A 56,425-nucleotide genomic window follows, 5' to 3' on the forward strand; every position below is an offset into this window, starting at 1 on the left:
GGTGAAGACGGCTATCTCCACCGCACTCGGAGGTCTTCCCTACGTCAACCCACCAACCCCACTGTCACCAACGTCCTGGCCGAGTACATCTAGAGGCGGCGTTCGGTGGCCTCGGTGGGGTTGAGGAAGAGGAGGACCGGCGGGGCGGTGTTGGGGAGGATGGCGGCGTACGCCTGCAACTGGGGTGCGTAGTAGGCGACGCGGCTCTCCAGCGCCGCGGCCGGGATCGCGTCGGTCTTGTAGTCGACGATGGTGAGGCGGCCGTCGTCCTCGCGGTAGATGAGGTCGACGAAGCCTTCGAGGACGGTGCCGTCGGGTTGGACGGTGCCGACGTACGACTCGCGCCAGTGCTCGCGGGCGGCGGCTCGCTTGACGACGTCGGAGGCGAGGGCCGAGCGGACCAGGGCCGTGACGACGCCGGCGTACTCGAGGACGCCTTCGGCGAGGCACTGGGTGGAGACGGCGGCGTCCAGCCCGGCGCCGCTCCCCAGGTCGACGACCTGCAGCACGGCGTGGACCGCGCGGCCGATCGCGGTTCCGTAGCGGCCCTTGGACCAGGGTGGTTCTCCGAGGTCGCGGGGTGCCTTCGCCGTGCCGGGGTCCACGTCGGCGAGGACGACGTCCGGGCCGGTGCCCTCCAGGCCGGAGGCGCTCTGGGCCGACCGCGCTCGGCTGGCGGACTGGGCCGCGGCGGCGCGCGACTCCCACTCGGTGCGGGAGATCGGCGGCGTGACGTCGGGTGTGGTCCGCGGCTCGCGCTCGACCGGGGGTGGGCTGGTGAAGAGTGTGGCGTGCGGTGCCTCGACACCGCCGGCGGAGGCGAGGAGCTCGGCGTTGCTGGAGTGGCGGCGGTTGCCGGAGCGGTGCAGCGACACGATGAGGTGGTCGCGTGCGCGGGTGGCGGCGACGTACAGAAGACGTCGGCGTTCGTAGTCGTCCATCTGCTCGTCGACCGGCTGGACGAGGTCGAAGTCCTCGGTCTGTACGGACGCCTTGAGCTTGACGGCGTACCCACCGTCCGGCGGCCAGAGCACCTGGACTCCGCGTTGCCGGTTCGGTGCGGCGGTCATGCCGGAGAGGATCACGATCGGGAACTCCAGGCCCTTCGCGGCGTGGATCGTCATCACGCGGACCGCGTCGGCGTCGGTCTCGGGGAGGACTGCCTCGGCGACACGGGAGGCTTCCTCGCCTTGGTGTGCGGCCCAGGCGAGGTACGAACGCAGTCCGCCGTGCTCCACCTCCGACCACGCGCGGGCCTGGTCGACGACGAAGCGGATCCGGCGCCAGGCATCGCGGGCCCGTGGGCCGATGGCGGCCACCTCGAGCATGCGGCGGTCGGCGACGATCTTCGCGAGGACCTCGCTCGGGGTGAGCCAGCGGGCGGCGTAGTACGTCCGGCGGAGCCACTCCATCGCTTCGCCGACCGGGTGCGTCAGAAGCTGGTCCGGGACCGGGGCGGTCAGGGTGAAGGAGCCGCCCGATCGCTTCCAGACGAAGAGGTCGTCGTCGCCGCAACCGAAGAGGGGCGAGCGCAGGGTGGTGACGAGGGCGAGCTGGTCGCTCGGGTCGCCGAGGGCGCGGGCGCAGGCGAGCAGGTCGCGGACCTCCGCGGTCTGGTAGACGAGCGAGCTGGCCTCGGCGCGGTACGGGATGTCGGCGCGGTCGAGGGCGTCCTCGAGGAACGGGAGCGACGTACGGGCGGGGACGAGTACGGCGATGTCGCCGGCTTCCGCGGGTCGCCAGTAGCCGGTGCGGTCGTCGTACACCTGCCAGCCGTCGCGGAGGGCCTGCTCGATGACGGCGGCGACGTCGATGGCTTCGCGTTCGCGGAGGACGGAGGCTTGGGCGCGCGGCAGGTCGTCGTGCGGCTCCGCGCCGAGGATGGTGACGGCCGGGCCGGTGACGGTCTCGTCGAAGGATTCGACGGCGGCGGGTGGGATGTCAGCGGACGCGGTGTCGTCGCCGTGCCGCCGGAACGGGAGGACGGTCGCCAGGTCGGCGAGCTGGCCGCCGGGGGTGGGCGAATCGGGGCCGCCCGGACCGAGACCGGCGGAGGCGTCCGGAGACGAGGAGCCGAGGGGTGACGAGGCGGCGCCGGAGGGCGAGGCGCCATCGGCGGCGTCGTCGAAGAGGGTGGGGTCGTCGAGGTCGCCGAAGAGGGAGAGTTGGTCGCCGCTGGCCGGGGTCGTGGTGTCGGGGCGAGACCGGCGCGAGGGAGTGCTTGGGCGGGCTGGGGGCGCGTCGCTGGAAGGCCCTGTGCGGTGGGGGGACAGGGACTGGTAGGACGGCTGGGCGGCTTCCTTGGGTTGGATCAGGGTCGCGAAGACGGTGTTGATCCAGCGCAGGATCGGCGCGACCGTGCGGAAGTTGGTGGTGAGGGCAACCGTTTCGCCGAGCAGCTCCTGCGCCGTCAGGTACGTCGCGATGTTCGCCCGCCGGAACCGGTAGATCGACTGCTTCGGGTCGCCGACCACGAACAGCCGGCCCTCAGGCACCTCGACGTCACGCCAGTCCTCGGCCTCCGCCTCCGCGCCACCCGCGATCCGGACCGCGAGCTCGATCTGGATCGGATCCGTGTCCTGGAACTCGTCCAGCAGCAACCGCTCGAACCGCTCCTGCAGCGCCGACCGTACGGACGGATCCCGCAGGAGCAGATCCCGCGCCAGCACCAGTAGGTCGTGGAACTCCAGCCGCCCCTCCTCCCGGCGCAGCCGGGCCGACTCGAGCACCCGGCCCGCGATCCAGTGTGAAAGATGCCGAAGGCAAGCATCCAGCAGCAGCTCGACCAGCGACCCGGCGACCTCGACGACCTCGGTGCAGTCGCCGCGGACCCGGGCGATGTCCGGCCAGTTCTCCTTGCGCCCGATCCGCCCGACCTTCAGGCCGCGGAAGGTCTGCAGGATCGCCAGCTGCGTCTCCTGGTCGGACGCGGCGTCGAGCATCAGGCCCAGCTCCCGGATCTGCACGACCTTCGGCAGCAACCGGTCCTCGGGATCCAGGCACGACTCGGCCGCGGCACCGATCTTCGCCGCCGCGGCGACCAGACCGGTGAGATCTGGCATCGCCACCAGCTCCGGCGGATCCACCAGCACCCGCTCGGCGATCAAGTCCCAGTCGTTGCCGAACAGCCGCGCGAGCGATCGTAGATGCTTCAGCTCGACCCCGACCGCCATCGCCAGCAGCAAGGGCTCCGCGATCGAGTCGTCGTCCAGCAACTGCTGCTGCAACTCCGCCCAGCGTTCCTCGAACGCGACCGACGACCCGACCTCGTCCAGTACGTCGATCAGCGGCGGCAGCCCGGCCTCGATCGGATGCGCGAGCAGCAACTGCTGTGCGAACGCGTGCAGCGTCCCGATCGACGCCGAGTCGAGGTCGTCCAGCGCGCCGTCCGCCAGCCCACCGGCCGGCCCCTTGCGCGCCTTCTCGAACTCGACGCGCAGCCGGTCACGCAGCTCGGCGCCGGCCTTCTCGGTGAAGGTGACCGCGGCGATCGTGCGCAGCGGCACGCCGTCGCGCAGGACCAATGTGGTGACTCGATCGACGAGCGCATGCGTCTTGCCCGATCCGGCGCCCGCTTCGACGAAGAGCGTGGCGTCGGTATCCGACCGGATCCGGTCCCGGGCCGGCCCGTCGAGCAGCTGCTCAGTCATCCCCGGCCACCTCCAACGCGGTCGGGTCGATCAGTCGGACCAACCGCTCCAGCACAGGATCGTGCCGCTTGCGATCCCATCGCGCCCGCACCTCGCTGTGCCCGAGTCCGTCCGGGTTGCAGTACGGGCACTGCACCCACAGGAAGTCGGGGATCTCCGGCGCCTTCGGTGGGAAGTACCCGGCCGCGATCGACGACACGATCACGTCGAGCGTGTCGACGTACCGCTCCTCGACCTCCGGCGTCAGGGGCACCGGGATCCGCTTCCCGCCGCGCCGGACGAACCAGTACGACGCCTCGACCGGTGTGGACTCCGAGCCCAGCCGGGCCCGCGCCGCGTACGCGTACACCGGCAGCTGCAGCTTCGTCCCGCCCGCGACCGGATCGGACTCGATCCCCTCGTACCGCGAGAACCCGCCGGTCTTCACGTCCGTCACATAGATGGTCCCGTCGGAACCGAGGTCGACCTTGTCCGCCGACCCCCGCAGCAGCACCCGCCCGGACGGCACCGGGATCTCCACCGGCGCCTCGCCGTCGAACCCGAACCGCAGCTCGCTCGCCACCACCGACGCGTCCCGCTCCGCCCGCCAGCGATCGTCGTCCGTCAGCAGCACCATCAGGTCACCGAGGATCCGCAACCGCTCCCGCTGCCACAACCGCGGATGCCCGGTCAGCCCTTCCGCCTCGAACCGATCCGCGAGCTCCGCCCCGATCGCGAGCAACAGCGACCGCTGCTCGGCCGTCCACGGCTCGCCGTCCTCTGGGAGCGATCCCTTCAGCTGCGACACGAAGGCGTCGATGCTGTAGTGGATCAGATTGCCCACCTGCATGGGCGAAATCACCAACAGATCCTCGGGCGCCTCGAGCGGCTCCACCTGAAGCAACCGCTCGACGAAGTACGCATGTGGACACGTCGCGTATGCCTCCAGCGACGTCGGCGATGCGATCCGATCCTCCACCGCGTACTCCGGCAGACCCGACACCCCCGACAGGTCGCCATCGAAGCGGGTGAACGCATTGCTCCCACGCCCGCGCAACAGCTCACGCGCCCGCACCAGGACCCCGTCGTTCACCCACAACCGCGCGGAGGCCGCCCGGACCTGCCACTCCTGCTCCGTCGCCGGCATGGTTGCCGACGTCAACGATCCGGCGTACGACGCCGACGTCCGCAGCAGCTCGCCGTACTTGTCCCACTGCGTCGCGGGCAGGCCATGGTCGCCCGTCAACTCGCGCAGCGACCCCAGCAGCCATCGCGTCGGCAATCGCCGGGACGACCGCCGCAGGTCGCCTCGCGGGAACGACGCAATGACGCGCGACCCGGCCGAGAACGCAGCGAGCAAATGCCGTTGCTTCTCGTCGAGGCGGTCCCGGAACGACGCCAGCTCCGGCGCCGCCGCCTCGCGCACCCGGTGGGGGAGCAGCGCGTCCTCGTGCACACGCCCCGGATAGAGGTCCTCCGACAGGCCCACGACGTACACGATGTCCGCCGACAGTCCGATGCTCGCGGACAACGGCGCGACCAGCACACCGGTGCCGAACGTCCCGACGCGCGGAAGAGACTGCTGCAGCTCGAGATCCAGGACGTCGCGCAGTACGGCGAGACTGGCGGGCGTACCGAGCTCGTCCAACGTGGACAGGCCCTTCAACGAGCTCTCGACCGCGGCCGCCGCATACTGCTCTTCCACCGGCAAGGATGAGTAGTCGCCGAGCAGAGCGTGGAAAAGCTGCAGCACTCCATCCGCCAGGTCAGACCAGGTCTCCAGCAAGGCCAGAGCGCTCAACCGGCGACGGAGCTCCGAAGCGAACGCATGCAGCCGCTCAGCGTTCGCTGCGTTGTACTGCGCACGCCGGATCGCGGCCGGCCGCGGGTCCTCGGCCGCTTCCTCCTGATTAGCAGTACGCCGCTCGGACTCGGCGTACCGTGCGAGCCGGGTGTCCCAATCGTCGCCCCGGACCACCCCGGCGACCCGGGACATCCGCTCCCACTGCGGCACCGGGATCCGCTCGCCGGCGAAGTCTCGCGTCGGTGCGTTCGCGAGCGCACGGAACACGTCCGCGCGCGGGAGGTCCTGATCGACGAGCGCCAGCACTTCGAGCAGGGTCCGCGCGATCGCGCGCTCGTGCACCGGACGCGTGCCCGGACCGTTGACCTCGATCTTGGCGGCCGCGAGGTGCTCGTGCAGGAGCCGCGCATACGGCGAGGCGGCTGAGTAGAGCACCACGATCCGGTGCGCCGGGATGCGCTCGAGTGACTCGACGACATCGCGGACGACGCACCGCACCTCGTCGTCGGCGTCGGACGCGTTCAGGATCTCGGAGGCGACCGGGTAGTTCTTCGAGATCGACGGTGGCAGGTCGATGCCGATACGTTCGAGGGATCTACGGACGGCACGGTCGGCTCGTCGTACGTCGGTCAGCCCGACGATCACTGTGAGATCAGCCGCGGCGCTGCCGAGCGCTTCGACGAACGCCGCCTCCGACTGGGTGAGCTCCTGCGGGAGATAGAGGACGAGGGCGCCGAGCTCGCCTGCGATGCCGGGCTCTGCCGTCAGGCGCGCGGCCGCGGCCCGGAGGAGATCGGTCTCGTCGTACCAATCGGTGGCGAGCCCGGTGGTGACGTCGCGGTGCAGGCGCACCAGGTCGGGGCCGAGGGTGGAGGCGCGGGCGACCTTGTCGAGCGCGGGGTCGGTCAGGTCGCGCAGCTCGCGATGGGCTGAGGCAAGCGCTTGGATGGTCGACGGATGCTCGGCAACCTCCTCGAAGATGCCCGGCGCCTTCGACAGTGCCGTACGCCAGGTCGCCGCGACGATCGGCCGGGTCGCGGGACGGCGTGGCGACAGGACGCCGGCGGCGAGCTGCTCGGCCAGTCGCTCCAGCGTTGCGAGGTAGAGGGCGGCGATGCCCGACCGGGCCAGGTGGCGGCGGGCGATCACGCCGGCCAGGTTGTTGGGCAGGAGCAGGGTGACAGGGGTCATCGGATCGTCCGCCTTGAGCCGCGCGACCACGGCCTGCAGGCATTCGAGCGCAGGGGCGCCGTACGCCGTGCTCTCGATCCGGGTGGTGCTCACACCACGACCCCCCGCCTCCCGTGGGCTCAGCCTGTGTCACTGTCACCGCAGACGGTAAACCCTGCCACGGACAGAAAGATGACGGGGCGCGAAACGCCAAGTTTTTCTGCAGGGGCCGCGTTTGGCTCTCACAATGAAGAAATGACCAGGGAGACGACGATCGCGCGGGTTCTGCTCGTGCTCGTCTTCGCGCCGGCCGGCGGCCTGTTCGGCAAGGCCGTCGCCGAGGCCGCGCAGAGCCGCGAGTGGTGGCCGTGGCTGGTCGCGGCGCTGGTCTGGCTGGTGCTGTCGGGGCTGATCTCGGTGGCGGTGTCGAACCATTTCGACGAGCACAGATAATGCTCCGATGGTCGCTGCGGTGCATCACGTCGAGATCTGGGTCCCGGACCTGTCCCGGGCGCAGGAGAGCTGGGGCTGGATCCTCAATCGGCTGGGCTGGAAGGACGGTGACGGCTGGCCCGGCGGCATGACCTGGATCGCCCCCGACGGCAGTTACGTCGTGGTCGAGCAGAGCCCGGCGATGTCGGCCGGCGAGCACGACCGGATGCGGCCCGGGATGAACCACCTCGCGCTGAACGCGGCCGGCCGGGCCGAGGTGGACGCGATCGTCGCCGAGGCCGCCCGGCACGGCTGGACGCTGATGTTCGCCGACCGCCACCCGTACGCCGGCGGCCCGCAGCATTACGCCGCCTTCCTCCACAACACCGACGGCTACGAGCTCGAGATCGTCGCGCCCGACTAGCAGGTGAGACTACTGATGCCTGGAGTGACGCTTGGGACTACCCGTATGACATGGTTACTCCAGGCAAGCAGTGGTCGCGGGGCAAGTGTGTGGAAGGACGGTGCTCGTGACGGAGGAGCCTGACGGGGGAAGTGTGCCCGGATCGGCTTCGCGCTCCGCGCCGAGGACGGAAACAGCACCGGAGCTTCTGGAAGCGCGGATCCGGGGTCTGCAGCACGCGCTCGGCCAGTTGCTGGACAACGCCCGCCGGCTGACCTACGCCGAGCATCAGCGGGCCGTGCAGTTGCATCGTCAGCTGCAGGAGCAGACCGCGATCGCCCGGCGGGAGTCGCGTGCGCTCGTCGACGCCAAGACCGCGGAAGCGCTGTCGACCGCCGAGCCGAAGGCGCGCCTGCTGGCGGACCGGCTGGCGCCCGGCCTGGGGTCGATACCGCCGAACGACGCCCGCTGGCGTTCGCGTCAACTGGTCGGCGCCGGGATCCCGTCGTACGTCCGGATCGGTGAGCTCGACCCCGGTACGCCGGTGGTCGCGCCGCTGCTGCGGACGAACGGCTGGAAGGTGACCGCGGACCGCAACGAGTCCGCGCGCAGGCTCCTGCAGAGCGTCGCGTTGCGACTGGTCGCGGCGGCCGAACCCTTCCGGCTCAGGATCGACGCGTTCGACCCGCGGCTGACCGGCATGATGGGCCTGCTCGGTCACCTGACCACGAAGTACCCGCAATTGGTGCCCAGGGCAACACACACCGCGGAGCAACTGCACACCGTGCTGTCCGGGCTGGTCGACGTGTCGTCGCTGCGGGCCAGCCGGCAGGCGCAGCTCGGGCACCAGCGGTTCGAGGACTTCATCCGGGAGACCGGCCAGGTCACCGATCCGTACCGGCTGATCATCCTGTTCGACTATCCGGCCGGCATCGATTCACTCGCCCAGCGCGACCTGCTCCGGCTGGCCGCGACCGCGGGCGAGCGCGGTATCTGCTTCCTGGTCCACCACGACCCGTCGACGACCTCCGAGACCGACGTCGAGACCAAGCAGCTGCTCGAGTTCCTCAACCCCGTGGTCATCGGGGGAGAGAAGGTCGAGGCAGTGCAGCTGCCCGGCGTGGCCGCGAAACTGGATCCGCCGTTCGACGCGAACGTTGCCGCCGGCATCTGTGACGTGGTGGCCGAGCTGGCGGAGATCGCCGTACTCCCGACCATCGATTTCGAACGCACCCTGCCGGACCGTTCGACCTGGTGGCAACCGGTCAAGGACGAGATCGGCACAGTGATCGGGTACGACGATCGCACGCCGGCGCTGGTGCGGTTGCGCAGCGGGAACCCGGCGCTCCCGCACGTCCTCGTCGGCGGCGCGGTCGGTCAGGGCAAGTCGAACCTGTTGCTCGTGATGATCCACGGTCTGGCCGCGCGGTACGACCCGGCGGACCTGGAAATGTACCTGCTCGACTTCAAACATGGTGTGGAGTTCTCCGCGCTCGGTCCGGCGGGGGAACGGGAGCACTGGCTGCCACAGGTGCGCGTGCTCGGGGTGCACAGCGACCGGGCGTTCGGCCTCGCCGTACTGCGGCATCTGTCGGACGAGCTCGCGCGGCGCAGCGAGATCTTCAAGTCGCACGGCAACGTCGCCGATATCGCGGAGCTTGCCCCGGGCCCCGATCGGCCGCCGCGGATCCTGGTCGTCCTCGACGAGTTCCAGGTGCTGCTCGAGGACGACGACGAGCTCGCGGACGAGGCCGCCAAGTTGCTGGAGCGGTTGGTCCGGCTGGGACGCGCGTACGGCGTGCATGTCGTCCTGGCGACGCAGACGATCGAAGGCGTCAAGCGGCTGGCGACCCGGCGCGACTCCATCTTCGGCCAGGTGCCGTACCGGATCGCGCTGAAGACGACGCCGGCCGACTCGCAGGCGATCCTGCGGAGCGGGAACACGGCGGCGGCCGAGTTGCAGTTCCGCGGCGAGGCCGTGCTGAACGCGAACTTCGGCTCTCCGGACGACAACCAGCATGTGCTGGTCAGCTTCGCGGACAAGCCCGTGTTGGACTCGCTGCGGCGCGAGCTGTGGGAGCGCGCGGGGACGACGGTGCGCCCGCCGCGGATCTTCCATCTGGCCGAGCCGGCCCGGTTGACCGACACCGCGGTCGCGGTGAAACCGGAGATGGGGCGGCCCTGGACCGGGTTGCCGATCGCGGTGACGGAGGAGCCGGTGCAGGTCGAAGTACGGCCCGAACCGGGAGCCGGCGTACTCGTTCTGGGTGACGGTCCGGCCGACGCGCTCGGCGTACTGAGTGGCCTCGCCTTGTCGACGGCGGCCGCGGCTGTGGATCCGCCGCGGTTCATCTTCATGGACGGCACCGACTCGTCGCCGGCTGTTGCCGAGGGCAAGGATGCGCTGGTGCAGGCGCTGCGGCAGCTCGGCTGCGAGGTCGAGACGGTCGACAAACACGGCGACGTCGTGCCGCGGTTGTTCTCGCTGCGGGACGCCGTACGCAACGGGCAGGTCGGTGAGACCTATCTGCTCGGGTTCGGGTTCCACGGGGTGCCGCGGATGCAGTTGCACGCGGAGGGGTTCTTCGAGAGTCCGGCGAACGCGCTGCAGGACATCGTGCGGGACGGGCCGGCGCAGGGGCTCATCACGTTCGGGTGGTGGAACCGGCTGCACGTGTGCACCGAGCACCTCGGGTACGGGCGGGCTAACGTCGCGACTCACTTGTTCCTCCGGCACCCACAGGACGGCGTACGCGCGGTGGCCGGACCGCTGGTGCGGTGGGCTTCGGAACCACACCGGGCGCTGTTGTGGGACGGGCTCCACCCCGAGGCACAGGTCGTCGTACCGTTTGCAGCACTGCGGTCCGACGAGGTGGACCGCGCAGTGGAGCTGGTACGGCGATGAAGACGGAAGAGCAGGCGTGGTCCGAGTACGCACGGGCGCTGCGGACGGTCGCGGGGGCCCGCGCGGACGCGCAGCAGGCGCAAGACCGGCTGACCGCGCACAAGACGAAGGCCGAGGCCACTGCGATGGCGGAGGCCGACGCCATGGCCGAGCGCGGGCGGCTGCTGGAGCTCCGGCTGAACGCGCTGGCCGAGAAGGCCGCCGAGAGCCTGCAGCGGGCCGGGCTGCCCGCTGAGGGCAAGCGGGCGAACCATTCGCTGCCTGAGATCCGCGCACTGAACGACATCGAGACGGTCGCGGTCCGGATCACCAAACAGCTGAGTGAGAGCGTCGAGCAGCTCGAGGAGGTCCGTGCGTCGGCCCGGGCCGAGCGGGAGCGGCGGAGGCGACGTACCATCAGCGCGGTCCTGATGCTGGTCGGGTTCGTGGTCGTGTGGGTGCTGACCGGGTCCTTCCTGGCCGGCGTCGAGGCCGCGGCCATCGCCGCCGTCACGATGCTGGCCGCGTCGCGGGTGCTCGGGCTGCCCAGGTTGCCCGGCGCGCGATGGTGGGGCTGGGGTGGTGCGGTGGCGGTCGTCGTGGTGATGGCGGCCGGTCTGCCGTGGTGGCTCGGGATCGTGGTGCCGGTCGTGGTGGCCGGTACGGCGATCGTGCTGCCGAAGAAGCGCAACTAGTTCAGGAGTGTGTTCAGGTGTCCGACGTACAGCGGCTCAAGGAACAGCTGCACCAGGTCTCGATGGAGGCCAAGCAGGCAGCGGGCGGCCTGGCCGGGTTCAAGCTGCGCTTCACCCAGCACAGCCAGCTGGTGGAGAGCCTGATCGCCGGTACGGCGACCGGCATCGACCGGGACATCACCGAGATCCTGGACGCGGCCGGCAAGGCGGTCGAGCAGGCCGCCGAGGCCCTGGAGATCGCGTCGGCCGGATGCAAGAGCTACGCCGACCAGATCTGACACATGCCCTCTGAGCTGCAGCGAGTCGCTCGAGGGCTGGTCGCCAGCCTCGACGAGGTGCCTTCGGTGGTCGCACACCTGAAGCGCACCGCGGACCGCTGCCGCGAGAACGCCCAGGTCGCGCTGATCGCGTCCCACGGTCGCGCCACCGTCGCCGCCCAGCAACTCGACGCTGCCGCCCGCGCCTGCGAGGCCGCCGCCCACTACCTCTCGCTCGCACCCCCGAAGGCCCGCGCCTGGGCCGAGGGCCTGGTCGGCTCCGGCGGCCCGGCCACCAACCGCCCGTCCGCCGACTCCGCCGACCGCAACAAGACCACCGGCGGCACCGGCGACGTGGCCGAACGCGACTCGCAAGGCCGGACCAAACGCCTCACCGCCACCTTCGAGGACCTGGATGTTGCCGAAGACAACGAACCTCCACTCGTCACCGTCGCCCGCAAAGCCTTCGAGAAGTTCCGCAAGTCCCACGAGAAGGACGACGACGAGGAACGCTCCGAGAATCCACTCGAGGTAGAGATCACCATCACCGAATCCGGCGACATCGAGTTCGAGGAACGCGACGAAAAAGAGGAGGACAAGCGCGAAGAACGCCTGACCCGCGACTTCGAGATCACCGTAGACCTCACCGAACCAGTCAAGGCCCTCCTGGCCGCCATGTCCGAATCCGCCAACCAGGAATGGCAACACGCCACCCTCACCATCACCCCCAACCGATTAGAAGCCACCTTCGACTACCCCGAAGACGACCACCCACAGCCAATCATCGTCGACATCGACCTTCCCGACCTGCCAGACGTTCCAGGCAACGACCGGCAGCCGTCGGATGTCGCCGTACCAGAGACAGGCATCGATGTTGACGAAGTCGAGGCTGACTTTGTGGAGTACAGACAACGGCTGGTGACTCTTGGTCGAGTCAGGCCGATCGTCGGCTCCGGTCCTGAGGCGGACTTTCAGCGGAAGCACTGTGGTCCTGTCGAGTTTCGCCTGACGCGCGACGAGCACCTGCCGCGAGCGGTCTGGGCGGATGGTCTCGATGATCTGCTGCGTCGTGCGAAGGACGCGAAGTACGTGGCGCCCACCTCGGAGAAGTCGTTCTACCGCCCCGACTCGTTGCCGCCGTTCCTCCGCAAGATCGCCGAGGAGAAGAACGATCACATGCTGCTGAAGTACCGCGAAGTGATCGATGACGACGCCAACCCGGTCGGAGGGCTTGAAATCATCACGAACGACAAGGCGGCTGCAGCATACTTCGAGGATCGGATGCGGCACTTGGACATCGCGGGTCACGTGACATTGGAGCAAGGGGACGACTCATGACCGAGTATCTGGTGGCGCCGCTGGAAGAACCGGAGTGGGTGGTGGACGCGGAGAGCTTCGCGTCGGCTTTGCGGGAGCGGTGGCCCGGTGTGCGGGTGGAAGTCGGCGCTGTCGCGGGGTCGTCCATGGTGCTCGAGGCACTGATTCCGCTGGAGCCGGCACCGCGGGAGCTCGGGGTTGCTCTCAGCGGGACCGGGCAGGCCGTGAGCTTGGATCCGGCGGATGCCGAGGCGGCGGCGGACTTTGCGGAGTGGTTCGTGCAAGCAGTGCTCCCCGGACAGCGCGGTCTCCATCTGATCGAGCCGGGTTCCATGCGCACCGTCGAACTGACCGACGACCTGTCCGCTGAGCAGATCCGCCAGCGCATCAGCTGAGGTGAATCCTCCAGTCGAGCGTGGGTTGTCACCTGCATTGATGCTTCACGAAGGAGCTTGATGTCGACCGACGACGACATCTTTCTCGCGGTGGATCGGCCGTTGGGGGAGGTGGCCGGATGGCTGCGTGACACTCTTGGGCTCGAGCGTGTCGAAGATCCTGAGCTGAAGCCGGATGAGCGTCTCTTTCGCGCCGTGGCGCGGACCGTGCCGGGCGACCTCGGCGTCCTCGTGTCCCCGAACAGGTTCGTAGAGGTGGACCCGGAGCCGGACGACATCCAGGCGATCGACCCGTACCCGATCGATCTGAGTATCCGCCTCGTCGGGCGGAAGGACGAGGTGCTCCAGGTGCGAGAGACCCGGGCGATCTTCGACCGGCTCGTCGCCGCGCGGCCTGATGTCGCGATGCTGCTCGTGCACAACCTGGACACCCTGGTTGCAGCGCACCTCCCCGGGACAGGCACCCACACCTTCGACCCGTCGATCAGTCCCGATGCCCCCGACATCGACACCTGGCGCCCCTGGGTCATCACCCAGTGACGAGCGATCAGACTGCGGCTGCGGCGAACCTGAGCGGGCGGTGGACGCCGAGACCTGCCCCGAGGAGTCTTGATGGCCGATAGCGATGAGATCTTCTTGGCGCTGGACGAACCGTTGGAGGTGGCGGCGGAGCGGGTGGCCGCTGTGCTGGGGCTCGAGTTCAACGGCGATCTGCGGGCCGAGACGGGCGAGTTGCAGTACAAGGTGCGCGCGCGGACGTTCGACGGTGTCATCGGTGTCTACATCGGTCCGAACGGTTACCAGCCTGAGCCGGACGAGATCCAGGCGATGGACGGTTATCCGGTCGTCGTCGACGTCCAGTCCCGCAACCGGAAGGAAGCCCAGGCAGAGGAGACCCGGTTGGCCTTCGAATCCCTGGTCGACGCACTCGGCGACGTACCCGCGCTCTTGTCCCACAACGTCGAGATGCTCGTCGCTGCCCACCTCCCAGGCCGCGGAACCCACACCTTCGCCCCCGGCACCACCCTCGACGACCCAGACCTCGAAACCTGGCGCCCCTGGGTCGCCGGCTGAGCTCGACGCGTCTGTTGTCGGCGCGGTTTCCGATACACGGGGACAGGGTGGCTGAGTGGGGTGGCGCCGACGGTTGGTCACCTTTATCAAGGAGCAGTGATGTCGACCGACGACAACATCTTTCTGGCGGTGGATCGGCCGTTGGGGGAGGTGGCCGGATGGCTGCGTGACACTCTTGGGCTCGAGCGCGTCGAAGATCCTGACCTGAAAGAGGACGAGCACTTCTTCCGGGGGCCTGCCCGGACCATCGAGGGGAAGGTGCTGCTCGTGGTCGGGCCGAACGTGTACGGCGAGGTCGATCCCGAGCCCGAGGATGTCTCGGCGATCGACCGCTACCAGGGCGTGGTCGACGTGCGCCTCGCGGGCATCAAGGACGAAGAGGCGCAGGCGCGGGAAGCCCGCGCTGTGTTCGACGAGCTGGCGGCGGTTCAGTCCGACGTGGCTTTGGTGCTGGGCCATGCCATGTCCTGGATCGTGGCGGCGTACCTCCCCGGAGCCGGCCCGCACGCGTTCCCACCTCGCACCTCCCTCGACGCCGACGCCCTGGACACCTGGCGCCCCTGGGTGGTCGCCGGGTGGGAGCCGAAGAGCTGAGGGTGGCTCAGGTTTGGCGCGGCTGTTGGGGTGCGAGCCGCGGGGTTCGGAAAGTTTGGGGGAATCGCGTCATGAAGTTTTGGGGGGTTCGTCACTTCTTGTGAACGCATCCCCACGCGGAAGTGGAAGTGATTGACGTGAAGGGTTGTTCTTCGAGGTCGCTGGTGGGAACGCACTCGAGCGGGCGTCGGGTGCATTGAGATGGCTGACAACGCTGATGGGGACCCTCACCCTGTTGCGGTCAGGGTTGTCGAACGCCGTCGGGTGCGGGTGTGGTTCGGGGACCACGTCGTGGCCGACTATCGGGCCGAGGCCGAGTTGGCCGAGCGCTACGCCGCTGCCATGTCGCGCCGGTTCGCCGGGTTGCGCGTGACCAGTGAACCGATCCCCGATGCCGACCCGGGCCCGGATCGCGCACTCCCGGGCGAGCGGCTCTGGGAGGTAGCCCCGAAATGAGTGCCCGGCGCTTCCGGCTGATCCGCCACCATGATGTCTCCGGTGTCAGTGGCACCGGGCCCGTCGCCGAGGGCGTGCAGTTCACCGACGGGGCCGTGGCGCTTCGCTGGTACGGCGACTATCCGACCACGACCGTGTGGGACGGCATCGACTCCGTCGTCGCCATCCACGGTCACGGCGGGGCGACCGAGGTCGAGTGGATCGATCCGGACCCTGGTCCGGATCCCGACCTGCGGCTGCCACCGCGCGAAACCCTCCCACCCAGACCGTGGCCGGATCTGCACTCCGCCCCCGAGCCACAGGATCCCGACCCCTTGCACAGCGACCGTGACCTCGGTTCGTACGGCGCCGCGCCGCCGGCCGGCTGGCCGTCGTACCGGGTCTTCCGATGAGCCGGTCCGGGTCCGGCGCCGCGGACCCGGACTGATCAGGGTGCGCCGGTGCCGACCTCCCTTGCGGCACCGGCCACCCATCCCTACCTCAGGCCAGGGCCGTGTCTGGTGATCCCGCGCCTACTGCGCGGTACCCGGCACGGCACCTCGCCGCACTGGAGCAAAGGCCACGATGAACCACATCGAGGCCTTCGCTCCAGCACGCCGAGCTACCGCACCGAGCACCTGCTCGCTACGGCGCGGGATCACCAGACACGACCCGCCGTGATCGCGAGTCCGGCTGGGCCTGGGTCCGGTGGTCAGCCGTAGCTGACGGTCTGGACCAGGTCGAGGTTGTAGAACTTCGTGGGGCCGTCGCACAGCTCCATCATCTTCTCGGCGAACTCGGTGGTGTCGGCCCGCTGCGAGTTCTCCATCGCGTCCTCGTACGACGCGAACTCGATGATCGAGAAGTAGCGCCCCGCCTCGTCGCGGTCGGCACAGGTGATCCCGCGGGTCGGCGCCGGGCCGTCGCCGGCGGCCTCGCGGGTCTTCTGGAACTCGTCCATGAGCGCCGTGATCTCGTCCGGCTTCTGCGTCCGGTACTCGATGATCTGAACGAAACCAGCCATTTCTCCCCCTTGCCCACGGCACCCACTTCGAGTGCCTCTGCTGCCGACAGTGCGCCTGGATCGCCCGGACGGCAAGGGGTCGGGGATTACGGTGACCTGACGCTGGCGGCGGATCACACGGTGTCGTTTACGCGTCGTTCCTGCGTCGTTTCTGCTCTTCGCAGAGGTGTCTGGGTTTTGTCGGCGCGGCCTGATTGGCTTGCCCGCATGGAGATTCTGATCCTTGGTGGGACGGCGTGGCTCGGTCGGGAGATCGCGACGCAGGCGCTGGCGCGTGGGCATGCGGTCACCTGTATCGCCCGTGGTGAGAGCGGCGCGGTCGCGGACGGTGCCACGTTGATCGCGGCCGACCGCAGCCGCCCGGATGCGTACGACGCTGTGCCCGAGAAGGACTGGGATGCGGTGTTCGAGGTGTCGTGGCAACCGGGATTCGTGCGTGGGGCACTGGCGGCGTTCGGTGCGCGGGCCAAGCACTGGACCTATGTGTCATCGGGCAACGCGTACGAGAAGTTCGACACGCCAGGTGCCGACGAGTCCGCCGTACTGCGGGAGCCGACGGTGCTGGACGTGGCCGACCGGGAGCAGTACGGCGAGGCGAAGGTCGCCAGCGAACTGGCATCGCGGGAAGCCGTCGGGGACCGGCTCGTGATCGCCCGGGCCGGCCTGATCGGCGGGCCGCGGGACACGAGCGATCGAGCCGGAGCGTGGGTGGCGCGGGCGGCTCGTGCGCCGGAGGAGCCGATGCTCGTGCCGGACACGCCCGATCTCGCGACCTCCGTGATCGACGTGCGCGATCTCGCCGCGTGGTTGCTGGATTGCGCCACGGAGGGCCGGACGGGGACGTTCGACGCCGTCGGTCCGGTGGTGCCGTTCGGGGAGTGGATCGAGCTCGTCCGCGAGGTGGGCGGTCATACCGGGCCGGTCGTGCTCGCGCCGCAGGCCTGGCTGGAGGAGCAGAAGGTCGAGCAGTACATGGGGCCGGATTCGCTGGCGATGTGGCTGACCGAGCCTGGGTACGAGGGCTGGTCGTCGCGCAGCGGTGCGGCGGCGCGCGCGGCCGGGTTGGTGCACCGATCGCGGCGGGAGTTCCTGGAGGACACGCTGGCCTGGGAGCGGGAGCTCGGGCTGGACCGGGAGCGACGCGCCGGGCTGAGCCCCGCCAAGGAGAAGGAGTTGATCGAGTCACTGGCGACGTAGAGAGTGGGCGCATGCAACTGGTGCTGATCTCGGACACTCATCTGCCGGTGCGGGCGAAGAAGCTGCCTGAGCCGGTCTGGGAGGCGGTCGAGCGTGCCGATGTGGTCATCCATGCCGGGGACTGGGTGAGCGTCGGATTGCTGGACGAGTTGGAGTCGCGCGCGGCCCGGTTGATCGGGTGCTGGGGCAACAACGACGGTCCGGAGCTCCGGGCGCGGTTGCCGGAGGTCGCGCGGGTGACGCTCGACGGGCTATCGGTCGCCGTCGTGCACGAGACCGGGTCGGCCAAGGGGCGCGAGGAGCGCTGCGAGAAGGCCTACCCGGGCGTAGATCTCCTGGTGTTCGGCCACAGCCACATCCCGTGGGACACCACGAGCGCCGGCGGGCTGCGGTTGCTGAACCCGGGATCGCCGACGGACCGGCGCCGGCAGCCGTACTGCACCTACCAGACCGCCACCATCACCGCCGGCCGACTGGAAGAAGTTGCTCTACACAACCTTTAATGGTAGTTGCTCGCGACAACGACTTCGGCCGGGCGTGCGGGATCGGCGCCGTACCACCGAGCTACGGCGTACCCAGCACACCCGGCCGGTTGTCGGACCGGATCAGGCGTTCGCTGCTTCCTTGGCCCGGGTCTTGAGCCGGTCGCGCACCTCTTCCGGCGTGTAGGCGCGGCGCTTCCGCTCACCCCGCGCGACGACTACGCCCGTTGCGGCCACGCCGACGAGCCCCGCAAGTCCTACCACCTTCCATACCTTCATGCGGACTAATCTAGCCACTGTGGACAGCCGGATTTCACTGGATGACGCTACGGAACTGACACGAACAGGTGACATTTGGCTGTTCCGCGGTGAGAGCGCGGCCGATCGGGCCATCCAGCTCACCACGAACAGCCCGGTCAACCACGTCGGCATGGCGATCGTGATCGAGGACCTGCCGCCGTTGATGTGGCACGCCGAGCTGGGGCGTTCGCTGCCGGACGTGTGGACGGGGACCCACCACCGTGGTGTGCAATTGCACGACCTGCGGGATGCGGTGCTGGTGTGGGCGCGCAAGTACGGTCAACGGGCCTGGCTGCGGCAGCTCGATCACCCCGTCACGCGGGAGATGGAGGACGCCGTACTGCGGACTGTCGCGAGGCTGGACGGTACGCCGTTCCCGTCGACGGCCCGGTTGGCGTCGCGCTGGGTGCGGGGACGTGTGCCGGCGTTCCGGCGCGGATCGCGGGAGCTCGAGCTCGAGTCGGCGTACTGCGCCGAGGTGGTCGCGGTGACGTACGAGGAGATGGGGTTGCTGCACGGGCGGCGGCCGAACTGGTACGACCCGGGGCGGTTCTGGAGTGGTGACGAACTCGAGTTGGCCCACGGCGCCCGGCTGGGCGACGAGATCGCGGTCGACATCCCCGATGCCTGACGCGGCGGAAACTGTCGGCGCCGTGTGATTGGGTTGTTTCCGTCGGTCATCGAGCCGGAGGAGGCCGGGGATGTACGCCGTCATCGACACCGAGACGACTGGCCTGCTGCCGAGTCATCGGCATCGGGTGATCGAGATCGCCGTCGTGCTGCTGGACGCCCGCGGGCGGGTCGAGCACGAGTGGGTCACGTTGCTGAATCCGCAACGCGATCTCGGTCCACAACACATCCACGGGATCCTCACCGCCGACGTGCTCGCCGCGCCGGACTTCGCGGACGTCGCGCGGCAGCTGGGGGGCATGCTCGCCGGGCGGATGGTTGTCGGGCACAACGTTGAGTTCGACCTCGGGTTCCTGCGGGCGGAGTTCGCGCGGTTGGGGCTCGTCGTACCGCTGATCACCGAGCGGTCGATGTGCACGATGGCGCTTGCCGGTTACCTCTATCCGGGTGCGAAGCGGACGCTCGGCGCATGTTGTGCGGCGGCCGGGATCTCGATCGAGGGGTGGCATTCGGCGCTGGCCGACACGCGAGCCACGGCTGAGCTCTTCGGGCAGTATTTGCAGGCGTTTCCGTCACCGCCGCCGTGGCAATGGGCCTATGAGGAGGTCCGCCGGCTGCAGTGGCCGCCCCTTCCGGGGAAGGACGTGGCGCCGACTGTGCGGCCGGTGCATGCCGGTGGACGGCATGGGTGGATGAGCCGGCTCGTCGACCAGTTGCCGCGCGTGCCCGAGCCGCCGCAGGCCGACTCGTACCTCGCGTTGCTCGACATGATCCTCGCCAATCGGGAGATCACGGCCGCGGACGCCGATCAGTTGGTGCAGGCGGCGACAGAGCTGGGGCTGACCCGCTCGGAGGTGAAGGACATGCATCGGTCCTACGTTGCCGCGCTGGCGGAGGTGTCGTGGGCGGATGGGGCGATCACGGCGGATCAGCGGAACGACCTCGACCGGGTCGCGGTGATGCTCGGGCATCGTGCGGCGGATGTGGACGAGGCGCTGCTGCGGGCGAGCGGCGGGCAGTACGTCGTACCGGCTCGTCCTGGAGCCCAGGGGTTTCCGCGGGGGAGCACGATGGTGTTCACGGGCGACATGGTCGAGCCGCGGGAGGTCTGGTGGGATCGCGCGGTCGCGGCCGGTTTCGCTCCGCAGGAGGCTGTCCGCCCGGACACCACGTTCGTCGTCGCCGCCGACGTCGACAGCCTGTCGGTCAAGGCGCGCGCCGCCCGGGAGCTCAACATCCCGATCATCTCAACCGACGACTTCCGCCGTCTCCTCCCCACAGACGAACGCAAGGCCGGCTAGCCACCCCGCCGGTTGGCCGACGGCGGCGGTTAGGGTGCGGGCGTGGAACGTGACGAGTTGGGGTGGCGGGTTTATGCGGCTGCTCATCTGACCGGGGAGTTCGTGTTGCGGTCGGGGCAGACGACGGACGAGTACTTCGACAAGTATCGGTTCGAGGCGGATCCGGTGTTGCTGGATGCGATCGCCGCGGCGATGGTGCCGCTCGTGCCGGACGGGACCGAGGTCCTGGCCGGGCTGGAGATGGGCGGGATCCCGGTGGTGACCGCGCTGGGGCGGCACACCGGGCTGCCGTGTGCGTTCGTACGGAAGGAAGCCAAGGCGTACGGGACGCGTCGGCTCGCCGAAGGCGCCGAGACCGCGGGCCGGCGGGTGACGATCGTCGAGGATGTCGTGACGACGGGCGGGCAGATCGTGCTGTCGACTCAGGAACTGCGCGCGCTGGGCGCCGAGATCACCGACGCGCTCTGCGTGATCAACCGCAACCCGGTCACGCCGGCCCCGCTGACCGAGGCCGGCCTGACCCTGCACGCGCTCCTCACGTCAGCGAACCTGACGCCCCAGAGCTGACGCCCCAGAGCTGACGACGCGGACTAGACCTCTTCGTCGTCGCTTTCGCGCTCGATCTCGAAGCGGAGCTGTTTGCCCGAACGGATCCGTTCGATCGCGGCCAGGCAGGCCGACTCGCTCATGTGCACGCCGATCTCGGCGAGCTTGTGCCGCAGCACCAGCGAGGCGTCCTCGGCCGAGCGTGAGCTCGTCTCGTTGATCGCTTCGATGGTGGTGGCCGTGAGCTTCTCGCGGATGTCCGGGTGAACCTTGTGGATCTCGTGGGTGATTCTGAACTCGGTCATCGCGACTCGCTCTCCCTTTCGCCTGCGGGCCGGTTTACTCCCTCCAGCGTAGTGTGCCGAGGCCAGGACCGAGCGTCACGCGAGGACGCGATTTACGAAACCTTCAAGGCGCGCCGCGAGTCGCTCGGCGCGGACCTCCGGCGTCGCGGTTTCACCTTGCGGTACGTCGAGTTCGCGCAGCCCGCGGACGTACAGCGAACACGCCAGGTCCGCGCAGATGTATGTCCCGACCGTGTTGCCTACACGACCGGCCGAACCGGCCCGGCGAGCGGCGAACAGGGCGACGTCGGTGAGGTGGTGCGCGGTGTTGCACAGGTCGCACAGTCCGGCGCCGCGGCGCGGTGCGCCGGAGGCCTGGGTGTTCACCGCGATCCCGGTCACCTCGGCGTCCCGCCGTACCACCAAATAGCCGCGGTTGGGCGCCTTCGGGTCGCGCCAGCCGAGGTAGTCCAGCGACTCCCAGGGGAGCTCGGCGAACCCTGGTGGCAGCGTCATCGCCTTGACCTGGCTCTTGGACGAGTTGACGAACGAGCGCCTGATCTCGTCAGCGCTGAGCGGTTCCACGACGGTCCTCCGATCCTTTCGACCACCCATGAGACCCGCTGCCCGGACCCGTCGCAACCGATTATCTCTGTTGCTTCAGGCAACAGTCAGCGGTCGGTGCGGCCGGCGGTCCGGATCCACGGACCGGACACGCCGGAGGACGGGTGGACTTCCCGGGCTGATAGGTGAAAACTGAACAGTGAAAACTTCAACTAGCCCCGTGGAGGATTCCGCTATGTCCGACGATTACGCCGCACTGTCCGGTGACTACACCATCGACACGGCCCACAGCCGGGTCGGGTTCGTGGCCCGGCACGCGATGGTCACGAAGGTGCGGGGGTCGTTCGACGAGTTCGAGGGGTCGATCCACATCGACGGCGACAACCCCGGGAACTCGTCCGGCCGGGTGACGATCCAGGCCAAGAGCATCAACACGCGCAACAGCCAGCGCGACGAGCACCTGCGCAGCAACGACTTCCTCGACATGGACAACAACTCCGAGATCACCTTCGTCTCGACCGGGATCAAGCAGACCGGCGACGCGGAGTTCGTGGTGTCCGGGGATCTGTCGATCCGCGGGGTGTCGAAGCCTGTCGAGATCCCCTTCGAGTACACCGGGTCGGCGACCGACCCGTTCGGGAACCAGCGGGTCGGGCTCGAGGGCTCCGTGGTGATCAACCGCAAGGACTACGGCGTCAGCTGGAACGCGGCGCTCGAAGGCGGCGGCGTCCTGGTCAGCGAGAAGGTCACCCTCGAGGTCGAGGTCTCGGCGATCAAGAACAGCTGAGCTCCTCGAGGACCTGAGATCCCGCGGCTGCCCCCAGCGGCCGCGGGATCGTCATGTTGTGGGGGAAAGCTTCGGGTTTGTGGCGGTGGGGTCACAATTGGGAGTGTTCGGGGTACGCGCGGGAGGACCGGGGCAGACTCGGGGTGAGTGCCGGCTAGGTCAGGGGTCCGCCGATGATCGACACGAGACTGGGGCGTTGGTTGTTACCGCTGTTCGGGCGACGGCGCGGCGGGCGGCGTGCGCCCGAGATGTTCCGGCCGCGCGGGACGAGCTCGCGGGTGAGCCGGCTCGCGGAACGGTACGACGCCGACGTGGACGAGGCGCTGCAGCGGTTGTGGCCGAAGGCGCGGATCTATCACGATCGTGAGTTCACCCGGGACCGGGCCGACTTCCTGCTCGTCGTGCGCGGGCGCGGCGTGATGGTCGAGACGAAGGTGAAGAGCGATCCCGGGGTGTTCCGCGGGTCGACGCTGCCGCCGCTGCTGGACCGGTTGCAGCGTGACGGGCGGCGGCTGGTCGTCGTACTGAATCAGGGGGATCCGACGCCGGCGCGCGAGCTCATCGCGGACAAGCTCGGGGACAAAGGGTGTGTCGTCGTGTGGTCCGGTCCGGAGCATGACGACGACCTGCGCGGTGCGGTCGAGAGCCTGCTGCAGCAGATGGTCCGTCACGAGTAGCCATCGACGCAGCAGCGCGGAGAGAGGTGATCTCTCCGCGCTGCGGGACTCCGGTCGCGAGGTGTGCCGGGTGGCAGCGAGCCGGAGACGATCTGCGGGCCGAGCGGACAAGACGTTCGCCGTGGGTGGTACCAGACAGCCGACGGGTGGTCGGCGTCGTGGTGGTGCTCAGCAGGTGCTGCTGGGGGTGGTGGTGCCGCCGTCCACGACCCACTGGCCTTGGAGTTGCTGGACGCGCATCTGGTCCAGCCAGCGGGTGGGGGTGGAGGCGGGCAGGACCGAGTGACCCCTGGCGTTGACGGTGCGTGCGGCGGTGGTGTCGTAGCAGGCGCTCACGATCACGCCGTTCGACGCGAGGGTGCGTTTGGCCCACACGACCGTCGTGGTGCCGGTGTTGTGGAGCTTCTTGGTGCGGAAGTACTTCGCCTGGGCGCTGATCGCCTGGAACATCTTCGGCGTCATCACCGGCGCGAGCTGGCTGGTCCTGCTGCCGCCGCTGCGCATCATCTGGTCGAGGGCGACGCGGTACTCGTAGTAGGCGTTCACGACCGGGTCGTCCGAGCCTTCGGGGTCGGACTGCCCCGACACCTCGTCGGTCAGTCCGTGCTTGGCCGCCTTCTGGGCGCCGGGTGCCGATGCGGACGCGCCCGCCGCGGTGTCGGTGCCACAGCCGGCGAGCATCAAAACCGGGATCAGCGTGGCGGTCACTGCCAGGTTCCGAATGCGCATCTGTCCCAACCTCCTGGTGGACGCGGCGTCGCCGCTCGCGCCGGCGGGCACCCCAGCTGTGCACTTGCGAGCCGTGCACGCCCATCCAGCACTGATCGTGTAACGTCACAACACGGACCGTGGTCACTGTGACCTGGATCACAGTCGACCCCTACCCGGGTACCGGTCGCGATCTGGCTCTTGCGCCGGATGTGCCGGGCGCGGCTGATTCCTAGCCTCGATCTCAGGACTTGAGACCGAGGAGAGACCATGACGGACACGCTCACCACCCGCCCGGGGACGGCGCATCGACCGCTGTCCGGGCAGCGAGGTTCCGGTGGCCGGCTGCGCCGGTGGGGACGGGCCATCGCGTACGACGTCCTGCTGGTGCCGGTCGGCGTACTGACGATGGCCGACGCGGTCGTCGACGAGAAGGACACGGCCGTCGAGCGCTGGCGGCGACTGGCACGGCTGTTGCACGCCGAGCAGCCTGCGGGCGGCCAAGCCCCCGTCGAGGTCGAGGATCCGGCCGCGGTCGGGGAGCCGCGGGTCGGAGTCGGGCGGGTGTTCGGGGTCGGGCTGCTGAGTTCGGTCGTCGGGCTGATCAGTTGGTTCCTGGTGATGCTGGCGCTGACGGCGGTGCTCCGGGGCCCGTTCTACGGGTTCGTCGAGGATGGGCCGTTCCCGCCGGGCACGTGGGGTGGTCCGACCAAGGCGGGCGCCTGGGCCGTGCATGCCTCCGTCGCGGTACCGGCGATCGTGGTCTTCCTGCTCGCGTTGCGAGGCATCGCCTGGCTGCACGCGGCGCTGGCCCGCGGCCTCGACGGTACGGCGACGCCACGATGGGTGCTCCCGGCAACAATCACGCTGGCCACCGGCGGACTGATGTTCTTCTGGTCCTGGCTGCAGCAGCTGTGATCTAAGGTCCAACCGTGACCGGAGAGCAGATCAGCGGATGGCCGCGCGGACGGTGGGCGTGGGTCGCCGGGCTCGGGGTCGCCGCGTTGCTGGTGCTGACCGTCATGGACCTGAGCCAGCACTACTACGTCTCGCTCGCCGGCGTGCTCGCGCTGGCGATGGCCCGGGCCCTCGCGCTGGGGCTGGCGTGGCTACGGCCGCGGATCGCGCTGGTCGTCTCGCTGGCGACCACCGCGATCACCGCCGCGGTGACGACACCAGTCAGCACGAGCGAGCCGTGGCCGTGGGGGACCACCGCGGCGTTCGGTCACGCGTTCGTGTTCGCCATCGTCGCCGCGCGCGGCCTCGGACGCCGGGAGCTCCTGGCCTGGTGGATCGGCACGCAAGCCGTCGGCGTCGTCGCCACCGGGCTCGCGCCGGACCGCGGCAGCTGGCCCGGTCTGCTCACCTCGGCCGTGCTGTCCGCGATCGCCATGGTGGTCGGTGACTCGCTGCGGTCGCGGGCCGAAACAGGCCGCCGGCTGGTCGAGCAGGAGAACATCAGCAAGAGCGAGCGAGCCGAACGGGCGCGCTTGCAGGAGCGAGCCAGGATCGCCCGCGAGCTGCACGACGTCGTCGCCCACCACCTGTCCGTCGTGGTGGTCCGGGCGGACAGCGCGCCTCACCGGTTGGCCGACGTGCGGGACGACGTACGCGCGGAGTTCGTCGAGATCGCCGACGCGGCGCGGGCTTCGCTGACCGAGATGCGCCAGGTGCTGCGGTTGTTGCGCGAGCCCGTGCACCATCCGACGTTGGGACCGCAGCCGGGATTGGACGAGCTGGCGGAGTTGGTTGCCAGCACGCGCCGAGCCGGAGCTGACGTGGAGCTGGAGTCCCACCTACCGGCCGGACTCGATCCCGCTGTCGAGCTGACGGCGTACCGGGTTGTGCAGGAGGCGTTGAGCAACGCGGTCCGGCATGCGCCGGGGTCTGTGGTGCGGGTGGACGTTCGGACTGTCGGCGATGCGCTCGAGGTGGCGGTGGCCAACGGAGTGGCGCGGGAAGCGGTATCGGACGGTCAGGGGAGTGGACACGGGCTGGTGGGGATGCGGGAGCGGGTGGCCCTGGTGGAAGGCACTGTGAACGCGGGTCCGACCCCGGAAGGCGGTTATCTGGTGGCGGTGTCGATACCGATCGGAGAGGAGGTGGCGCGTGGCGATCAGCGTGCTGGTGGTTGACGACCAGGAGATGGTGCGGGCCGGCTTCAGTGCGTTGCTGGACGCGCAGGCCGATCTCGAGGTGGTCGGACAGGCCGGCGATGGCGCCGAAGCGGTCCAACTCGCGGCCGAGCTGGACCCGGACGTGATCCTGATGGATGTGCGTATGCCGGTGCTGGACGGTCTCGCCGCGACCCGCCGCATCCTCGCCGCCACGGCGGCCGGTGACTCGCCGCGCGTCATCATGCTCACCACCTTCGACCTCGACGACTACGTGTACGCCGCACTCCGCGCCGGCGCGAGCGGCTTCCTGCTGAAGCACTCGACCCCCAACGAGCTGGCCGCGGCCGTGCGGGTCGTCGCGGCCGGGGACGCACTTCTCGCGCCCTCGGTGACACGCCGTCTGGTCGAGGACTTCGCCCGCGCCCAACCCGTCGTACCGATCGCACCGCTCCACCTCACGCCGCGCGAGACCGACGTACTGCGGCTGGTCGCGCGGGGACTGTCCAACCGGCAGATCGCGCGGAGCTCGTGCTGGCCGAGCAGACCGTGAAGACGCATGTCAGCAACATCCTGACCAAGCTGGACCTCCGCGACCGCGCCCAGGCGGTCGTCTACGCCTACGAAGCGGGCGTTGTCGTGCCGGGTCCGCGACACTGAGCACGTGGATGTCTTAGAGCGTGTGCGCACCCTGTGCCTCGACATGCCCGAAGCGACCGAGCGGCCGAGTCACGGTGAGCCGACCTGGTTCGTGCGGGACAAGAAGGCGTTCGTGATGTACGCCGACCACCACCATGACGACCGGCTCGCGGTATGGATGGCCGCACCGCCCGGCGTGCAGGAGTCACTCGTCGAGGACGACCCCGAGCACTTCTTCCGGCCGCCGTACGTCGGTCATCGCGGCTGGCTCGGCGTCTACCTGGACGTCGAGGTCGACTGGGAGCACTTCGAGGACCTGGTCGAGAGCGCGTTCCGCCAGATCGCTCCGAAGACCCTGATCGCCCGTCTGGATCAGTCGGTCAACGGCACCGAGGTCTGAGGCAGCCTGGCGACGTGCAGACTCCAGGTGCCGGCATGGTCAGGCGTGTCCCACTCCCACTCCTGGATCTGCTGCGCGCTGCGGCGCCCGAAGATCGCCCGGAACAGCTCGTACGACGAGGTCCTCGCGACGGCTCCTGGACCGTCGGAGCCGGCCGAGTACGTGCCGTCCGGAGTGATGATCGTCAACGGGCCCGGCTCGTCGAGCATCCAGTCGAGGATGGCGAGCCACACCTCGGTCGGCGGCCGGCCACTGCCGATCGCGCCGTGCAGATCGGCCTCATGCGTCCCGGTGTCCACCCACGGGTCGCACACGAGCGGATGCGACGTCGTACCGCTTACGACCAGCTGCTCGAGCTTCGGTCCGGTCGTGGCCCACTCGTCCAGGACGACCTCGATCGGCAGATTGCGCCGGGTCTCCACCTGCACCGCGGTCCACGGCGGTCGCGGGGCGCCGGCGACGTTCCCCGCGACGAAGTCCGCCGCGACACCGGTCAGATGCGACACGAGGTTGTGCACGCTCCACTGCGGGCAGGCGGGCACTTGCTGGTCGAGCTCCTCCGGGCTGAGGCCGCGCACCGCGGCGGTCACTCGCTCCCGGCTCGCGTGGTACAGCTCAGCGCTGGTCTTGGCATCCGTCACGGTTTCATTGCACCGGTAGGGTGACGCGGTGAGCAAGGGTGAGGGTGGGCCGGTCGGCCAGAAGCTGGCCATCGCGCTGGCGTTCGGCAGTTCGGCCGCCGTGATGGTGCTGGAACTCGTGTCGTTGCGGCTGGTGGCGCCGTATATCGGACTGACGCTGGAGACGAACACCGCGGTCATCGGGGTCGCACTGGCGGCGATCGCGACCGGGGCCGCCCTCGGTGGGCGGTTCGCGGACATGATTCCGCCGACGCGCACACTCGGCCCGCTGATCCTGTCCGGAGGCGCACTGGTGCTGCTGATCCTTCCGGTCGTCCGGTGGACCGGTGACGCGGTCAGAGGCAGTGCCAACGATCTGGTGTTCCTCGTCCTCGCACTGACCCTCTTCGCACCGGCCTCACTGCTGGCCGCCGTCACACCGATGGTGACCAAGCTGCGCCTGTCCACGCTGGCCGAGACTGGCACGGTGGTCGGCCGGCTGTCCGCGTACGCCACGGTCGGCGGGATCGTGGGCACGGTGCTGACCGGGTTCCTGTTCGTCGCGACCGCACCGATCAGCACGATCGTGCTCACGCTCGGTGCTGTCCTGGTGGTGACCGGAGCCGCGCTGACCGTCGTACTGCGGGGTGCTCAGGCTGCCGTGAAGCCGGTGGCGCTCGCACTGGTCGGCGCCACGCTGACACTCGTCGCTCCACGGCCCTGCGAGGTGGAGACGGCGTACCACTGTGCTCGAGTCGGCGTGGACCCGAATCGGGAGAGTGGACGGACGCTGTACCTGGACGAGCACCGGCATTCGTACGTCGACCTGAAGGATCCGACCTATCTGGAGTTCGAGTACATCAAGAGCTTCGCGGCCGCGATCAACAGCAGTTGGGCGGACGGACGGCGGCTGGACGCGCTGCACGTCGGCGGCGGCGGTCTCACCATGCCGCGGTACCTGACCGCAACCCGACCGGGGACCAAGAACCAGGTGTACGAGATCGACGCGGCGGTGGTCGCACTGGACAGGCGGGAGCTCGGAGTGCAGACCGGTCCGGACCTCGCGGTGACGGTCCGGGACGGGCGGCTCGGAGTGCGGGAGGAGGTGACCGACAGCCGGGACCTGGTCATCATGGACGCGTTCAGCGGGCTGTCGGTGCCCTGGCACCTGACTACGCGGGAGCTGGTCGCCGACATTCGCCGGGTGCTGCGGCCGGACGGCGTCTATCTGGTCAACGTGATCGACCACGGCGACGCCCTGTTCGCGAAGGCCGAGATCAAGACCGTCCAGGCGGAGTTCCCGTACGTCGCGGTGATCGCACGGAAGGACGAGTTCGCCGGCCAGAGCGGCGGCAACTTCGTGCTGGTCGGTTCGGAGCGGCCGATCGACGTGGCGGCGATCGGCTCCCGGCTGGAGCCGAAGATGGAGGTCCGGGACCAGCCGACCGACTTCGTCGGCGACGCGCCGGTCCTCACCGACGACTACGCACCGGTCGAGCAGCTGCTCACGCCGTACGAGAGCTGAGACACCCGCCCCGGGAGTTGTGATCTGGGGCGCGGGCTTGTTGCATGAGGTCATGCACCCACGCGCAGGCCAGCCCGCACAGCCCGAGGACCTCGTCGACGTCGACGCGCTGCTCAAGGCGTACGACGACATCACCCCGGACGTGCAGAACCCAGCCCAGAAGGTGGTCTTCGGTACGTCGGGCCACCGCGGCTCGAGCCTCGACGGCGCCTTCAACGAGGCGCACATCCTGGCCATCACCCAGGCCATCTGTGAGTACCGGGCCGGCGAAGGGACGTCCGGCCCGCTCCTGGTCGGCCGGGACAGCCACGGCCTCTCCGAGCCGGCCTGGCGCACCGTGCTGGAGGTGCTCGCGGGCAACGGTGTACAGACGCTGGTGGACAGCGCCGACCGGCTCACGCCGACCCCTGCCGTGTCCCACGCGATCCTGCGGCTCAACCGCGGTGCCGGCGCCGGTGCGGACGGCATCGTGATCACGCCGTCGCACAACCCGCCGCGTGACGGCGGCATCAAGTACAACCCGCCGCACGGTGGTCCGGCCGACTCCGACGCGACCGGCTGGATCGCGGCCCGGGCGAACGAGCTGATCGCCGGCGGCAACCGGGAGGTACGGCGGACGCCGTTCGAGCAGGCCCGTCAGCACGCGGGGGAGTACGACTTCGTCGGGCACTACGTCGACGACCTCCCCGCCGTACTGAACCTGGACGCGATCCGGACGGCCGGTGTGAAGATCGGTGCGGACCCGCTGGGTGGCGCGAGCGTCGACTACTGGGCCGCCATCGCCGAGCGGCACCGCCTCGACCTGACCGTGGTGAACCCGAGGATCGATCCGGCCTGGTCGTTCATGACGCTGGACCACGACGGCAAGATCCGGATGGACTGTTCCTCGCCGTACGCGATGGCCTCGCTGGTCGCGCAGCGGGACAAGTACGACGTGGCCACCGGCAACGACGCGGACGCGGACCGGCACGGCATCGTCACCCCGGACGCCGGCCTGATGAACCCGAACCACTACCTGGCCGTCGCCATCTCTTACCTGTTCGCCAACCGCCAGTGGGGTCCGGACGTCGCCGTCGGCAAGACGCTGGTGTCGTCGTCGCTGATCGACCGGGTGGTCGCGGACCTCGGCCGGCGGCTGTGGGAGGTTCCGGTCGGCTTCAAGTGGTTCGTACCCGGCCTCATCGACGGCTCGGTCGGCTTCGGCGGTGAAGAGTCGGCCGGGGCGAGCTTCCTGCGGTTCGACGGCACGGTGTGGACGACGGACAAGGACGGCATCCTGCTGGCGTTGCTGGCGAGTGAGATCACCGCAGTGACCGGTGAGACGCCGTCACAGGCTCACGCCAAGCTGGTCGAGCGGTTCGGCGCATCGGCGTACTCACGGGTGGATGCGCCGGCCACGCGCGAGCAGAAGGCCAAGCTGTCGGCTCTGTCCGCGGATGCGGTCACCGCGACCGAGCTGGCCGGTGAGCCGATCGTGGACCGGCTGACGAGTGCACCGGGCAACGGCGCGACGATCGGTGGGCTGAAGGTCACCACCGAGTCGGCCTGGTTCGCGGCCCGCCCGTCCGGCACGGAGGACCTCTACAAGATCTACGGCGAGTCCTTCAAGGGCGCCGACCACCTCAAGCAGGTCTTCGAGCAGGCCCGCGAGGTCGTGTCGGCAGCGCTTGCCTAACGTACGAACGCGTCGAGCAACCGGTCCAGATCCGCGGCGGGGTCGTTGGTGAGCCCGCTATGGATCGGTCCGGGGTGTACGACGGTGCTGCGGGGCGCGGCGAGCCAGCGGAAACGTTCGCCGATCCTGGTTGCCGCAGCTGGTCCACCGGCCGGGTCACCGGCGCAGATCGCTCGGATCTGCTCCAGCGACGCGCACACGACGTCCACGTCCACCGCTGGGTCGAGGGCCTTCAGCCGTGACGGCTCCACGTCCCAGGCCGCGCCGAGGAAGTCCATGGCCCGGCAGTACAGCACCGCGCCCACGTTGACGAACTCACCGCGCTGGATCCGCGGCGCGGCCCGCAGGATCACGTAGTCGAAGGGCACCAGGTCGGCGCTCATCGCGCACCTCCTGGCAGCCAGGTGGACCGATCGTCCAGGCGTGCGGTCAGATGGCCGAGATAGCGCTCTCTGTCGCCGTCCTCGATCCACTCGTCCGGCACGAGCCCGATCACCTCGGTCAGCAGGTCCGGGGTGATCGCCGCGGCCAGCTCTTCGTCCAGCGCGGGTACGCCGGCGGTGGCGACGGAGAACACGTGGTCCGACGCGTCGTACGGGAGGCCGGCGAACTTCTCCGCGGACATCCAGGAGTGGTGGAAGTACAACGCGGCTCCGTGGTCGATCAGCCAGAGGTTCTTGTGCCAGACCAGCATGTTCGTGTTCCGCCAGGACCGGTCGACGTTGGCGACGAACGCGTCCAGCCAGAGGATCCGGGCCATACCGTCGTCCCCGGGGTTGCCGGCCGAGCCGTCGTACCCGAAGGAGCCGGGCAGGAAGTCGACGGCCAGGTTCAGGCCGGCGCTGCGGATCAGCAGCTCCTGGATCTCGAAGTCCGGCTCGGACTTGCCGATCGCCGGGTCGAGCTGGATCAGCTTCAGCTCCGGCACCCGCAGGCCGAGGCGGCGGAACAGTTCGCCCACGATCACCTCGGCGACCAGCGCCTTCGGCCCCTGCCCGGCGCCGTGGAACTTGATCACGTAGGTGCCGAGATCGTTGCCCTCGACAACACCAGGCAGCGACCCGCCCTCGCGCAACGGCAGCACGTAGCGGGTCGCGGTGACGATCGGCAGACTCACGCCGCAGAGCTTAGGGCATGTCTGCTCTCACCGGGTTTGTGATCGGGTACCGGCTCGGGGTGAGACATCCTTCGTTCGGCGTCGAGGAAGAGTTCCTGCTCGTTTCCGCGACCGGTCATCCACTCCCGCGCAGCCAGGCGGTCGTGGCGGATCTGCACGACGTCGAGCTCGAGCTGACGCGAGCCATGGTCGAGATCAACACTCCGGTCTGTGACAACTCGACCGAGTTGCGTGTGCACCTGGCGGAGATGCGGGCCAAGCTCGCCAAGGCCGCCGCCGAGCAGGGCGCCCGGCTGCTGGCGATCGCCGTCCTTCCGCACGGGGAGGCGGCGCAGGCGATCACGAAGAAGCCCCGCTACCAGGAGCTGGCCGAGCAGTGGGGGTTGCTGGTGCGCGAGCAGACTGTGTGCGGTTGTCACGTGCATGTGGACGTGCCTGACAAAGACACAGCCACCAAGGTCGGCAACCACCTGCGCCCCTGGCTGCCGGCACTCCTTGCACTGACCGCGAACTCACCGATCTACCGGCAACAGGACACCGGATTCGCGAGCTGGCGCTGGTTGATGACGACACGCTGGCCGTGCGCCGGCCCGCCGCCGTACCTGGAGTCGGTCGAGCACTACGACGCGCTGGTGACGATGCACCTGGCGGCAGGCACGTTGATCGACGAACGGATGGTCTATTGGGATGTCCGGCCGTCCGAGCATCTGCCGACGGTCGAGGTCCGGGTCAGCGACGTACCGCTCACCATTGACGAGACGGTGCTGCTAGCCACGCTGGTCCGGGCGCTCGTGATGACGGCGCTCGACGACGGCGGCCGAGGCCCGAAGCTCGAGCCGGAGGTGCTCCGGGCGGCGTACTGGCTGGCCGCGCGCGACGGGCTCACCGGCAACGGACTGGACGTCCGCACGGCCGAGCCACTGTCGATGGCGCAGGTCCTGAAGCGACTGCGTCAGCACGTCGAGCCGGCGCTTCAGGAGCTCGACGCGGTGGAGTTGGTGAACGACGGCATCCAGCGCGCACTGGTGGACGGGAACGGCGCAGTGAAGCAACGCAAGGCCTTCCGTGAGGGCCAGGATGTCCTCGCCCTCACGGAAGTGACGCCTTAGCCGCGGAGGAAGTCCTCCAGACCGTGGAGGTCGTCAGTATTCAGGTAGTCGACGCCCGCTGCGGCCAGCTCACCCCACAGCGCCTCGCGGGCCACACCCGGCGTGTCGGGCGTCGCCCAGAAGCGGACTCGGTAGCCGGCGTGGTGAGCGGAGACCACGATGTCGTGCAGCTTGGTCCGCTCCGCCTCCGGCATCGGGCCGACGCCGTTCCAGGAGAAGACGCTCGTCCAGTTGTCGCTCACCAGCGGCATCAGCGACGCCGGCATCCCGGACTGCAGATCGCTCAGGCGGCCGTCGTACCCGGCGTAGCGGAGCTTCTGCGCCCTCAGTACGTCGAGCGGCCGGTTGCCGCTGATCACCGACGTCACCGCACCCTTCAGCACCCGTCCGTTGACGAACACCGTGCTGATGCCGCGGTACTCCTGCAGTGCCTTGTCGACAGCGGCGTACGTCGACGGCCCGTCGCTCTTGATGTCGATGAGCAGCTGGAAGTCCCGACCGTGCTTGTACACCTGCCCGTGGTTCTCCCGGACCCGGTCGGCCAGCGGCTTCAGGTACAGGCTCTCCAGCGTGCGTCCTGGCTGCGCATCGTCCAGATCGTGCGCGACTCGCAGCTCACCGTCCACCAGCCACACGTCCGCCTAGACGCTGTTGAACCCACGGTCCAGTGCGTCCTGCAGCGGCCGCCGGTGGTCGTAGTCGTTGTGCGCGTGCGCCGACGGCAACGCTCGTACGGCGGGAGCGTCGTACGCCTTCGGGAGCTTGAAGCCGTTGTCCCGCACGACGGAGCGCAGCCGATCGGGGTAGTCGGTGATGATCCCGTCGACACCCTTGTCGATCAGCGACTGCATGGTCGCCGGGTCGTCGACCGTCCACGGCACGACCTTCATCCCGGCCTTGTGCGCCGACTCGACCATGTCCTCGGTGACGTAGGGCCTGTACGCCGGATCCGTCACCTTCCCGTCCTGCGGGAAGCCGTGCACCGGTGAGATCGCGGACGCACCGAACGACTTGGTCGCCTTGACCAGATCGCCGCCGAAGTCGTCGATGTCGATCCCGCCCAGCCACGGCGACTTGCCAGGCTGGCCGACCTGCAGGAAGTCGTAGTTCGTCAGCGCGACCAGCGGCAGCTCCGGAGCGACCTGGTGCATCCGCATCAGCGAACCCCAGTCGAAGCTCTGGATGGTGACCTGGCGGCCGATCCGGGCCTCGCGGATCTCCCGGACGACCACCTGGACGAACTGCTCGCGGGGAGCGGTCTCCGACGGCGCACCGGCTTCGACCTTGGTCTCGATGTTCAGCTTCACGCCGTACGCCTGGAAGCGATGCACCAGCGCGAAGACGTCCCGCAGCTCCGGCATCCGGGCACCCGGGTCGGGCTGCTGCCCGGGGAAGCCGGCCTGCGGCAGTGAACCGCAGTCCAGCTGCTTGACCTGCTTGAGAGTGAGGGTGTTGATGAACTTGCCGACGTACGGGTACTCCGGGTCGCCCGGTGTGTAGGGCGCGGTGTCGCGGCACTTGCTGCCGGTCACCTTGCGGTCGTGCGTGACCACGGCGTACCCGTCCTGGGTGATCTGGACGTCGAGCTCCAGCGTGCTGACGCCGAGCTCGAGGCCGTGGGTGAACGACGCGATCGTGCTCTCCACGGTGAGTCCGAGACCACCGCGGTGGGCCTGGAGGTCGAAGTCGCCGCGTCTGGCGGCGGCGGGGCCGGCCGGGAGCAGGAGGCCGGCGACGAGGGCGAACGGAAGCAGCGCGCGCGGAAGGCGTCGCATTGGGGGGTTCCTTCCGGAGGGGTCTGGGCGGATGCCCCTGAGGCTGGCTGCTGCAGGGATACCGGGGCCTTCGTGACGGTAGCCGAGACAAGGCCGGCAGGTGACCGCCGCGTGTCGCCGCCCGGCTACGGAACGGAGTCGATCTCCCGGGCCGACTCCGATTCCGCGGTCACCTGCTTGATCGAGCCGGCGGCGATGGTGGTCGACGTACGGCCGGGTTCGAGGTCGAGGCTGCCTTCCTGCACACATTGGCCGGCCCAGGTGAGGATCGACGGCAGCTGCGACGGCTGACTTTCGAACCGGACGACGATGGGCCGCCGGCGCGAGTACGTCGTACCGGCCGTGGGTGCGACCAGCCGGACCCGCTCGGGCAGGCGCACCGTCGACGCGGGGGCCGAGTCGTCGTCACCGCCGCGCTTGAGGTTGAACGTGATCTCGGTTCCCGGCGCGACCACACCGTCGAGTTCGTTGGTGTAGCTCGTGACACCGGCGGCCCGGTGATGCCGCAGTACCGCGTCCTTGCCGCCACCGGACGCGGTGATCTGCTCACCGTCACCGAGCTCCACGAAGGTGAGTGTGCCGACCCGGAGCGACGCACTCACGTCCGCGGCGTCGGTCCCTTCGGGCAGGCTGACGACGAGGTTGGCGGTCATCCCACTGGTCCGGATGTCCTTCGACTGGACGGTCGAGCAACCAGTGAGCACGAGGACTACGGCGAGGGCGGCGATTCGCTTCACAGCGAGCGAAGCTAACACCGCCCAGGGTTAGCAGGCCTGCGTACAACTACTCGTACTGCAGCGCTTCGAGTGGGTTCAGTTTGGCTGCCCGCCGGGCCGGCCAGATCGCGGCGAAGATGCCGACGATGACCGACACGACGGCGAAGATGACCAGCTGGGCGACCGGGACGGTGAAGGAGATCTCGTCGAGCCGCGCCGCCAGGAGCGAGGCGAGCAGCAGGCCGAGCACGATCCCGATCACCGCGCCGATCAGCGCGGTGATCACGCTCTCCTGCCGGATCATCCGCTTCACCTGCCCTCGGGTCAGACCGATCGCGCGCAGCATGCCGAGCTCGCGGGTCCGCTCGAAGACGGTCAGCACCAGCGTGTTGACGATGCCGAACAGACTCACCAGCACCGACAGTGCCAGCAGGACGTAGAGCACGTTCAGGATGCTCTTGATGCCGTCGGTCTGCGCCTTCTTGAACTCGTCCCGCGTCTGCGCCTTCGCGTTCGGGAACGAGTTCAGCGCACTGGTCAGGGCCGCGGTGTTCTCGGCGGTGACGCCGCCGCTCATGTTCACGAAGGTGTAGAGGTTCAGCGGTTGTGAACTGGTCGCGTCGAACGTGGCCGTCGAGATCGTCACGTTCCCGAACGGCGAGCCACCCGCCGGTGGCCGGAAGATGCCCTTCACCTGCAGTTGCAGCGTCTTCCCGGTCGCCGTCTCCATCGCGAACCGCGACCCCTGGACGAGCCCGTGGTTGTCGGCGTACTCGGCATCGAGGATCGCGCCGTCGGCGCCGAGCTCGCCGAGCGAGGCCTGCGAGCCGGAGCGCCAGTCGAAGGTGAGCAGGTCCGGCGCCTCGTCGTCGACCGCGGTGATCGTGATCGTCTTGTCGAACGCCTTCGCCTGACCACCGCGCACGCTGGTGACCTGTTCGACGCCCGGCACCTGCGCGACCGCCGCGGCGACCGGCGGGGGCAGCGGGCTGAAGTTGTTCTGCGCGGTGATCGCGTAGTCGGCGCTGAAGATCCCGTCCACGGCCTGCTCGAACGGCCTGATGATGCCGGCCCCCAACGTGGCCACCAGCGTGACCAGGGCCAGTCCGATCATCAGCGCGGCCGCGGTGGACGCCGTCCGGTGTGGATCCCGCTTGCTGTTCTGCCCGCCGATCGCCACGGCCGGCCGGTCCGGGAGGACCCGGGGAAATTCGGGATGCCGGCCGAAGAGCCGCCGCAACAGGTAGAGCGGCAGCAGGATGAACGGCCAGATCACAGCGGTCAGTACGACGACCGACCAGCGCGCGATCGGGTCCGAGATCGCCGCCAGCGGGCGGACGAGTCGCGCCGAGAACAGTGCGATGCCGATGAACAGCAACAGCACGCCGGCACCGAGCAGCGACAGCAACGTGGTTGTCGACAATCCGTCGGCGAACAATCCGACCAGCACCAACGCGATTCCGCCGACGGCGAGCAGTGCCGCGCCGATCGGGCGGTACCGGTGCAGCCGCCCGGGCACCAGGGTCGCGCCTTCGCGGACCGCCGCGATCGGCGGTACGCGCGTCGCCCGCCACGCCGGCCGCAGGCTCGCGATGACCGTGACCAGGACGCCGACGATCAAGGCGACCACGATCGTCCGGGTCCGGAACACCAGCCCGTTGTTCGGCAGCGTGAAGCCGACCGCGTCGAAGAGCTTGAACAGCCCGGTCGCGATCGCGAGCCCGAGGAACAGTCCGACCACCGACGCGACGAACCCGGTGACGAGTGCTTCCAGCACCACCGTGCCGAGCAGCTGCCGGCGCGAGGCGCCGAGCGTGCGCAGGGTCGCGAACTCACGCGTCCGCTGGGCGATCGTGATCGACAGCGAGTTCGCGATCACGAACGAGCCGACGAACAAGGCGATTCCGCCGAACACCAGCAGGAACGTCTGCAGGAAGCTCAGGAAGCTCGACGTACCGGCCGCGTCCTCCTTGGCCTGTTCGTCGGCGGTCCGGACCTGTGTCGCTTCCGGCAGGATGGGCCGGACCGCGTCGACCAGCTGCTGGTCGCTGACGCCGGACTTGGCCGCGATCAGGATCTGGTCGAGCTTGCCGGTCTTGTCGAACAGCCGCTGCGCGGTCCCGAGGTCGAAGCCGGCCAGCGTCGCGCCGCCGATGGACGACACCGCGCCGAACTCGACCAGGCCGGAGACCCGCATCTCCTGGGCCGGTCCCCGCGCCTGGACCCGGATCGAGTCACCGGCCGCGAATCCCTTCTCCTTGGCGGTTTTCGTGTCGATCACGACCTCGTCGCCGGTCGGCCAGGACCCCGACACGAGCGACAGCGAGTTGAACTGCGGCAGCGAGGGATCGACGCTGAAGCCCAGGTTCGGGGCGCCGCCGAAGACGATCGCCTTGCCGTCCTTGCCGATCAGCTGCGCCTCGCCGCCGACCGCGCCACCGGCCGCGCCGACCTCGGGCAGCTCGCGGACCTTCGGGAGCAGGCTCGCGTCGAACGGCGGTGCGGTGACGGTCCCGTCCTCGGCCGCGTCGAACGCGGTCTTCCCGGTGATCGCCGCGTCGGTGTTCTTGTAGTTCTCGGTGAAGATCGAGTCGAACGCGGACGTGATCGAGTCGGTCAGTACGTACGTCCCCGAGATCAGCGCGACTCCGAGGACGACGCCGATCGCGGTCAGCGCCGTACGGAGCTTGCGGGCCAGCAGACCCTGTAACGCGAACCGGATCACTGCAGGTCCAGCGTGTCGATGATCTGCAGGATCTCGTGCTGGTTGGACCGGCCGGTCTCCTTCACGATCTCGCCGTCGGCCAGGTAGAGGACCCGGTCGGCCATCGCGGCGGCCTTGGCGTCGTGCGTCACCATCACCGTGGTCTGGCCGTACTCCTCGACCGACGACCGCATCAGCGTCAGGATCTCGCCGCTGGTCCGGGAGTCCAGGTTGCCGGTCGGCTCGTCGGCGAACACCACGGTCGGCCGCGACACCAGGGCGCGCGCGATCGCCACCCGCTGTTGCTGGCCGCCGGACAGCTCGGCCGGCCGGTGCTCGAGGCGGTCGGCGAGACCGACCCGTTCGACCAGGCCGTCGAAGAATTCCTGGTCCGGCTTCACCCCGGCGATCGTCAGCGGCAGCAGGATGTTGTCGCGGGCGGTGAGCATCGGCAGCAGGTTGAAGAACTGGAAGATGAAGCCGATGTGCTGACGGCGCAGCTTGGTCAGCGCGTCGTCACCGAGCGTCGTGATCTCGATACCGTCGATCTTCACCGAGCCCGACGTCGGGCGGTCCAGCCCGGCCAGGATGTGCATCAGCGTCGACTTGCCCGACCCGGACGGTCCCATCACCGCGGTGAGCTGTCCGGGCTCGATCTGCACGCTCACACCGCGCAGCGCCCGGACCGCGGTGTCCCCTTCGCCGTAGACGCGGACGAGGTCCGTCGCGTCCACGACCTCGATGACACCAGCAACTGTCCCCTCCATGGCCGATCGCCCTCCCTGGCTGATCAGCGGCCCACCACCCCAGCGGACCGGTCAACGACTTCCATCGAGTCTGCTCGCGTTCGCGCCGGACCGATAGGGGGTTTCCCCCGGATCAACCCTGACCGCGTCAGATCCAGCCGCGGCGGGCGGCGTGGAAACCCAGCTGCAGGCGGGTGTCGGCGGCGACCAGGTCCATCAGAGCGCGCACCCGGCGCTGGACGGTCCGCATGGAGAGGTTGAGCTGGTTGGCCACGGCCTGATCGGTGAGGCCGGCCAGCAGCAGGCCGAGGATGCGGGCGTCGAGCTCGGGCAGTCCGTCGGTCGGGCCTTCGACCATGCCGTTGGTGCCCAGGACGAGGGGGAGGCCGTCACGCCAGACCCGGTCGAAGAGGGCGAGCAGGGCGTCGAGCATGCCGCTGCTGTGCACGATCAGTGCGCCGATGCTGCCCCCGGAGCCGGACAGCAGCGGAACCAGAGCGATCCGGCGGTCCACGATGAGCAGCCGCATCGGAAGCTCCTGCACCACCCGGACCTCCTCACCGGCCTGCAGCGAGTCGGACGCGGCGGCGAAGAACCCGGGCCGCTCGAACGCACTCCGCTCGATCACCACGCGGTAGCGCACTCCCCGGGTGACCGCCGCGTCCTCCTCCTTGTTCTCCTCCGGCGGTACCACGGCGATCTCGGCCCGGACGAAGCCGAGCACCTCCTCGCGGGCCGACATCTGCAGCTGGGCGAACCGCTGGCCGACCGCCTTGGCGCCGCGGACCACATCCACGACATCACTGACCGAACGCTCGGTGTCCGTACCCCGGTAGACCTCGGCGAGCGACTCGATCTCGCGCTGCGCTCGCCGCAGCTCCTCTTCCCGCTGCACGGCCAGTGCCGCCAGGGCGACCGACGGCGGGGAGGCGACGTACCGATCGGTCGCGCCGCTGGACCTCGCGGCCAGGCCGAGCGTCTCCAGGGCGGTCAGAGCACGCGCGGCCTCGACCGGGTGGCAACTGATCCGGGTCGCGAGCTCGGCGGCGTCGTACGACGGCACCTCGACGAGGGCGCGGTACGCCAGTTCTTCGGAGTCATCCAGTCCGAGCACGTCGAGCACGATGCCTCCCAGCAGTCGGCGATGTGGCGGCCCGGCCCTGGCGGGTAGGCGAATTGTCGCAATCTTGCCAGCACGGACGCCTCCTTCGCTGGCGGTTTTGCGATGGACTACCCGTCATCCGTCCCGAAGGTGGTTCTCCCCATGCATCTGGCCCGTCAAGCTTTGATCGGCGTGACGCTGACTGCCCTCCTCGCAGCCTCCGCTGTTCCCGCCACCGCAGCGCCTCCCGTGTCCACCGCCCAGCCCACACTGCCGGTGCAGGTGGACAGTGCGAAGGTCGTCACGCTCCTCACCGGCGACAAGGTGCAGGTCGCTCCGGCCGGCTCCGGACGCAGCAGTGTGCGGTTCGTCCCCGCCGACGCCGCCCACGGCGGCTATGAGACTCGTACGGTCGGCAAGGACCTGTACGTCGTACCCGACAGCGCCGCGCGGTTGGTCAACAGCGGCAAGGTGGATGAGGCGCTCTTCAACGTGAGCGGTCTGATCCGGCAGGGGTACGACGACGCGTCCACCGACGAGATCCCCGTCATCGCGACCTACAAGCCGACCGCCCGCGCCGCACAGCAGGCCGTGCCCGCCGGATCCACGCGCACCCGCACGCTGTCCTCCGTCGGAGCCACCGCGCTGCGGACGGACAAAGACCGCGCCCGGGAAACCTGGCAATCGCTCTCTGGCGGTCGCGATGTCCAGAAGCTCTGGCTCGACGCGAAGGTCCACAAGACGCTCGACCAGAGCGTCCCGTACGTCGGTGCCCCGCAGGCCTGGCAGGCCGGGTACGACGGCACCGGTACGACGGTCGCCGTCCTCGACTCAGGTGTCGACGCCGAGCACCCCGACCTGGTCGGCGCGGTCAAGGCACAGCAGAACTTCACCGACAGCCCCGACGTCGCCGACCACGATGGTCACGGCACGCACACCTCGTCGACCGTGGCCGGTCGTGGCGTCGCGTCGAACGGCCGCAACAAAGGCGTCGCGCCCGGCGCGCAACTGTTGTCCGGCAAGGTCCTGAACGACTACGGCAGCGGTGACCTCTCCTGGATCATCGCCGGCATGGAATGGGCCGTTGCCGAGGGCGCCGACGTGATCAGCATGAGCATCGGTACGTCGGAACCCGTCGACTGCACCGACCCGATGGCGGCCGCGGTCGACCGGATCAGCAAGGAGTCCGGTGTCCTCTTCGTCGTTGCTGCCGGCAACCTCGGTGGACCGGCGGAGGCGATCAGCAGCCCGGGCTGTGCGGCATCGGCCCTGACCGTGGCGGCCACCGACCCGACCCAGACGACGGCCGACTTCTCGAGTCGTGGTCCGGTGCTGGCCAACCACGCGGTGAAGCCCGACATCGCGGCACCCGGTGTGGACATCACTGCGGCACGGGCGGGCGGACGCGGCGACTCGGCGTACATCGACATGAGCGGTACATCGATGGCGACGCCGCACGTGGCCGGCGCGGCGGCGATCCTGAAGCAGCAGCACCCGGACTGGAACGGTCAGCAACTGAAGGCGGCCCTGCAGAACTCGGTGCGCTCGGCCGGCACGGTCGGGATCTACGAGCAGGGCGCCGGCGAGCTCGACGTCGCGCAGGCAGTGACGCAGCAGGTGACCGGACCGGGCACGATCGACCTCGGTACGTTCGCCTGGCCGCACACGTCCTCGGACAAGCTCACCCAGCAGCTCACCTACCGCAACAGCGGGACGCAGCCGGTCACGCTGACCTTCGCCACCGATGCCCGTGGCAACAACGGGAAGCCGTTGCCGTCGTCACTCATCGGCTTCGGCGCGACCTCGCTGACCGTCCCGGCCGGCGGCACCGCCGACCTGCCGGTGACCGTCGACCCGTCCGCCTCGCTGGACTACGGCCTGTACGGCGCGATCAGCGCGCGGGTGGTTGCTACGGGCAATGACGGCCGTACCGTGGTGACGCCACTCGGTTTCTACCTCGAGCCGCACTACGTCGACGTGACGTTCAGGCTGATCGACCGCGACGGCAGGCCCGCCTCGTCGATCTCGTCGCTCGATGTGTTCGACCTCGACAGCATCGCGGCGCAGCGCGTCGGCTTCGAGGGTGGGGACCGGACGCTGCACCTCCGGGCGGGCACGTACTCGCTGGCGGCGACGATCGCGCATGACGGCGCGGACGGCTTCGTCGACTCGTACGCGTTCCTCGGCGACCCGGAACTCACGCTGACCAAGGACACCACGATCACGTACGACGCCCGGACGGCGTCCCAGGCGACGGTGACCACCCAGCGTCCGAGCGTGCCGAAGGGCGGCAGCCTCACCTACGGCCGGATCGTCGACAACTGGATCCTCTCCTCGAGCCGCAGCTACGGCACCGGGGTGAAGTCGATCTATCTCGGCACGACGCCGAAGGCCCGCCGCGGCACCTTCGAGGTGGTCGAGGGATGGCAGTTCGGATCACCGGCCGATGCGAAGGCGCCGTACCTGTACAGCCTCGCGTTCACGCACGAGCAGCAGGTGACGGGCAAGCCCACGCATCGGGTCCGGGATCGCGACCTGGCGACGATCGACGCGACGTACTACACGCCGGGCAAGGCCTACAACTACTCCGAGTACGTCGACGTGTGGCGGCCGTGGAGCCTCAACCTGATCCCGACCGGCGACCGCGGGACCGTGGCCGCGCCGACCCGGGTGCAGCACCTGGTCACGGCCGACCGGGACACGAAGGTGTCGCAGATGGTCGGGCATGCGGACGCGATGGCCTGGCCGTTCGCGACACTGATGACGTCGACGGCCACGGCGTACAAGGCCGGGAGCCGGCACAGCGAGAGCTGGTACAAGGCGGGGCTGCGGCCGGGGTTGGTGACCGACCAGACGACCGGGCTGAAGTACGCGCCGGCGGCGCGGGCGGGGAACACGGTCTGGAGCAACTTCGCCAGCTGGGCGGACACCGAGCCGGGGCACTTCTCACGGCAGGGGTTCCTGGACCTCGGCGGGACAGAGCTGCTCGCGGACGGGGTGTCGCTGGGGGAGTACGGGTACTACGGCCAGGGAGCGTGGGACGTACCGGCCGCCGCGACGAACCTCGAGCTGGTCTACGACCTGATCCGCTGGCAGCGCGGCGACTACAAGTGGGAGTCACCGTCGACGGTCGAGACCCGGTGGAAGTGGAAGAGCTCGGCTGCCGACGCGGGTAAGCCGTTGCCGCTGCTCTTCCCCGACTACGACCTGGCCGTCGACCTCAACGACCGCGCACCGCGGGTGCCGCTCTACCCGATCAGCATCACCGCGGAGTCCGGGCAGTGGTACAAACCCGGCCGCTTCACGGCGGCCCGCGTCTGGACGTCGTACGACGACGGGACCACCTGGACCCGGGTCCCGGTGGTCAACCTCGGCACCAAGGCCGTGGCCCTCGTCAACAACACCAAGGCCACCGACTTCGTCAGCCTGAAGGTCGAGCTGACCGATGCCAACGGCAAGTCCGTGACGCAGACGCTGACCCGTTTCTACGGAATCCGCTAGACAGCGGGAGTGCCCCCGATCGGGGGCACTCTCAGCTGGATCATGTGGTGCCGGACCGGGAAGCGCCTCACGGCGCGTGGCCGCTCGTAGCGGCTAATTTTGGGACCCGGGGCTTGCACCGGCCCGACACCTCGAACAGTGTAGCGGGTGCTCAAACCCCTTGTCCTGTAGGGATCTCGGGCAGCAAGACGCTATAGCACCCGATTCGAAGTCTCGCAACTACCAGAGTTGCCCGGCGCGTTCGGAGCGGGCCGACGCCTGCAACTGATCCGCCATCTCGACGAGTTTCGAGGCCGACAGCACCCGGTCGTGACCGTCGTCGGCGAGGTGCGCCCGGCCGGTCGCGACGATGCGGGCGAACGCGGCCGCCCGGTCCAGCGTCACGGCGAAATCACCGGTCGCGACACCGCGCAGTACGGCGTCGACCATGTCCCGCACCTCGGCCGGTCCCGGCGGCTCGGCGACGCCCGCGACCACCGCGTGCACCTCGGCGTACTTGCGTCCGGTCGCGAACTCGCGGGACACCTCCTCGGCGTTGGAGTGCACCCAGGAGCGCAGCAGGTACAGCCGCCACAAGGAGCCCGGCAACGAGTCGGCCGGCGCGTCGGACCACAGCTCGGCGAGCTCGTCCAGGCCGTAGTCGTCGGCGAGCTTGACCACCCGCGCGTGCACCTCGGCGTCCTCGGAGTTGCGGACGCCGCGCACGAGCAGCTCGGCCGTCCGGTGCGCGACCTCGGTCACGGCGGCCGGGTCGGCGGCACCGGGCAGCGACTCGAACAACTTGTTGCCCGGCATGATCGGCCGGCGCGGGTTGGGCGTGCTCACGGCCTCCATGGTGCCTGACGCGGCGAAGCGTCGCATTCCGACCCGGCGGAGTCGGTCTTGACCGAGTCCGGGCCGCGGAGCAGGCTGGCGAGTGGGCCCGGAGGCGAAGGAGATGGCGTGATGGCGAAGGTGCTGATTCTCACCGGTGACGCGGCGGAGGACCTGGAGGTCTTCTACCCCTACCAGCGACTTCTCGAGGAAGGGTACGACGTCGACATCGCCGCGCCCGCGGTGAAGAAGCTGCAGTTCGTGGTGCACGACTTCGTGGACGGGTTCGACACCTACACCGAGAAGCCCGGGCACACCTGGCAGGCCGACGTCGCGTTCGCCGACGTGGACCCGTCCGACTACGTCGCCGTGGTGATTCCGGGCGGGCGCGCACCGGAGTACATCCGTAACGACGCGGACTGCCAGCGGATCGTGAAGCACTTCTACGGCGAGTCGAAACCGGTCGCCCAGCTCTGTCACGGACCGCTCGTCCCCGCGGCCGCCGGCGTACTGAACGGCCGCAAGACCTCGGCGTACCCGGCGCTGGCGCTGGACATCCGCGCCGGGGGAGCGGAGTGGGTCGACGGCGATGCGGTCGTCGACGGCAACGTCGTCTCCGGGCGGGCGTGGCCGGACCACCCGGCCTGGATGCGCGCCTTCATGACGATCCTGAAGGAGCACGCACCGGCGTAGTCCTGCGACGCGGGCCGAGGTGACCCGCGAGCAGACCAGGGCCTTCGACGGGCGCGACCTGCGGAGAAGACCACCAGGCTTGGTGGTCTCATCATCCGCTGCGCCAAGGAGGCGTCATGAGCACCACCATGGACACCGCGACCGGCATCCGGTCGTTCCAGGTCGACATCCCGCAGGAGCAGCTCGACGACCTGCGCCGGCGCGTCGCCGCGACGCGCTGGCCGACCAAGGAACTCGTCGCCGACCGGTCACAGGGCGTGCAGCAGGCGACGCTGCAAGCGCTCGCCCGCTACTGGACGAGCGAGTACGACTGGCGCGCGTGCGAGGCCAGACTGAACGCGCTCCCGCAGTTCACCACCGAGATCGACGGGGTCGAGATCCACTTCATCCACGTCAGATCGCCCCATGAGAACGCGCTGCCGCTGATCATGACGCACGGCTGGCCGGGCTCGGTCCTCGAGCTGCTCGACACCATCGGCCCACTCACCGACCCGACCGCTCACGGCGGGACGGCCGAGGACGCGTTCCACCTGGTGCTGCCGTCCCTGCCCGGGTACGGCTTCTCCGGCCAGCCGACCGAGCTCGGCTGGGAGAACGGCCGGATCGCGCAGGCGTGGGCGACGCTGATGGATCGCCTCGGCTACACCCGCTACGTGGCGCAGGGCGGCGACGTGGGTGCCGCGGTCACGGACGCGATGGGCCGGCACGCGCCCGCCGGGCTGGCCGGTATCCACGTCAACCTGCTCGCGACGGCGCTGGGCATCGTCGATCTGCTGCCGTCGGAGTCCGAGGAGGAACGTACGGCGCACGCCGCACTCAAGACGTTCACCACGGACGGCTTCGGCTACTTCCTGGAGCAGTCCACCCGGCCGCAGACGATCGGCTACTCGCTGCTGGACTCGCCCGTCGGGCTGGCGGCCTGGTTGCTCGACCACGACACGGACAGCTACTACAAGATCTCCCGCGCGTTCGTCGACGGTGAGCCCGTGGGCAACCTCACCCGGGAGAGCATCGTCGACAACATCACGCTGTACTGGCTCACGGGCACCGGCACCTCGGCCGCCCGCTGGTACTGGGAGTTCGGCCAGTTCCTCGCCGCGGTCGCCGGCCAGGCTCCTCCGCCGGTCAGGGTCCCCGTCGGCTTCTCGACGTTCCCCGGCGAGATCTGGGCCGCTCCGCGCTCCTGGGCCGAGACCGTCTACCCCGGCCTCGCCTACTTCAACAGGGTCGAGAAGGGCGGCCACTTCGCCGCCTGGGAGGAGCCGGCTCTCTTCTCCGCCGAAGTACGAGCCGCCTTCCGCTCACTGCGCTGACACGGCGGTCAGGCTCGGGGGAAACGTGGATGGTAGTCGTGGGTGACCTCACGGACCTTGCGGTAGCCCACATACCCGAGGAGGGCCGCGGCCACAGCGGCGGTCACGGCGCCGATGACTGTGCGCAGCACAGCACCGGCGCCGGCCGCCTCGCAGATCACCCCGGCCAGCACTCCGAAGACCACGGAGTCGATGATGCCGACGACGACGGGTGAGCCTGACAGCCAGTGGGAGAGGCCGACCCGGCTGCGGAAGCTGTAGGTGGTCAGGATTCCTGGTGGGTCGTCGTGGTGGCTCGCGACGAAGTACGGCTCGAGCTCCGGTGCGAGCTCCAGGTAGGCGTGGCGAAGCCGGTTCATGCCGATCACCAGCCACGAGTCCTCGACGTCAGCCTCGATGAGCCGGAAGTAGGTCCCCACGCCGATCAGCAGCGTCACGGGGAGCACGAGCAGTGCGAACGTCAGGAAGTTCTGCCCGAAGCCGCTTGCGTTGGCTACCAGCGACAGCGCGATGGTGGTGGCCGACAGGACGGTCAGGTAGGTGTTGGTCCGGCTGAAGATCTCGCTCCAGGTCATGCCGCGGGTGGCGAGCAAGCTCCAGTGTTCGGTGGCGAGGAACTGGGCGTGGGGTTTGCTGACAGTGTCCAGTCCGTCGAGCGACGTTTCGGGCATCATGCTGATCTGCCTCCGTGCAGTTTGTGCGCCAGTTCGCGCAGGGTGCCCGCGAGGATGGCCAGGATGGTTGCGGTGGAGATGGTGAGGATCGTCCAGGCGACGGGCTTCCAGCCGGTGAAGCCGAGGCCGGCTGCCCAGCGGACTCCGATGTTGCCCAGCACCGCGAGGGGGAAGGTGAAGACCCAGTGCTGGGAGCTGAACGGCAGGCGCAGGTAGTCGGCCAGGAAGAACAGCTGGATCAGTAGGGTGAACAAGGTGATGCCACCGATCGCGGCTTGCAGTTGGTCGATCTCCCCGTGCTTGATCGCGAACCACGCCAAGCTCGCTGTACCAGGCGGCGAGAGCAGGATGGACAGGACCGGCTTGAACGGCTGGGGCAGCGGAGTGCCGAAGAAGAGCCGACCGGTGATGACGGACCCGAGCAGCAGCCAGAAGTAGACGCCGACGCCGAACACCGCGACGGCTGCCGCGTTCTCCGCCACCATGGCCAGCCCGATGGCCGCGATGAACGGTCCCGCGACGACCGGCAGGAAATAGCCCGGATGCAACGCGTCCTCGTCCAGCGGAGCATTCAGCCAGTGCGCGACCAGCGCCGCGGCGTTGATCGCCAGCGCGGCCACGGCGGCGTAGGTCAGCCACCGCGCGGCCCCGCCGAGGCTGGGCGCGTAGTGCGCGATCAGCAAGATCGCGATCACCGGGATGTAGGCGGTCAGCGGACCGAACAGCGGGTTCCGCAGATCGACGCCGAACCTGCCGGAGTCATGGCGTACGGCGCCGACCACGTAGATCACCGTGAACGTCGTCCAGACGACGGCGGAGGCCGCATACGCAACGTCCGCCGGCACGCTCGAAGCCCCCAGCAGGTCCGCCGCGGCCTGCCAGGCACCGCCCAGCCCGGCAAGGCCCAGAGGGATCGAGAACAGTGCGATCGGCAGTGCCCGGGCCGAAACGCCGGCGGTTCCGGCAACAGGAGTCGTAGACGTAGCGCTCATGGGTCCACGCTCGCCGTTCGGCTCCCGCGTCGAACCAGGGCGGCACCCTGGCAGGGACCCTGGTCGCGCTCAGTTGCGTGTGGTGGTTCGAGTGGTGGCGGGTAGTGCCTGGCGGAGTTGGCGGCGGGTGGTGACGCCGAGCTTGGAGAACACCTTGCGGAGATGCCATTCGACGGTGCGCGGGCTGATGAAGAGGATCGCGCCGATCTCGGGGTTCGTCAGACCGTCCGCGACGAGTCTGGCGATGTGGGCTTCCTGGGTGGTCAAGGCCGCGGGGGTCGCGATGGTTTGTTTGAGGACGGAGTCCCCTGCCGTGGTGAGGCCCTTCCGGGCGCGTTCGGCGAACCCGTCGATGCCGAGTGCGCTCAGGGTTTCGTACGCCGTCCGCAGCTGGACGCGAGCATCCTTGCGACGGTCCTCGCGCAGCAGCCATTCGCCGTACCGCAGCTGTGCCCGCGCGTGCTCGACCCGCAGCGTGGTGGACCCGAGTCGCTCGCCCTCTTCCCGGTAGCAGTCTTCCGCGGCACGTCCGGAGCGCAGCAGCGCAGTGCGTCCCGCCAGTACGCCGAGCGCCGCCTCTGTGCCGCTGGCCCGGGCGAACGACGAGAGCTGCGCGAGCGCATCCCTCGCCTCGTCGGTGTTCCTGCTGTGTACGCCGGCCTCGACCAACTCGGCCAGCGCCCACTTGGGCGGCCCGAGCTCCATCGGCGATTCCGCACCGGTCCGGGCGGCCGCCAGCGCCTCGTCGTACCGGCCGAGGCCGTTGAACAGGATCGCCCGGAACCAGCTGACCATGTTCAGCCCGACGCCTTCGCCGCGCACGCTGATGTCGTTGAGGATCTTGGTGAACTGGGCCTCCGCCAGCGACGCACGACCACGGACGGCGTTCAGGCTCACCTCGCCGTACGGGATCATCGCGTTCGCGCCACCGGTCACTTCGGCGATCCACTCGGCCTCCGCGACCAGGGATTCGGCCTCGGCCAGGTCACCGCTGTAGAGGTCGTAGATGATCCGGCTGTTGAGGGCCACGGGCAGCACGCTGAGTGCGCCGATGTCCCGGATCGCGTCCAGGTGCCGCCGTGTGAGGACACCCCAGTTGGCGTCGTCCCAGAGATCTGTCGCCGCACACGCGGCCAGCCAGGCAAAACGGACGGCCTCGTCCATCGTCAGCTCGTCGCGGCCGAAGGCTCCCACGACAGCGAGCAGATCGGGCGCGGCCACCGCGTACCCATCGGTGTACAACACAGCGATGTCCTGGAGGAGCAGATCCGGCTTGGTCGCCGCCACGGGCAGCTCCACCCGGCGCATCGCCTCGGCCACCTGCTGCATCCCGGTGTCAGGCCCAGAGGCCAGACGGCCGGCGAACATGGCTGCGGCGAGCGCATCGAGGTAGGTCTCGCGAGCCAGTTTCGGATCGGTCGCTTCCAGCCGGCGCGCGGCGTCCAGGAGCAGCGGCATCGCCTTGTTGCCGTGGTGGGAGTAGTGCGAGATCTGGGCGTACTGAAGCTGCACTCGCGCGCCCGCAGCCTCGTCGAGCGGTCCGGCCTGCGCCGTGGCCAGCAGGGCGAGTGCGTCCTCGAAGGCGCCCGAGGCCGCCTTCGCCTGGGCGGCCGTCAGCGACCGCTGGGCCCGGCGGGCCGGATCGGGTGTCAGCCGTGCGGCCGCTTCCAGGAATGCGGCCGCGGCCGCGAGTCCGCCCCGCCGTTGAGCGCGGTCGGCCGACTGCTCGAGCTCGGCGGCGACGCTTTCGTCCGGTCCGTCCGCCGCGCGGGCGCGGTGCCAGGCACGGCGGTCCGGATCCCTGTCCGGATCCGTCACGTCCGCGAGCGCCTGGTGGGCGATGCGCCGTTCCGGTACGGTCGCCGCCCGGTAGACCGCCGATCGCACCAAGGGATGGCGGAACTCGACCCGGTGGCGCAGTTCGAGCAGACCGGCACTGTCGGCTGCGTGCGTCGCGACGTGCCCGATGCCGAGCCGCTGCGCTGCGCGTCGCAGCAGGTCGACATCTCCGACGGGCTCGGCGGCCGCGAGCAGGAAGAGCCGGCGGGACTCCAGGGGGAGTACGTCGAGCTGGCGCAGGAACCCCTCCTCCAGGCGGCTGACCAGGTTGGCGTTGCCGGCCGGTCCGAACGTCAGCTCGGTGGGGGAGAGGTGGCGAGGCAGTTCGAGCAGAGCCAGCGGGTTGCCGTGAGCCTCGGCCAGGACCTGACTGCGGACCCGGTCGTCCAGCCGGCCGACCATCGCCGAGTCCAGCAGTGCGGTCGCGTCTCGCTGGGGCAGTCCCGGCAGCACGAGCTCCGGCAGCCCGGTCAGCTTCGGCTGCTGATCCGTCGTCCGGACGGCGAACACCATCGCGACTCGTTCGGCCCTGAGCCTGCGCGCGACGAACTCGAGCGTCTGCGCGGAGGCATGGTCGAGCCACTGAGCGTCATCGATCACACAGACCAGCGGCTGCTCCTCGGCTGCGTTGGACAGCAGCGTCAGTACGGCGAGGCCGAGCACGAAGAGGTCCGGTGGGTTTCCCGGCCGCAGGCCGAACGTGGTGGCCAGCGCGTCGCTCTGCGGTGCCGGCAGTGCGTCCGCACGGTTGAGGAACGGAGCGCAGAGCTGGTGCAGGCTGGCGAAGGCGAGCTCCATCTCCGACTCCACGCCGTACGCACGGGTCACCCGGCAGTCCGCGGCATGGTCGAGCAGGTACTGGAGCAGCGCCGTCTTCCCGATGCCGGCTTCACCGCGCAGGACCAGCACCTGGCTGTGGCCGGCCTGCGCCGACGTCACGAGGTTGCTCAGTACCTCGCACTCACTCGCTCGCCCCCGCAAACCTTCCAACCCGGCCATCGCTCACCATCCCGGACGATCACGACTCCTGGGTGATGGGCGGCGGGGTCGTTCTGTGTACCTTGCCACCGGTCAGGGAGCCAGGAAAGTGCTCAGCGCCTGGATCATCGCCGCGGGCGCCTGCTCCGCGACCCAGTGGCCGGCACCGGGGATCACCAGGGACTGCACGTCGACCGCGGCGGGTGCGATCCCTCCGGCTGCCGCGGGACCCCAGCTGTTCGCGCCGCCGATCCCCAGCACGGGAATCGTCAGCTTGTCGTTCTGGCGCAGACCGTTCTGCTCCAGCGTGGCGTCCCAGGCACGGTAGAGGCCGAAGCTGGCGCGCAGGGTGGTCCGGTCGCGCGTGTACAGCTTCACGTAGTAGTCGATGGCGTAGTCCGGCAGCGTCGCCCCGCCACCCTGGATCGAGTACTCGTAGCGGTAGTAGGCGTTCGCGTTGCTCTTGACCATGTCCACGATGAGCTCGTCGTCGACCCGGTTGAACGGAATGTGCCAGAGCCTGTTGTTGAGGAACTCGGGGATGAACAACGGCGGCGGTGGGTTGTTCGGGTCGACCACTCCGGGTGGCCCGGGGATCTCCGCGACGACCAGGCGGTCGACCCGGTCGCGGTGGTCGGCGGCCAGCGCGTAGCCGATGATGTAGCCGGTGTCGTGGCCGGCGACGGCGAACCGCTGGTGGCCGAGCTTGGTCATCAGCGCGGCCAGGTCGTCGCCGAGCGTGCCCGCGTCGTACCCGCCCTTGGTCTTCTCGGACAGCCCGATCCCACGCTGGTCGACCGCGATGACGGTGAAGTCGCGGGCCAGCGCCGGCATCATGAAGCGCCAGGCGTACCAGTTCTCCGGCCAACCATGGATCAGCAGGAGTGGCGGGCCGTCGCCACCGACGACGACATGCTGCTGAATGCCGTTGGCCTGGACGAAGCGGCTCCGGAAGGTCTTGGTGAATCCGGTGGGGAGCCGGGGAGCGGTGGTGACCGAGCCGAAGCCGTCCGGCACTCCCGTGGGGGCCGCGGAGGCGGTCGACGACGCCCAGCCGCCGACCATGGAGAGTCCGGTCGCGGCCGCGGCAGTGCGGACGAAGCCGCGGCGGGAGAACGGGTGCGCCGACACGTCGACCTCAGGTCTGTCGGTCCGTTCCGAGGGCGAGCTGTTCATCGCGAAACTCCTTTGCAGGGGACAGTTTTCTCGACCTCACCGAGCCTGACCGAGCTGGCTGTTCCAGGCACCAGTGCGTTCCCCTGGTGCCCTCACTGGTTGGCCCGTTGCACGGTTGCGGGCGGGATGGCACGGTGGAGCGAGCCGATGGAGGAGCCGTGTCGCCGGGGCCGCAGAGTCGATGGCCAGGACTGCATGGCCGGCGCAGCGAGTGCGAGACGCTGACCGGTCTGGTCCAGGCCGCCCGATCGGGCCGCAGCGCGGTGCTGGTGCTCCGGGGCGAACCGGGGATCGGGAAGACGGCCCTGCTCGAGTACCTGGCGGGCGCCGCCGGCGGGAGCCGGATCGTGCGGGTCGCGGGCGTCGAGTCGCAGATGGAGCTCGCGTACGCCGGTCTGCACCAGTTGTGCGAGCCCTTGCTGGACAGGCTCGACCGATTGCCGCAGCCGCAGGCGGATGCCCTCGGCACGGCGTTCGGACTGCGGGCCGGATCACCGCCGGACCGCTTCCTGATCGGCCTCGCCGCGTTGACGCTGCTCTCCGAGAGCGCGAGGCGGCAACCACTCCTCTGCCTGGTCGACGACGCGCAATGGCTGGACCAGGCCTCCGTGCACGCCATCTCCTTCGTGGTACGCCGGTTGGCGGCCGAGGCCGTCGTACTGGTCATCGCCGTACGAACGAGTGAGGATCACCAGCGCTGGGCCGGACTACCGCAGTTGACGATCGGCGGTTTGGCGGAACCGGACGCCGGTAGCTTGCTCGAGGCGTCCGTACGAGGGCCGTTGGACGATCGGGTCCGGCATCGGATCCTGGACGAGGCGCACGGGAATCCACTGGCTTTGCTGGAGTTGCCGCGCTGGCTGACCGCGACCGAGATGACGTTCGGTCCGGAGGTCGCTCAGTCGCGGACACTGACCAGCCGGATGGAGGAGGGATTCCGGCGCCAGTTGGAGCCGCTGCCGGACGAGTCGCGGCGGCTGCTGCTCACCGCGGCGGCCGAACCACTCGGCGACCTCGGTCTGCTGTGGCGCGCGGCAGAGGCGGCCGGGTTCGACGTGAACGCGGTTGGCCCGGCGGAGAAGGCCGGACTGATCGAGTTGGGCGAGACGGTGCACTTCCGGCACCCGCTGGTGCGGTCGGTCGCATACTGGTCCGCGGATGCGCAGGATCGCCAGGTCGTACATCGCGCGCTCGCGGATGCGACGGATCCTGACCTGGACCCGGACAGACGTGCCTGGCACCGCGCTCACGCGGCCACGGGTCCCGACGAGGCCGTCGCCGCGGAACTCGAGGACTCCGCCGACCGTGCGCTGGCCCAGGGCGGGGTGGCCGCGGCAGCCGCGTTCCTCGAGCGTGCGGCCATGCTGACACCGAACCCTGTCGACCGCGCGCAGCGCCAACTCGACGCGGCCCAGGCGATGCTTCACGCCGGCACCTTCGACGACGCGTTGAACCTGCTGACTGTGGTTGAGCACGGACCGCTCAGCGCCCTGCAACGTGCGCGCGTCGACGTACTGCAGGCTCAGATCGGCTTCGCGTCCAGCCGCGGCAACGAGGCTCTGCCGTTGCTGCTCGCCGCCGCGCGCCAACTGGAACCGCTCGACGCCGACCTGGCCCTCGACAGCTATGTGGATGCGTTGACCGCCGCGTTGTTCGCCGGACGATTGGCCTCCGGACCGGGACCGCTGGAGGTGGCAGAGGCTGCTCGCGGCGCGTTGGCGTCGGCGGACCACCTGCGCCGGGGCGACGTACTCCTGCAGGGTGTGGCCGTTCTGTTCGCCGACGGCTACGCCACCGCGGCGCCGCTGCTCCGACAGGCGACGCAGGCCTTCGGCGGCAAGGAACTGACCATGGAGGAGGGCGTTCGGTTCATGTGGCTGGCGGCCGTCGTGGCCTCGGACCTGTGGGACGAGCGTGCGTGGGACCGGCTGACCAGCCGGCACCTGCGGATCGTCCGGGAGGCCAGGGCGCTGAGCGCATTGCCACTGGCCTTGAACACGCGCGTCTTCGTCGACCTCTTCACCGGCGAGCTGACCGCGGCGGCTGGAGCGGTCGAGGAGATCAGAGCAGTCTCCGAGGCCGCCGAAAGCAGTCTCACGCCGTACGCCGCTATCGGTCTGGCTGCCTTCCGTGGCCATGAGGAACAGGCGGCACCGCTGATCGCGGACTCGATGCGGGATGTCGCGGCCCGCGGCGAGGGGATCGGCGTATCGCTCACCAACTGGGCGAAAGCCCTGCTGTGCAACGGATTGAGCCGCTACTCCGAGGCGAGGGACGCCGCCCGCGAGGCCGCCGCTTTCCCGGCCGAGATCGGGGTGTCGAACTGGGGACTGGTCGAGCTGGTCGAGGCAGCTGTGCGGGCCGGCGACCGTTCGACCGCGGCAGCCGCGTTCGAGCAGCTCACCGAGATGACGCAGGCCAGCGGCACCGACTGGGCGCTGGGCGTCGCGGCGCGCTCCGGTGCCCAACTGCGGGAGGGCACGGAGGCCGAGGACCTCTATCGGGAGGCGATCGACCGGCTGGGCCGGACGACCGTGCGGACCGAGCTGGTCCGTGCCCGGCTTCTGTACGGCGAATGGTTGCGACGCGAGGGCCGGCGGGTCGAGGCACGGGAACGGCTGCGGGCGGCCCACGACCAGGCGACGGCGATCGGGATGGATGCCTTCGCCGAGCGGGCTCGCCGGGAGCTCGCCGCCACCGGCGAGACGGCGCGTAAGCGGACGGTCGACACGAGTCACGGCCTCACCGCGCAGGAGCTGCACATCGCCCGGCTCGCGACCCAGGGCCTGTCGAACCCCGAGATCGGCGCCGAGCTGTTCATCAGCCCGCGGACGGTGGAATGGCACATGCGGAAGGTGTTCACGAAGCTGGGGGTCAGCGCGCGCAAGCACCTCCGCGACGCCCTCCAGGCCGCGAACGTTCTCTGAGTTCCCCTTGCCCCTGGGCGGCCAGTGGCCGGACCAGGGACTGTCCGGGGCGCGAGCGTGACTGCGGTGAGTCACGCTGACGACGTCACCTACCGAAGGAGGGGCCATGCGAGTCTTCGTCGCAGGGGGGACAGGGGTCCTGGGCCGGCCGCTCGTCGATGCGCTGGTCGTCCTCGGTCATCAGGTGTCGGCCACGACCCAGCGGTCTGCCAACCTCCCGATCGTGGCCGCCCTCGGAGCCCGGCCGGTGCTGATGGACGGACTCGACGCGGCGGCGGTCCGGCACGCGATCGTCGAGGCCGAGCCGGAGGTGATCGTCAATCTGATGACCGCGCTGGCGGCGCCGTCCGCTGACTACGGGAGATGGTTGGAGGTGACCAACCGGCTGCGGAGCGAGGGCACGAAGACACTGATGAGCGCCGCCGGCGAGGCCGGAAGTCGTCGTGTCGTGGCGCAGAGCGCGAGCTTCATGACCATGCCGGGCTCGGGCCCCACGGACGAGTCGTCACCGGTGTACGTCGACGCTCCGGGACCGATCGGCAGCCACATCCGGGCGAACATCGCGGCCGAGGAACTGGTGCTGGGCGATCCGGAGATCGAGGGCCTCGTCCTTCGCCTCGGCTTCCTCTACGGTCTCGGCACCGCCATCGGGCCCGGCGGAGATATCGCCAGGGCGGTCCTCGCGGGTGAACTGCCGATCGTCGGCGACGGCGCCGGCCGGTACCCGTTGCTTCACGTCGGCGACGCCGTCTCGGCCACCGTGCGAGCGGTCGACCATGGCAGTCCCGGGGTCTACAACGTCATGGACGACGAGCCCGCCGCCCAAGCCGAGTGGCTGCCGTACCTCGCAGGCATCCTGGACGCACCGCTGCCGCGGCAGATCTCCCCGGAGGAGGCCGCCCGCACGATCGGCGAACAAGCCGTGTACTACGGCACCCAACTTCCCCCAGCCGTCAACACCAAGGCCAAGAGAGAGCTCGGCTGGACGCTCGAGTACCCGTCCTGGCGCGACGGATTCCGCCGCGTCTTCGCCTGACGAGTCGCAGTACGTCGGCCGCGGTCAGGAGCGGACGAGGTGCTTCACCAGGACGGCTCGGGTGTAGAGAAGGTCGAAGCCGCTGCGTTGGGCGTTCTGCTGGGACTTCGAGGCCGGTTGGGTGGTGATCACACCGACGTCGCAGCCGGCCGTGGCGGCATCGGCGAGGCGGGTGGACAGGAGAGCGGACTGGATGCCGTGACGGCGGTGCGCCGGGAGCGTTGCGGCGCCGGCGAACTGGGCGACGCCTTCTGTTGTGCGGAGCCCGGCTCCGCCCGCGAGTTCGCCGTTCAGCACGGCGAGATAGCGGGTGATGCCGGCCGCGGCGGCGTCGCGCTCGGCCTCGATGTAGGTGTCGCGCGGAAACTCCTCGCGCCACGGGACTCCCTGGGTGTCGGGTACGGCGACCGCGTCGGCCATCACGTTCAGCCACACGTCGAGCTCTCCGTCACCACTCGGCCGGATCTCGATCCCGTCCGGCAGCGTGACGTCGTACTTGTCCTCGACAGCGATGCCGAGCACGTTCTCGAACGACTCCAACCGGTATCCACGCCGGCTGAGGGCGAGGCCGATCGCGGGGTCGGCGAGGTGCGGGAGCTCGACCTGTACGGGCGCGCCGACAGCGGCGTACGCGTGCTCGATCTCGTCGAGC

Annotated in this window: 52 protein-coding genes and 1 pseudogene (1 of these 53 cut by a window edge); 31 read left to right on the forward strand and 22 right to left on the reverse strand. The window is 69.4% G+C overall.

Features of this window, described 5'->3' with window-relative positions:
* Window positions 1–89: 89 nt before the first annotated feature.
* Window positions 90–3,650, reverse strand: a complete 3,561-nt coding sequence (locus ACZ6O0_RS43215; protein ID WP_465770932.1) for a UvrD-helicase domain-containing protein — start codon at window positions 3,648–3,650, stop codon at window positions 90–92.
* Complete coding sequence (locus ACZ6O0_RS43220) at window positions 3,643–6,717, reverse strand: PD-(D/E)XK nuclease family protein (RefSeq protein ID WP_465770933.1); 3,075 nt, start codon at window positions 6,715–6,717, stop codon at window positions 3,643–3,645. The genes ACZ6O0_RS43215 and ACZ6O0_RS43220 overlap by 8 nt, the downstream gene beginning before the upstream one ends.
* Window positions 6,718–6,858: 141 nt before the next feature.
* Here ACZ6O0_RS43220 and ACZ6O0_RS43225 point away from each other — a divergent pair, with 141 nt between their 5' ends.
* The 12 genes from ACZ6O0_RS43225 (at window position 6,859) to ACZ6O0_RS43280 (ending at window position 15,502) form a co-directional block, all read left to right on the forward strand.
* On the forward strand, window positions 6,859–7,056 hold the full coding sequence (locus ACZ6O0_RS43225) for a hypothetical protein (protein ID WP_360369791.1): 198 nt from the start codon (window positions 6,859–6,861) through the stop codon (window positions 7,054–7,056).
* A gap of 7 nt (window positions 7,057–7,063) precedes the next feature.
* Window positions 7,064–7,459, forward strand: a complete 396-nt coding sequence (locus ACZ6O0_RS43230) for a VOC family protein (RefSeq protein ID WP_465770934.1) — start codon at window positions 7,064–7,066, stop codon at window positions 7,457–7,459.
* Between the two features lie 106 nt (window positions 7,460–7,565).
* Window positions 7,566–10,343, forward strand: a complete 2,778-nt coding sequence (locus tag ACZ6O0_RS43235) for an FtsK/SpoIIIE domain-containing protein (protein ID WP_465770935.1) — start codon at window positions 7,566–7,568, stop codon at window positions 10,341–10,343.
* Complete coding sequence (locus ACZ6O0_RS43240; RefSeq protein ID WP_465770936.1) at window positions 10,340–11,017, forward strand: hypothetical protein; 678 nt, start codon at window positions 10,340–10,342, stop codon at window positions 11,015–11,017. Before ACZ6O0_RS43235 ends, ACZ6O0_RS43240 begins: the two co-directional genes overlap by 4 nt.
* Before the next feature lie 17 nt (window positions 11,018–11,034).
* The gene (locus ACZ6O0_RS43245) at window positions 11,035–11,295 is read left to right on the forward strand and encodes a hypothetical protein (RefSeq protein WP_465770937.1); all 261 of its coding nucleotides are present in this window, start codon (window positions 11,035–11,037) and stop codon (window positions 11,293–11,295) included.
* Window positions 11,296–11,298: 3 nt separating this feature from the next.
* Complete coding sequence (locus tag ACZ6O0_RS43250) at window positions 11,299–12,612, forward strand: restriction endonuclease fold toxin-2 domain-containing protein (protein ID WP_465770938.1); 1,314 nt, start codon at window positions 11,299–11,301, stop codon at window positions 12,610–12,612.
* On the forward strand, window positions 12,609–12,986 hold the full coding sequence (locus ACZ6O0_RS43255) for a hypothetical protein (protein WP_465770939.1): 378 nt from the start codon (window positions 12,609–12,611) through the stop codon (window positions 12,984–12,986). The genes ACZ6O0_RS43250 and ACZ6O0_RS43255 overlap by 4 nt, the downstream gene beginning before the upstream one ends.
* 60 nt (window positions 12,987–13,046) lie before the next feature.
* A complete protein-coding gene (locus ACZ6O0_RS43260; protein ID WP_465770940.1) occupies window positions 13,047–13,526 on the forward strand; it encodes a hypothetical protein in 480 nt (159 codons plus the stop codon).
* 72 nt (window positions 13,527–13,598) lie between these two features.
* Window positions 13,599–14,060, forward strand: a complete 462-nt coding sequence (locus ACZ6O0_RS43265) for a hypothetical protein (RefSeq protein ID WP_465770941.1) — start codon at window positions 13,599–13,601, stop codon at window positions 14,058–14,060.
* Between the two features lie 99 nt (window positions 14,061–14,159).
* Window positions 14,160–14,654, forward strand: a complete 495-nt coding sequence (locus ACZ6O0_RS43270) for a hypothetical protein (RefSeq protein WP_465770942.1) — start codon at window positions 14,160–14,162, stop codon at window positions 14,652–14,654.
* 291 nt (window positions 14,655–14,945) lie between these two features.
* Entirely contained in the window at window positions 14,946–15,110 is a 165-nt protein-coding gene (locus ACZ6O0_RS43275; protein ID WP_465770943.1) for a hypothetical protein, read from the forward strand.
* Entirely contained in the window at window positions 15,107–15,502 is a 396-nt protein-coding gene (locus ACZ6O0_RS43280; RefSeq protein ID WP_465770944.1) for a hypothetical protein, read from the forward strand. The genes ACZ6O0_RS43275 and ACZ6O0_RS43280 overlap by 4 nt, the downstream gene beginning before the upstream one ends.
* A gap of 299 nt (window positions 15,503–15,801) precedes the next feature.
* On the opposite strand, the gene ACZ6O0_RS43285 is transcribed toward ACZ6O0_RS43280, so the two are convergent.
* Window positions 15,802–16,113 carry a hypothetical protein gene (locus ACZ6O0_RS43285; RefSeq protein ID WP_465770945.1) on the reverse strand — a complete coding sequence of 104 codons (312 nt, stop codon included), beginning with the start codon at window positions 16,111–16,113 and terminating at the stop codon, window positions 15,802–15,804.
* 207 nt (window positions 16,114–16,320) lie between these two features.
* Here ACZ6O0_RS43285 and ACZ6O0_RS43290 point away from each other — a divergent pair, with 207 nt between their 5' ends.
* Together ACZ6O0_RS43290 and ACZ6O0_RS43295 are read left to right on the forward strand one after the other, a co-directional pair.
* A complete protein-coding gene (locus tag ACZ6O0_RS43290) occupies window positions 16,321–17,310 on the forward strand; it encodes a Rossmann-fold NAD(P)-binding domain-containing protein (protein ID WP_465770946.1) in 990 nt (329 codons plus the stop codon).
* Between the two features lie 11 nt (window positions 17,311–17,321).
* A complete protein-coding gene (locus tag ACZ6O0_RS43295) occupies window positions 17,322–17,813 on the forward strand; it encodes a metallophosphoesterase family protein (protein ID WP_465770947.1) in 492 nt (163 codons plus the stop codon).
* 102 nt (window positions 17,814–17,915) lie between these two features.
* On the opposite strand, the gene ACZ6O0_RS43300 is transcribed toward ACZ6O0_RS43295, so the two are convergent.
* On the reverse strand, window positions 17,916–18,071 hold the full coding sequence (locus tag ACZ6O0_RS43300; RefSeq protein ID WP_328519657.1) for a hypothetical protein: 156 nt from the start codon (window positions 18,069–18,071) through the stop codon (window positions 17,916–17,918).
* 19 nt (window positions 18,072–18,090) lie between these two features.
* Between ACZ6O0_RS43300 and ACZ6O0_RS43305 the strand changes: the two genes are divergently transcribed.
* The 3 genes from ACZ6O0_RS43305 (at window position 18,091) to ACZ6O0_RS43315 (ending at window position 20,590) form a co-directional block, all read left to right on the forward strand.
* Complete coding sequence (locus ACZ6O0_RS43305; protein WP_465770948.1) at window positions 18,091–18,723, forward strand: hypothetical protein; 633 nt, start codon at window positions 18,091–18,093, stop codon at window positions 18,721–18,723.
* Between the two features lie 70 nt (window positions 18,724–18,793).
* Window positions 18,794–20,023 (forward strand): exonuclease domain-containing protein, encoded by a 1,230-nt coding sequence (locus ACZ6O0_RS43310; protein ID WP_465770949.1) that lies wholly within the window; start codon window positions 18,794–18,796, stop codon window positions 20,021–20,023.
* A gap of 42 nt (window positions 20,024–20,065) precedes the next feature.
* Window positions 20,066–20,590, forward strand: coding sequence for an orotate phosphoribosyltransferase (locus ACZ6O0_RS43315; RefSeq protein ID WP_465770950.1), 525 nt, complete (start codon window positions 20,066–20,068; stop codon window positions 20,588–20,590).
* A gap of 23 nt (window positions 20,591–20,613) precedes the next feature.
* Here the strand turns inward: ACZ6O0_RS43315 and ACZ6O0_RS43320 are convergent, their stop codons facing one another.
* A complete protein-coding gene (locus ACZ6O0_RS43320; protein ID WP_465770951.1) occupies window positions 20,614–20,874 on the reverse strand; it encodes a hypothetical protein in 261 nt (86 codons plus the stop codon).
* A gap of 75 nt (window positions 20,875–20,949) precedes the next feature.
* Window positions 20,950–21,438 carry an FBP domain-containing protein gene (locus tag ACZ6O0_RS43325; protein ID WP_465770952.1) on the reverse strand — a complete coding sequence of 163 codons (489 nt, stop codon included), beginning with the start codon at window positions 21,436–21,438 and terminating at the stop codon, window positions 20,950–20,952.
* Window positions 21,439–21,652: 214 nt separating this feature from the next.
* On the opposite strand from ACZ6O0_RS43325, the gene ACZ6O0_RS43330 reads away from it, so the two are divergent.
* On the forward strand, window positions 21,653–22,204 hold the full coding sequence (locus ACZ6O0_RS43330) for a YceI family protein (RefSeq protein WP_465770953.1): 552 nt from the start codon (window positions 21,653–21,655) through the stop codon (window positions 22,202–22,204).
* 173 nt (window positions 22,205–22,377) lie between these two features.
* The gene (locus ACZ6O0_RS43335) at window positions 22,378–22,881 is read left to right on the forward strand and encodes a hypothetical protein (RefSeq protein ID WP_465770954.1); all 504 of its coding nucleotides are present in this window, start codon (window positions 22,378–22,380) and stop codon (window positions 22,879–22,881) included.
* Between the two features lie 168 nt (window positions 22,882–23,049).
* Here the strand turns inward: ACZ6O0_RS43335 and ACZ6O0_RS43340 are convergent, their stop codons facing one another.
* Window positions 23,050–23,610: a hypothetical protein gene (locus ACZ6O0_RS43340; protein WP_465770955.1), complete on the reverse strand. Its 561-nt coding sequence runs from the start codon at window positions 23,608–23,610 to the stop codon at window positions 23,050–23,052.
* Between the two features lie 249 nt (window positions 23,611–23,859).
* Between ACZ6O0_RS43340 and ACZ6O0_RS43345 the strand changes: the two genes are divergently transcribed.
* The 4 genes and pseudogenes from ACZ6O0_RS43345 (at window position 23,860) to ACZ6O0_RS43360 (ending at window position 26,742) form a co-directional block, all read left to right on the forward strand.
* The gene (locus tag ACZ6O0_RS43345) at window positions 23,860–24,507 is read left to right on the forward strand and encodes a hypothetical protein (RefSeq protein WP_465770956.1); all 648 of its coding nucleotides are present in this window, start codon (window positions 23,860–23,862) and stop codon (window positions 24,505–24,507) included.
* A gap of 14 nt (window positions 24,508–24,521) precedes the next feature.
* Window positions 24,522–25,724, forward strand: coding sequence for a sensor histidine kinase (locus ACZ6O0_RS43350; protein ID WP_465770957.1), 1,203 nt, complete (start codon window positions 24,522–24,524; stop codon window positions 25,722–25,724).
* A 10-nt stretch (window positions 25,725–25,734) separates the two neighbouring features.
* Window positions 25,735–26,363, forward strand: a pseudogene (locus tag ACZ6O0_RS43355) (response regulator).
* A 4-nt stretch (window positions 26,364–26,367) separates the two neighbouring features.
* A complete protein-coding gene (locus tag ACZ6O0_RS43360; RefSeq protein ID WP_465770958.1) occupies window positions 26,368–26,742 on the forward strand; it encodes an MmcQ/YjbR family DNA-binding protein in 375 nt (124 codons plus the stop codon).
* Here ACZ6O0_RS43360 and ACZ6O0_RS43365 read toward each other — a convergent pair.
* Entirely contained in the window at window positions 26,715–27,383 is a 669-nt protein-coding gene (locus ACZ6O0_RS43365) for a maleylpyruvate isomerase N-terminal domain-containing protein (RefSeq protein ID WP_465770959.1), read from the reverse strand. The genes ACZ6O0_RS43360 and ACZ6O0_RS43365 overlap by 28 nt on opposite strands.
* Window positions 27,384–27,411: 28 nt before the next feature.
* Here ACZ6O0_RS43365 and ACZ6O0_RS43370 point away from each other — a divergent pair, with 28 nt between their 5' ends.
* Window positions 27,412–28,887, forward strand: a complete 1,476-nt coding sequence (locus ACZ6O0_RS43370; RefSeq protein WP_465770960.1) for a fused MFS/spermidine synthase — start codon at window positions 27,412–27,414, stop codon at window positions 28,885–28,887.
* A 52-nt stretch (window positions 28,888–28,939) separates the two neighbouring features.
* A complete protein-coding gene (gene pgm / locus ACZ6O0_RS43375) occupies window positions 28,940–30,562 on the forward strand; it encodes a phosphoglucomutase (alpha-D-glucose-1,6-bisphosphate-dependent) (RefSeq protein ID WP_465770961.1) in 1,623 nt (540 codons plus the stop codon).
* On the opposite strand, the gene ACZ6O0_RS43380 is transcribed toward pgm, so the two are convergent.
* Window positions 30,559–30,945 (reverse strand): DUF3037 domain-containing protein, encoded by a 387-nt coding sequence (locus ACZ6O0_RS43380; protein WP_465770962.1) that lies wholly within the window; start codon window positions 30,943–30,945, stop codon window positions 30,559–30,561. The two genes, pgm and ACZ6O0_RS43380, sit on opposite strands and share 4 nt — an antisense overlap.
* Entirely contained in the window at window positions 30,942–31,679 is a 738-nt protein-coding gene (locus ACZ6O0_RS43385; protein WP_465770963.1) for a HipA family kinase, read from the reverse strand. Before ACZ6O0_RS43385 ends, ACZ6O0_RS43380 begins: the two co-directional genes overlap by 4 nt.
* Window positions 31,680–31,696: 17 nt before the next feature.
* Here ACZ6O0_RS43385 and ACZ6O0_RS43390 point away from each other — a divergent pair, with 17 nt between their 5' ends.
* Complete coding sequence (locus tag ACZ6O0_RS43390) at window positions 31,697–32,788, forward strand: carboxylate-amine ligase (protein WP_465770964.1); 1,092 nt, start codon at window positions 31,697–31,699, stop codon at window positions 32,786–32,788.
* On the opposite strand, the gene ACZ6O0_RS43395 is transcribed toward ACZ6O0_RS43390, so the two are convergent.
* From ACZ6O0_RS43395 to ACZ6O0_RS43420, 6 genes are all read right to left on the reverse strand, one after another.
* Window positions 32,785–33,414: a PI-PLC domain-containing protein gene (locus ACZ6O0_RS43395; RefSeq protein WP_465770965.1), complete on the reverse strand. Its 630-nt coding sequence runs from the start codon at window positions 33,412–33,414 to the stop codon at window positions 32,785–32,787. The two genes, ACZ6O0_RS43390 and ACZ6O0_RS43395, sit on opposite strands and share 4 nt — an antisense overlap.
* A gap of 15 nt (window positions 33,415–33,429) precedes the next feature.
* Window positions 33,430–34,563, reverse strand: a complete 1,134-nt coding sequence (locus tag ACZ6O0_RS43400) for a glycerophosphodiester phosphodiesterase family protein (RefSeq protein WP_465770966.1) — start codon at window positions 34,561–34,563, stop codon at window positions 33,430–33,432.
* A 125-nt stretch (window positions 34,564–34,688) separates the two neighbouring features.
* Window positions 34,689–35,300 carry a hypothetical protein gene (locus ACZ6O0_RS43405; protein WP_465770967.1) on the reverse strand — a complete coding sequence of 204 codons (612 nt, stop codon included), beginning with the start codon at window positions 35,298–35,300 and terminating at the stop codon, window positions 34,689–34,691.
* A gap of 46 nt (window positions 35,301–35,346) precedes the next feature.
* A complete protein-coding gene (locus ACZ6O0_RS43410; protein ID WP_465770968.1) occupies window positions 35,347–38,004 on the reverse strand; it encodes an ABC transporter permease in 2,658 nt (885 codons plus the stop codon).
* Window positions 38,001–38,750, reverse strand: a complete 750-nt coding sequence (locus tag ACZ6O0_RS43415; protein ID WP_465770969.1) for an ABC transporter ATP-binding protein — start codon at window positions 38,748–38,750, stop codon at window positions 38,001–38,003. Before ACZ6O0_RS43415 ends, ACZ6O0_RS43410 begins: the two co-directional genes overlap by 4 nt.
* A gap of 127 nt (window positions 38,751–38,877) precedes the next feature.
* Window positions 38,878–39,852: a hypothetical protein gene (locus ACZ6O0_RS43420; RefSeq protein ID WP_465770970.1), complete on the reverse strand. Its 975-nt coding sequence runs from the start codon at window positions 39,850–39,852 to the stop codon at window positions 38,878–38,880.
* Between the two features lie 141 nt (window positions 39,853–39,993).
* Between ACZ6O0_RS43420 and ACZ6O0_RS43425 the strand changes: the two genes are divergently transcribed.
* Window positions 39,994–43,332, forward strand: coding sequence for a S8 family serine peptidase (locus tag ACZ6O0_RS43425; protein ID WP_465770971.1), 3,339 nt, complete (start codon window positions 39,994–39,996; stop codon window positions 43,330–43,332).
* A gap of 219 nt (window positions 43,333–43,551) precedes the next feature.
* On the opposite strand, the gene ACZ6O0_RS43430 is transcribed toward ACZ6O0_RS43425, so the two are convergent.
* The gene (locus ACZ6O0_RS43430) at window positions 43,552–44,157 is read right to left on the reverse strand and encodes a hypothetical protein (protein WP_465770972.1); all 606 of its coding nucleotides are present in this window, start codon (window positions 44,155–44,157) and stop codon (window positions 43,552–43,554) included.
* Between the two features lie 120 nt (window positions 44,158–44,277).
* Here ACZ6O0_RS43430 and ACZ6O0_RS43435 point away from each other — a divergent pair, with 120 nt between their 5' ends.
* Complete coding sequence (locus tag ACZ6O0_RS43435; RefSeq protein ID WP_465770973.1) at window positions 44,278–44,838, forward strand: DJ-1/PfpI family protein; 561 nt, start codon at window positions 44,278–44,280, stop codon at window positions 44,836–44,838.
* Window positions 44,839–44,954: 116 nt separating this feature from the next.
* Window positions 44,955–46,151 carry an epoxide hydrolase family protein gene (locus ACZ6O0_RS43440; protein ID WP_465770974.1) on the forward strand — a complete coding sequence of 399 codons (1,197 nt, stop codon included), beginning with the start codon at window positions 44,955–44,957 and terminating at the stop codon, window positions 46,149–46,151.
* A gap of 8 nt (window positions 46,152–46,159) precedes the next feature.
* On the opposite strand, the gene ACZ6O0_RS43445 is transcribed toward ACZ6O0_RS43440, so the two are convergent.
* The 4 genes from ACZ6O0_RS43445 to ACZ6O0_RS43460 all read right to left on the reverse strand — a co-directional run bounded on the left by ACZ6O0_RS43445 (window position 46,160) and on the right by ACZ6O0_RS43460 (window position 51,810).
* Window positions 46,160–46,825, reverse strand: a complete 666-nt coding sequence (locus tag ACZ6O0_RS43445) for a hypothetical protein (protein ID WP_465770975.1) — start codon at window positions 46,823–46,825, stop codon at window positions 46,160–46,162.
* Window positions 46,822–47,817, reverse strand: coding sequence for an SLAC1 family transporter (locus ACZ6O0_RS43450; protein WP_465770976.1), 996 nt, complete (start codon window positions 47,815–47,817; stop codon window positions 46,822–46,824). The genes ACZ6O0_RS43445 and ACZ6O0_RS43450 overlap by 4 nt, the downstream gene beginning before the upstream one ends.
* A 69-nt stretch (window positions 47,818–47,886) precedes the next feature.
* Window positions 47,887–50,655, reverse strand: coding sequence for an AAA family ATPase (locus ACZ6O0_RS43455; protein ID WP_465770977.1), 2,769 nt, complete (start codon window positions 50,653–50,655; stop codon window positions 47,887–47,889).
* 72 nt (window positions 50,656–50,727) lie between these two features.
* On the reverse strand, window positions 50,728–51,810 hold the full coding sequence (locus ACZ6O0_RS43460) for an alpha/beta fold hydrolase (RefSeq protein ID WP_465770978.1): 1,083 nt from the start codon (window positions 51,808–51,810) through the stop codon (window positions 50,728–50,730).
* Window positions 51,811–51,944: 134 nt separating this feature from the next.
* Between ACZ6O0_RS43460 and ACZ6O0_RS43465 the strand changes: the two genes are divergently transcribed.
* Both ACZ6O0_RS43465 and ACZ6O0_RS43470 read left to right on the forward strand, forming a co-directional pair.
* The gene (locus tag ACZ6O0_RS43465) at window positions 51,945–54,737 is read left to right on the forward strand and encodes a helix-turn-helix transcriptional regulator (RefSeq protein WP_465770979.1); all 2,793 of its coding nucleotides are present in this window, start codon (window positions 51,945–51,947) and stop codon (window positions 54,735–54,737) included.
* A gap of 106 nt (window positions 54,738–54,843) precedes the next feature.
* Window positions 54,844–55,773, forward strand: coding sequence for an NAD-dependent epimerase/dehydratase family protein (locus ACZ6O0_RS43470; protein ID WP_465770980.1), 930 nt, complete (start codon window positions 54,844–54,846; stop codon window positions 55,771–55,773).
* A gap of 24 nt (window positions 55,774–55,797) precedes the next feature.
* Here the strand turns inward: ACZ6O0_RS43470 and ACZ6O0_RS43475 are convergent, their stop codons facing one another.
* Window positions 55,798–56,425: the 3' portion of a GNAT family N-acetyltransferase gene (locus ACZ6O0_RS43475; RefSeq protein WP_465770981.1), read on the reverse strand. The gene runs 230 nt beyond the window's last position; 628 of the gene's 858 nt are visible here — the last part of the coding sequence; its start codon lies beyond the right edge, outside the window — the gene reads right to left on this strand; the stop codon is at window positions 55,798–55,800.

This window comes from Kribbella sp. NPDC048837 (assembly GCF_055586945.1).

What these genes read in the sequence shown, in the direction of transcription:
- ACZ6O0_RS43300 (WP_328519657.1), bottom strand. Translation starts at nt 18,071, where the DNA reads ATGAAGGTATGGAAGGTGGTAGGACTTGCGGGGCTCGTCGGCGTGGCC.
- ACZ6O0_RS43415 (WP_465770969.1), bottom strand. Translation starts at nt 38,750, where the DNA reads ATGGAGGGGACAGTTGCTGGTGTCATCGAGGTCGTGGACGCGACGGAC.
- ACZ6O0_RS43390 (WP_465770964.1), top strand. Translation starts at nt 31,697, where the DNA reads ATGTCTGCTCTCACCGGGTTTGTGATCGGGTACCGGCTCGGGGTGAGA.
- ACZ6O0_RS43320 (WP_465770951.1), bottom strand. Translation starts at nt 20,874, where the DNA reads ATGACCGAGTTCAGAATCACCCACGAGATCCACAAGGTTCACCCGGAC.
- ACZ6O0_RS43250 (WP_465770938.1), top strand. Translation starts at nt 11,299, where the DNA reads ATGCCCTCTGAGCTGCAGCGAGTCGCTCGAGGGCTGGTCGCCAGCCTC.
- ACZ6O0_RS43290 (WP_465770946.1), top strand. Translation starts at nt 16,321, where the DNA reads ATGGAGATTCTGATCCTTGGTGGGACGGCGTGGCTCGGTCGGGAGATC.
- ACZ6O0_RS43255 (WP_465770939.1), top strand. Translation starts at nt 12,609, where the DNA reads ATGACCGAGTATCTGGTGGCGCCGCTGGAAGAACCGGAGTGGGTGGTG.
- ACZ6O0_RS43470 (WP_465770980.1), top strand. Translation starts at nt 54,844, where the DNA reads ATGCGAGTCTTCGTCGCAGGGGGGACAGGGGTCCTGGGCCGGCCGCTC.
- ACZ6O0_RS43280 (WP_465770944.1), top strand. Translation starts at nt 15,107, where the DNA reads ATGAGTGCCCGGCGCTTCCGGCTGATCCGCCACCATGATGTCTCCGGT.
- ACZ6O0_RS43380 (WP_465770962.1), bottom strand. Translation starts at nt 30,945, where the DNA reads ATGAGCGCCGACCTGGTGCCCTTCGACTACGTGATCCTGCGGGCCGCG.
- ACZ6O0_RS43240 (WP_465770936.1), top strand. Translation starts at nt 10,340, where the DNA reads ATGAAGACGGAAGAGCAGGCGTGGTCCGAGTACGCACGGGCGCTGCGG.
- ACZ6O0_RS43330 (WP_465770953.1), top strand. Translation starts at nt 21,653, where the DNA reads ATGTCCGACGATTACGCCGCACTGTCCGGTGACTACACCATCGACACG.
- ACZ6O0_RS43310 (WP_465770949.1), top strand. Translation starts at nt 18,794, where the DNA reads ATGTACGCCGTCATCGACACCGAGACGACTGGCCTGCTGCCGAGTCAT.
- ACZ6O0_RS43345 (WP_465770956.1), top strand. Translation starts at nt 23,860, where the DNA reads ATGACGGACACGCTCACCACCCGCCCGGGGACGGCGCATCGACCGCTG.
- ACZ6O0_RS43265 (WP_465770941.1), top strand. Translation starts at nt 13,599, where the DNA reads ATGGCCGATAGCGATGAGATCTTCTTGGCGCTGGACGAACCGTTGGAG.
- ACZ6O0_RS43335 (WP_465770954.1), top strand. Translation starts at nt 22,378, where the DNA reads ATGATCGACACGAGACTGGGGCGTTGGTTGTTACCGCTGTTCGGGCGA.
- ACZ6O0_RS43450 (WP_465770976.1), bottom strand. Translation starts at nt 47,817, where the DNA reads ATGAGCGCTACGTCTACGACTCCTGTTGCCGGAACCGCCGGCGTTTCG.
- ACZ6O0_RS43285 (WP_465770945.1), bottom strand. Translation starts at nt 16,113, where the DNA reads ATGGCTGGTTTCGTTCAGATCATCGAGTACCGGACGCAGAAGCCGGAC.
- ACZ6O0_RS43295 (WP_465770947.1), top strand. Translation starts at nt 17,322, where the DNA reads ATGCAACTGGTGCTGATCTCGGACACTCATCTGCCGGTGCGGGCGAAG.
- ACZ6O0_RS43435 (WP_465770973.1), top strand. Translation starts at nt 44,278, where the DNA reads ATGGCGAAGGTGCTGATTCTCACCGGTGACGCGGCGGAGGACCTGGAG.
- ACZ6O0_RS43400 (WP_465770966.1), bottom strand. Translation starts at nt 34,563, where the DNA reads ATGCGACGCCTTCCGCGCGCGCTGCTTCCGTTCGCCCTCGTCGCCGGC.
- ACZ6O0_RS43270 (WP_465770942.1), top strand. Translation starts at nt 14,160, where the DNA reads ATGTCGACCGACGACAACATCTTTCTGGCGGTGGATCGGCCGTTGGGG.
- ACZ6O0_RS43225 (WP_360369791.1), top strand. Translation starts at nt 6,859, where the DNA reads ATGACCAGGGAGACGACGATCGCGCGGGTTCTGCTCGTGCTCGTCTTC.
- ACZ6O0_RS43425 (WP_465770971.1), top strand. Translation starts at nt 39,994, where the DNA reads ATGCATCTGGCCCGTCAAGCTTTGATCGGCGTGACGCTGACTGCCCTC.
- ACZ6O0_RS43460 (WP_465770978.1), bottom strand. Translation starts at nt 51,810, where the DNA reads ATGAACAGCTCGCCCTCGGAACGGACCGACAGACCTGAGGTCGACGTG.
- ACZ6O0_RS43260 (WP_465770940.1), top strand. Translation starts at nt 13,047, where the DNA reads ATGTCGACCGACGACGACATCTTTCTCGCGGTGGATCGGCCGTTGGGG.
- pgm (WP_465770961.1), top strand. Translation starts at nt 28,940, where the DNA reads ATGCACCCACGCGCAGGCCAGCCCGCACAGCCCGAGGACCTCGTCGAC.
- ACZ6O0_RS43440 (WP_465770974.1), top strand. Translation starts at nt 44,955, where the DNA reads ATGAGCACCACCATGGACACCGCGACCGGCATCCGGTCGTTCCAGGTC.
- ACZ6O0_RS43455 (WP_465770977.1), bottom strand. Translation starts at nt 50,655, where the DNA reads ATGGCCGGGTTGGAAGGTTTGCGGGGGCGAGCGAGTGAGTGCGAGGTA.
- ACZ6O0_RS43340 (WP_465770955.1), bottom strand. Translation starts at nt 23,610, where the DNA reads ATGCGCATTCGGAACCTGGCAGTGACCGCCACGCTGATCCCGGTTTTG.
- ACZ6O0_RS43230 (WP_465770934.1), top strand. Translation starts at nt 7,064, where the DNA reads ATGGTCGCTGCGGTGCATCACGTCGAGATCTGGGTCCCGGACCTGTCC.
- ACZ6O0_RS43445 (WP_465770975.1), bottom strand. Translation starts at nt 46,825, where the DNA reads ATGATGCCCGAAACGTCGCTCGACGGACTGGACACTGTCAGCAAACCC.
- ACZ6O0_RS43215 (WP_465770932.1), bottom strand. Translation starts at nt 3,650, where the DNA reads ATGACTGAGCAGCTGCTCGACGGGCCGGCCCGGGACCGGATCCGGTCG.